General features: G+C 71.6%; 58 protein-coding genes (1 of these 58 only partly in view). 23 read left to right on the plus strand and 35 right to left on the minus strand.

Going from position 1 to position 56,544, the window contains the following annotated elements; all coding sequences use genetic code 11:
* The 3 genes from AC156L_RS34675 to AC156L_RS34685 all read right to left on the minus strand — a co-directional run.
* The coding region (locus AC156L_RS34675) for a citrate/2-methylcitrate synthase (protein WP_484407630.1) at positions 1–584 on the minus strand (584 nt) is incomplete at its 3' end.
* Positions 585–1,146: 562 nt separating this feature from the next.
* Positions 1,147–2,109: a carbohydrate kinase family protein gene (locus AC156L_RS34680; RefSeq protein ID WP_330878115.1), complete on the minus strand. Its 963-nt coding sequence runs from the start codon at positions 2,107–2,109 to the stop codon at positions 1,147–1,149.
* Positions 2,106–2,702, minus strand: coding sequence for a TetR/AcrR family transcriptional regulator (locus tag AC156L_RS34685; RefSeq protein ID WP_330878116.1), 597 nt, complete (start codon positions 2,700–2,702; stop codon positions 2,106–2,108). Before AC156L_RS34685 ends, AC156L_RS34680 begins: the two co-directional genes overlap by 4 nt.
* A gap of 82 nt (positions 2,703–2,784) precedes the next feature.
* Between AC156L_RS34685 and AC156L_RS34690 the strand changes: the two genes are divergently transcribed.
* The gene (locus tag AC156L_RS34690) at positions 2,785–3,918 is read left to right on the plus strand and encodes an acyl-CoA dehydrogenase family protein (RefSeq protein ID WP_330878117.1); all 1,134 of its coding nucleotides are present in this window, start codon (positions 2,785–2,787) and stop codon (positions 3,916–3,918) included.
* Here AC156L_RS34690 and AC156L_RS34695 read toward each other — a convergent pair.
* On the minus strand, positions 3,915–5,126 hold the full coding sequence (locus AC156L_RS34695; RefSeq protein WP_330878118.1) for an amidohydrolase: 1,212 nt from the start codon (positions 5,124–5,126) through the stop codon (positions 3,915–3,917). The genes AC156L_RS34690 and AC156L_RS34695 overlap by 4 nt on opposite strands.
* A gap of 29 nt (positions 5,127–5,155) precedes the next feature.
* Entirely contained in the window at positions 5,156–6,040 is an 885-nt protein-coding gene (locus tag AC156L_RS34700; protein ID WP_330878119.1) for an aldose 1-epimerase family protein, read from the minus strand.
* A gap of 39 nt (positions 6,041–6,079) precedes the next feature.
* On the opposite strand from AC156L_RS34700, the gene AC156L_RS34705 reads away from it, so the two are divergent.
* On the plus strand, positions 6,080–6,541 hold the full coding sequence (locus AC156L_RS34705) for a GNAT family N-acetyltransferase (RefSeq protein WP_330878120.1): 462 nt from the start codon (positions 6,080–6,082) through the stop codon (positions 6,539–6,541).
* A gap of 60 nt (positions 6,542–6,601) precedes the next feature.
* Here AC156L_RS34705 and AC156L_RS34710 read toward each other — a convergent pair whose 3' ends face one another.
* The 9 genes from AC156L_RS34710 to AC156L_RS34750 all read right to left on the minus strand — a co-directional run bounded on the left by AC156L_RS34710 (position 6,602) and on the right by AC156L_RS34750 (position 14,867).
* Positions 6,602–7,987 carry an APC family permease gene (locus tag AC156L_RS34710; RefSeq protein WP_330878121.1) on the minus strand — a complete coding sequence of 462 codons (1,386 nt, stop codon included), beginning with the start codon at positions 7,985–7,987 and terminating at the stop codon, positions 6,602–6,604.
* A gap of 125 nt (positions 7,988–8,112) precedes the next feature.
* Entirely contained in the window at positions 8,113–9,390 is a 1,278-nt protein-coding gene (locus tag AC156L_RS34715; protein WP_330878122.1) for an MFS transporter, read from the minus strand.
* 53 nt (positions 9,391–9,443) lie between these two features.
* Positions 9,444–10,097 (minus strand): pyridoxamine 5'-phosphate oxidase, encoded by a 654-nt coding sequence (gene pdxH / locus AC156L_RS34720; protein ID WP_330878123.1) that lies wholly within the window; start codon positions 10,095–10,097, stop codon positions 9,444–9,446.
* A 167-nt stretch (positions 10,098–10,264) separates the two neighbouring features.
* Positions 10,265–11,023, minus strand: coding sequence for an urease accessory protein UreD (locus tag AC156L_RS34725; RefSeq protein WP_330878124.1), 759 nt, complete (start codon positions 11,021–11,023; stop codon positions 10,265–10,267).
* Between the two features lie 154 nt (positions 11,024–11,177).
* Positions 11,178–11,879: an urease accessory protein UreG gene (gene ureG, locus AC156L_RS34730; protein ID WP_330878125.1), complete on the minus strand. Its 702-nt coding sequence runs from the start codon at positions 11,877–11,879 to the stop codon at positions 11,178–11,180.
* Positions 11,869–12,549, minus strand: a complete 681-nt coding sequence (locus AC156L_RS34735) for an urease accessory protein UreF (protein ID WP_330878126.1) — start codon at positions 12,547–12,549, stop codon at positions 11,869–11,871. Before AC156L_RS34735 ends, ureG begins: the two co-directional genes overlap by 11 nt.
* Positions 12,549–14,252: an urease subunit alpha gene (locus tag AC156L_RS34740; protein WP_330878127.1), complete on the minus strand. Its 1,704-nt coding sequence runs from the start codon at positions 14,250–14,252 to the stop codon at positions 12,549–12,551. The genes AC156L_RS34735 and AC156L_RS34740 overlap by 1 nt, the downstream gene beginning before the upstream one ends.
* Positions 14,249–14,554 carry an urease subunit beta gene (locus AC156L_RS34745; protein WP_330878128.1) on the minus strand — a complete coding sequence of 102 codons (306 nt, stop codon included), beginning with the start codon at positions 14,552–14,554 and terminating at the stop codon, positions 14,249–14,251. Before AC156L_RS34745 ends, AC156L_RS34740 begins: the two co-directional genes overlap by 4 nt.
* A gap of 10 nt (positions 14,555–14,564) precedes the next feature.
* The gene (locus tag AC156L_RS34750) at positions 14,565–14,867 is read right to left on the minus strand and encodes an urease subunit gamma (protein ID WP_330878129.1); all 303 of its coding nucleotides are present in this window, start codon (positions 14,865–14,867) and stop codon (positions 14,565–14,567) included.
* Between the two features lie 184 nt (positions 14,868–15,051).
* Here AC156L_RS34750 and AC156L_RS34755 point away from each other — a divergent pair, with 184 nt between their 5' ends.
* Positions 15,052–16,182: a citrate synthase 2 gene (locus AC156L_RS34755; protein ID WP_414719983.1), complete on the plus strand. Its 1,131-nt coding sequence runs from the start codon at positions 15,052–15,054 to the stop codon at positions 16,180–16,182.
* Between the two features lie 310 nt (positions 16,183–16,492).
* Here AC156L_RS34755 and AC156L_RS34760 read toward each other — a convergent pair whose 3' ends face one another.
* The 3 genes from AC156L_RS34760 to AC156L_RS34770 form a co-directional block, all read right to left on the minus strand.
* Complete coding sequence (locus AC156L_RS34760) at positions 16,493–17,173, minus strand: hypothetical protein (RefSeq protein ID WP_330878130.1); 681 nt, start codon at positions 17,171–17,173, stop codon at positions 16,493–16,495.
* An 87-nt stretch (positions 17,174–17,260) separates the two neighbouring features.
* Complete coding sequence (locus AC156L_RS34765) at positions 17,261–17,524, minus strand: hypothetical protein (protein ID WP_330878131.1); 264 nt, start codon at positions 17,522–17,524, stop codon at positions 17,261–17,263.
* Between the two features lie 23 nt (positions 17,525–17,547).
* Positions 17,548–18,540, minus strand: coding sequence for a hypothetical protein (locus tag AC156L_RS34770; RefSeq protein WP_330878132.1), 993 nt, complete (start codon positions 18,538–18,540; stop codon positions 17,548–17,550).
* A gap of 538 nt (positions 18,541–19,078) precedes the next feature.
* Between AC156L_RS34770 and AC156L_RS34775 the strand changes: the two genes are divergently transcribed.
* The 5 genes from AC156L_RS34775 (at position 19,079) to serC (ending at position 23,671) form a co-directional block, all read left to right on the plus strand.
* Positions 19,079–19,912 (plus strand): ABC transporter ATP-binding protein, encoded by an 834-nt coding sequence (locus AC156L_RS34775; RefSeq protein WP_330878133.1) that lies wholly within the window; start codon positions 19,079–19,081, stop codon positions 19,910–19,912.
* Entirely contained in the window at positions 19,909–20,697 is a 789-nt protein-coding gene (locus AC156L_RS34780; RefSeq protein ID WP_330878134.1) for an ABC transporter permease, read from the plus strand. Before AC156L_RS34775 ends, AC156L_RS34780 begins: the two co-directional genes overlap by 4 nt.
* The gene (locus AC156L_RS34785; RefSeq protein ID WP_330878135.1) at positions 20,682–21,806 is read left to right on the plus strand and encodes a sensor histidine kinase; all 1,125 of its coding nucleotides are present in this window, start codon (positions 20,682–20,684) and stop codon (positions 21,804–21,806) included. Before AC156L_RS34780 ends, AC156L_RS34785 begins: the two co-directional genes overlap by 16 nt.
* Positions 21,803–22,423 carry a response regulator transcription factor gene (locus AC156L_RS34790; protein ID WP_330878136.1) on the plus strand — a complete coding sequence of 207 codons (621 nt, stop codon included), beginning with the start codon at positions 21,803–21,805 and terminating at the stop codon, positions 22,421–22,423. The genes AC156L_RS34785 and AC156L_RS34790 overlap by 4 nt, the downstream gene beginning before the upstream one ends.
* Positions 22,424–22,534: 111 nt before the next feature.
* Positions 22,535–23,671, plus strand: coding sequence for a phosphoserine transaminase (serC, locus tag AC156L_RS34795; protein ID WP_330878137.1), 1,137 nt, complete (start codon positions 22,535–22,537; stop codon positions 23,669–23,671).
* A 134-nt stretch (positions 23,672–23,805) separates the two neighbouring features.
* On the opposite strand, the gene AC156L_RS34800 is transcribed toward serC, so the two are convergent.
* The 4 genes from AC156L_RS34800 to AC156L_RS34815 form a co-directional block, all read right to left on the minus strand.
* Complete coding sequence (locus AC156L_RS34800; RefSeq protein WP_330878245.1) at positions 23,806–24,921, minus strand: ABC transporter permease; 1,116 nt, start codon at positions 24,919–24,921, stop codon at positions 23,806–23,808.
* 65 nt (positions 24,922–24,986) lie between these two features.
* Positions 24,987–25,667: an ABC transporter ATP-binding protein gene (locus AC156L_RS34805; RefSeq protein WP_330878138.1), complete on the minus strand. Its 681-nt coding sequence runs from the start codon at positions 25,665–25,667 to the stop codon at positions 24,987–24,989.
* Positions 25,664–26,746: a peptidoglycan-binding domain-containing protein gene (locus AC156L_RS34810; RefSeq protein ID WP_330878139.1), complete on the minus strand. Its 1,083-nt coding sequence runs from the start codon at positions 26,744–26,746 to the stop codon at positions 25,664–25,666. Before AC156L_RS34810 ends, AC156L_RS34805 begins: the two co-directional genes overlap by 4 nt.
* Entirely contained in the window at positions 26,739–27,290 is a 552-nt protein-coding gene (locus tag AC156L_RS34815) for a hypothetical protein (protein WP_330878140.1), read from the minus strand. Before AC156L_RS34815 ends, AC156L_RS34810 begins: the two co-directional genes overlap by 8 nt.
* Positions 27,291–27,432: 142 nt before the next feature.
* On the opposite strand from AC156L_RS34815, the gene AC156L_RS34820 reads away from it, so the two are divergent.
* The 5 genes from AC156L_RS34820 to AC156L_RS34840 all read left to right on the plus strand — a co-directional run bounded on the left by AC156L_RS34820 (position 27,433) and on the right by AC156L_RS34840 (position 31,584).
* Positions 27,433–28,092, plus strand: coding sequence for a response regulator transcription factor (locus AC156L_RS34820; RefSeq protein WP_330878141.1), 660 nt, complete (start codon positions 27,433–27,435; stop codon positions 28,090–28,092).
* Complete coding sequence (locus tag AC156L_RS34825) at positions 28,089–29,270, plus strand: sensor histidine kinase (protein WP_330878142.1); 1,182 nt, start codon at positions 28,089–28,091, stop codon at positions 29,268–29,270. The genes AC156L_RS34820 and AC156L_RS34825 overlap by 4 nt, the downstream gene beginning before the upstream one ends.
* 96 nt (positions 29,271–29,366) lie before the next feature.
* Positions 29,367–30,242, plus strand: coding sequence for a septation protein SepH (gene sepH / locus AC156L_RS34830; protein WP_330878143.1), 876 nt, complete (start codon positions 29,367–29,369; stop codon positions 30,240–30,242).
* A 537-nt stretch (positions 30,243–30,779) separates the two neighbouring features.
* The gene (locus AC156L_RS34835) at positions 30,780–31,157 is read left to right on the plus strand and encodes a hypothetical protein (RefSeq protein WP_330878144.1); all 378 of its coding nucleotides are present in this window, start codon (positions 30,780–30,782) and stop codon (positions 31,155–31,157) included.
* Positions 31,150–31,584: a hypothetical protein gene (locus AC156L_RS34840; RefSeq protein ID WP_330878145.1), complete on the plus strand. Its 435-nt coding sequence runs from the start codon at positions 31,150–31,152 to the stop codon at positions 31,582–31,584. The genes AC156L_RS34835 and AC156L_RS34840 overlap by 8 nt, the downstream gene beginning before the upstream one ends.
* Positions 31,585–31,597: 13 nt before the next feature.
* On the opposite strand, the gene AC156L_RS34845 is transcribed toward AC156L_RS34840, so the two are convergent.
* Positions 31,598–31,828: a hypothetical protein gene (locus AC156L_RS34845; protein ID WP_330878146.1), complete on the minus strand. Its 231-nt coding sequence runs from the start codon at positions 31,826–31,828 to the stop codon at positions 31,598–31,600.
* Positions 31,829–31,916: 88 nt separating this feature from the next.
* Between AC156L_RS34845 and AC156L_RS34850 the strand changes: the two genes are divergently transcribed.
* A complete protein-coding gene (locus AC156L_RS34850; protein ID WP_484407633.1) occupies positions 31,917–33,713 on the plus strand; it encodes an ABC transporter ATP-binding protein in 1,797 nt (598 codons plus the stop codon).
* Positions 33,710–35,554 (plus strand): ABC transporter ATP-binding protein, encoded by a 1,845-nt coding sequence (locus AC156L_RS34855; RefSeq protein WP_330878148.1) that lies wholly within the window; start codon positions 33,710–33,712, stop codon positions 35,552–35,554. Before AC156L_RS34850 ends, AC156L_RS34855 begins: the two co-directional genes overlap by 4 nt.
* A 59-nt stretch (positions 35,555–35,613) precedes the next feature.
* Here AC156L_RS34855 and AC156L_RS34860 read toward each other — a convergent pair whose 3' ends face one another.
* The 3 genes from AC156L_RS34860 to AC156L_RS34870 all read right to left on the minus strand — a co-directional run bounded on the left by AC156L_RS34860 (position 35,614) and on the right by AC156L_RS34870 (position 36,866).
* Entirely contained in the window at positions 35,614–36,024 is a 411-nt protein-coding gene (locus AC156L_RS34860) for a hypothetical protein (protein WP_330878149.1), read from the minus strand.
* Positions 36,025–36,211: 187 nt separating this feature from the next.
* Complete coding sequence (locus AC156L_RS34865) at positions 36,212–36,412, minus strand: hypothetical protein (RefSeq protein WP_330878150.1); 201 nt, start codon at positions 36,410–36,412, stop codon at positions 36,212–36,214.
* Between the two features lie 163 nt (positions 36,413–36,575).
* Positions 36,576–36,866 (minus strand): hypothetical protein, encoded by a 291-nt coding sequence (locus tag AC156L_RS34870; protein ID WP_330878151.1) that lies wholly within the window; start codon positions 36,864–36,866, stop codon positions 36,576–36,578.
* A gap of 57 nt (positions 36,867–36,923) precedes the next feature.
* Here AC156L_RS34870 and AC156L_RS34875 point away from each other — a divergent pair, with 57 nt between their 5' ends.
* Positions 36,924–37,214, plus strand: a complete 291-nt coding sequence (locus AC156L_RS34875) for a DUF6939 family protein (RefSeq protein WP_330878152.1) — start codon at positions 36,924–36,926, stop codon at positions 37,212–37,214.
* A complete protein-coding gene (locus tag AC156L_RS34880; protein WP_330878153.1) occupies positions 37,214–38,275 on the plus strand; it encodes a DUF6042 family protein in 1,062 nt (353 codons plus the stop codon). Before AC156L_RS34875 ends, AC156L_RS34880 begins: the two co-directional genes overlap by 1 nt.
* 381 nt (positions 38,276–38,656) lie before the next feature.
* On the opposite strand, the gene AC156L_RS34885 is transcribed toward AC156L_RS34880, so the two are convergent.
* Positions 38,657–39,283: a DUF2537 domain-containing protein gene (locus AC156L_RS34885; protein ID WP_330878154.1), complete on the minus strand. Its 627-nt coding sequence runs from the start codon at positions 39,281–39,283 to the stop codon at positions 38,657–38,659.
* A gap of 233 nt (positions 39,284–39,516) precedes the next feature.
* Positions 39,517–40,293 (minus strand): TrmH family RNA methyltransferase, encoded by a 777-nt coding sequence (locus AC156L_RS34890; protein ID WP_330878246.1) that lies wholly within the window; start codon positions 40,291–40,293, stop codon positions 39,517–39,519.
* Between the two features lie 210 nt (positions 40,294–40,503).
* Here AC156L_RS34890 and AC156L_RS34895 point away from each other — a divergent pair, with 210 nt between their 5' ends.
* Complete coding sequence (locus AC156L_RS34895) at positions 40,504–41,997, plus strand: glutamate-cysteine ligase family protein (protein WP_330878155.1); 1,494 nt, start codon at positions 40,504–40,506, stop codon at positions 41,995–41,997.
* A 25-nt stretch (positions 41,998–42,022) separates the two neighbouring features.
* Here the strand turns inward: AC156L_RS34895 and AC156L_RS34900 are convergent, their stop codons facing one another.
* Positions 42,023–42,433: a hypothetical protein gene (locus AC156L_RS34900; protein ID WP_259624433.1), complete on the minus strand. Its 411-nt coding sequence runs from the start codon at positions 42,431–42,433 to the stop codon at positions 42,023–42,025.
* Positions 42,434–42,437: 4 nt separating this feature from the next.
* Positions 42,438–44,087: an ABC-F family ATP-binding cassette domain-containing protein gene (locus AC156L_RS34905; protein WP_330878156.1), complete on the minus strand. Its 1,650-nt coding sequence runs from the start codon at positions 44,085–44,087 to the stop codon at positions 42,438–42,440.
* A 137-nt stretch (positions 44,088–44,224) separates the two neighbouring features.
* On the opposite strand from AC156L_RS34905, the gene AC156L_RS34910 reads away from it, so the two are divergent.
* The gene (locus AC156L_RS34910) at positions 44,225–44,854 is read left to right on the plus strand and encodes a superoxide dismutase (RefSeq protein ID WP_330878157.1); all 630 of its coding nucleotides are present in this window, start codon (positions 44,225–44,227) and stop codon (positions 44,852–44,854) included.
* 280 nt (positions 44,855–45,134) lie between these two features.
* On the opposite strand, the gene AC156L_RS34915 is transcribed toward AC156L_RS34910, so the two are convergent.
* The 3 genes from AC156L_RS34915 to AC156L_RS34925 form a co-directional block, all read right to left on the minus strand.
* Positions 45,135–46,466: an MFS transporter gene (locus AC156L_RS34915; RefSeq protein ID WP_330878158.1), complete on the minus strand. Its 1,332-nt coding sequence runs from the start codon at positions 46,464–46,466 to the stop codon at positions 45,135–45,137.
* Positions 46,467–46,470: 4 nt separating this feature from the next.
* On the minus strand, positions 46,471–46,890 hold the full coding sequence (locus tag AC156L_RS34920; protein WP_414719989.1) for a MarR family winged helix-turn-helix transcriptional regulator: 420 nt from the start codon (positions 46,888–46,890) through the stop codon (positions 46,471–46,473).
* Positions 46,891–46,960: 70 nt separating this feature from the next.
* Positions 46,961–48,445 carry an NCS2 family permease gene (locus AC156L_RS34925; RefSeq protein ID WP_330878160.1) on the minus strand — a complete coding sequence of 495 codons (1,485 nt, stop codon included), beginning with the start codon at positions 48,443–48,445 and terminating at the stop codon, positions 46,961–46,963.
* 77 nt (positions 48,446–48,522) lie between these two features.
* On the opposite strand from AC156L_RS34925, the gene AC156L_RS34930 reads away from it, so the two are divergent.
* The gene (locus AC156L_RS34930) at positions 48,523–48,786 is read left to right on the plus strand and encodes a DUF2530 domain-containing protein (RefSeq protein WP_330878161.1); all 264 of its coding nucleotides are present in this window, start codon (positions 48,523–48,525) and stop codon (positions 48,784–48,786) included.
* Between the two features lie 11 nt (positions 48,787–48,797).
* Here the strand turns inward: AC156L_RS34930 and AC156L_RS34935 are convergent, their stop codons facing one another.
* Together AC156L_RS34935 and AC156L_RS34940 are read right to left on the minus strand one after the other, a co-directional pair.
* Entirely contained in the window at positions 48,798–51,677 is a 2,880-nt protein-coding gene (locus tag AC156L_RS34935) for a sacsin N-terminal ATP-binding-like domain-containing protein (RefSeq protein ID WP_330878162.1), read from the minus strand.
* A 14-nt stretch (positions 51,678–51,691) separates the two neighbouring features.
* On the minus strand, positions 51,692–52,837 hold the full coding sequence (locus AC156L_RS34940; protein WP_484407641.1) for a DUF3027 domain-containing protein: 1,146 nt from the start codon (positions 52,835–52,837) through the stop codon (positions 51,692–51,694).
* Positions 52,838–52,903: 66 nt separating this feature from the next.
* On the opposite strand from AC156L_RS34940, the gene AC156L_RS34945 reads away from it, so the two are divergent.
* The 3 genes from AC156L_RS34945 to AC156L_RS34955 all read left to right on the plus strand — a co-directional run bounded on the left by AC156L_RS34945 (position 52,904) and on the right by AC156L_RS34955 (position 56,011).
* Positions 52,904–53,671: a glutaminyl-peptide cyclotransferase gene (locus tag AC156L_RS34945; protein WP_330878163.1), complete on the plus strand. Its 768-nt coding sequence runs from the start codon at positions 52,904–52,906 to the stop codon at positions 53,669–53,671.
* A 90-nt stretch (positions 53,672–53,761) separates the two neighbouring features.
* The gene (locus AC156L_RS34950) at positions 53,762–55,504 is read left to right on the plus strand and encodes an MFS transporter (protein WP_414719984.1); all 1,743 of its coding nucleotides are present in this window, start codon (positions 53,762–53,764) and stop codon (positions 55,502–55,504) included.
* 21 nt (positions 55,505–55,525) lie between these two features.
* On the plus strand, positions 55,526–56,011 hold the full coding sequence (locus AC156L_RS34955) for a DUF2771 family protein (protein ID WP_330878164.1): 486 nt from the start codon (positions 55,526–55,528) through the stop codon (positions 56,009–56,011).
* A gap of 275 nt (positions 56,012–56,286) precedes the next feature.
* Here AC156L_RS34955 and AC156L_RS34960 read toward each other — a convergent pair whose 3' ends face one another.
* Positions 56,287–56,544 carry the 3' portion of a cold-shock protein gene (locus AC156L_RS34960; protein ID WP_330878165.1) on the minus strand. Its footprint extends 129 nt past the window's final position, so only the last 258 of its 387 coding nucleotides appear in the window; its start codon lies off the right edge, out of view — the gene reads right to left on this strand; its stop codon occupies positions 56,287–56,289.

Raw genomic sequence — 56,544 nt, forward strand, 5'->3', positions numbered from 1 at the left:
TACAGGAACGGCTGGCCCACCGACTTCTTGTAGGCGTAAGCCGCGATGGTGGGCACCTTGGCCAGCAGGCGGATCGTGGAGATCTCCACCTGGTTGGCGTCGAACGGGCTCAGGCTGTCCTGGTAGAACGTCGACAGCGCGGAGACCGCCGACGACAGCACGGGCATGGGGTGGGCGTCGCGCGGGAAGCCGTCGAAGAACCTCTTGAGGTCCTCGTGCAGCAGGGTGTGCCTGCTGATCTTGGACGTGAAGTCGTCCAGTTGCGCCTGCGTCGGAAGCTCCCCGTAGATCAGCAGGTAGCTGACCTCGTTGAAGTTCGACTTCTCGGCGAGCTGCTCGATCGGGTACCCGCGATAACGCAGAATTCCCGCGTCACCGTCGATGTAGGTGATCTCAGAGGAGCAGGAGGCTGTGTTCACGAACCCGGAGTCCAGTGTTACCAGACCGGTTTTCGCCAGCAGTTTCCCGAGTTCGATGCCAGGCGCACCTTCGGTGGCCTGCACCAGATCCATCTCGAGCTCTCCGCCCTCATGGCGCAGCGCGACGGTACGGGTGTCGTTCGGCGCAGTCGTCGCGTCGGGCATTCAGAGTCCCTCTCACGCTAGGGCGGGGTGGCGGCATGGGCTCGACCGGTCGTGCAGGTCTCACTCGCCGGTAGGCGGATATGGGTCTCCGCACCGCAGCACCACCCCGTTGGGGTCCTGTCAGTTCTCCCACGCTAGTCGGCGGCCTGACCGCCTCGCAGCATTGGTGTGAACCGATTCCGTGAGGTGGGACCGGCATCACACGCAACTATCGCGTAATCCGCACGGTGGCCAGCGTGCACGATCCACGGGCGGACGGTGGTCGACCGACCCGTGGATGCGTTGCGCTCCACGGTAGCCCGTCCGGCACCTTTCGCCACCTCATCGGGGGTGAGAGCTAGGCCATTCTCGTGCTCGTCCGATCACCCGTCGCACACCCCCGGCACTGTGAGTGATGACACGTCACACGCTCCAGCGACGACAAACGGCATCGGGGAGCGATAGCTTTGGGAATCGGGCCACCACTCACCAGTGGGGGTCGCGACGAACCGAAGGTGCCCCGGCCAACCACGCCGGGGCGCCGAGGCTCGTCCCCGAATTTTCTCGGGGTGGAGCCGTTTCGCTACTCCACGAACGCCGCCAGCTCCTCGGTGTACGGCGGTTCGGCCCCGGCCCTCGTGCAGGTGAACGCGGCCGCGTCGCCCGCGTGGGTCAGCGCTTCCTCCCACTGCGTCGAGGTCAGCTCCCCGACGGCGGCGGCGCTCAGCGCGCCGTGCTGGTGCAGCCACGCGATCAGCGCGCCCTGCACCGTGTCCCCGGCCCCGATCGTGTCCACGACCTCGACCTTGCGCGGCGGCACCCGCAGCACCTCACCGGCGCCGGTCAGCACCGCCAGCCCGTCACCGCCCCTCGTCAGCACGATCGCGGCGGGCCCGGCGGCGGCCCACGTCCGCGCCACCTCCAGCACGGCGTCCTCGGACGCGTCCTCCGGCAGGTCGGCGAGCCACCTCGCGTCCTCCACGGACACCTTGAGCAGCCCGACGTGCGGCAGCCACGCCGCGTACCGCGCGCGGTAGGCGGCGGGGTCGTGGATCAGGGCGGCGCGGATGTTCGGGTCCAGCACGGTCAACGCGCCGCGGGCGGCCTCGCGGCGCAGCACCTCCTCGTACGCGCTCGCCCCCGGCTCCAGCACCAGCGACAGCGTGCCGAACGACACGGCGGTCACGTCGTCGGCGAGCGGGCCGGGGTCGGTCACCAGCCGGTCGGCCGTGCCCTCGACGTAGAACGAGTACCGCGCCGACCCGTCCGGTCCGATGCCGACGACGGCCAGCGTCGTCGGCTCGTCGCCGCGCTGCACCAGGTCGGTGCGCACGGCCGAGCCGTGCAGCCGCTCGACCAGCGCGTCGCCGTAGAGGTCGGTCGACACCCGCGAGAGGAAGCTCACCGGGGCGCCCAGCCTGCCCGCCGCGATGGCCACGTTGTACGGCCCACCGCCGAGGCGCGGCACCAGGTCGGCCAACCGCCCGACCGCCGTCGAGGGCGACGGGACGAGGTCGACCAACGCCTCACCAGCAACCACGATCACGCGCGTCTCCGTTCGTTCTGCAACCCGTCGAGGAGGAGTTCCCCGAGCGCCGTGAAGGCCTCCGAGTCCGTGACGCCCGCCCTCCTGGTCAGCACGCCCGTCTGGATGCCCTCGATCAGCAGTCCGGCCATCTCGGCGAACAGGGTCGCATGGACGTCGCGGAACACGCCCTCGCGGACGCCGTCGGCGATGAACGCGCGCAGGCGCTCGGCGGCGGCGCGGGCGTTGCGCTCGTAGGTGTCGCGGGTCGGCGCGAACGCGGACACGTCGGCGATGAACTGGGCGGACGCGCGGCGCAGCTCGTCGGCGGCGCCCGCGAGGTAGGTGCCGATGCGGCCCCGGACGTCGTCGACGGCGGCGACCCGCTCCTCGATCCGCTGGGCCGCGCCCTTGAAGTACCGGCCGACGACGCGGACCGCGAGCTGCTCCTTGCTGGCCGCGAGCGCGTACAGCGTGGACTTCGAGCAGTGCAGGCGGGCGGCGAGGTCGTCCAGCGTGAAGTGCGCGAACCCCTCGGCCAGCACGAGCGCCTCCAGGCGCGCGAGCAGCTCGGTCTGCCGCCCCGTCAGCGGCCTGCGGACCATCGAGGTCATGGTGCGAACTGTCCCACACGGCTAGGAGTAGTACTGGGGTACGTCCTACAGTACTGCTACCAGTACTCAACGGAGGTCGTCGATGCCCGCCGAACGCCTGCTGCCCACCACCGAGGCCGAGGACCTGATCTCGCTCGTCCGCGAGATCGCCAGGGACGAGCTGAAGCCCCGCGCGGCGGAGGCCGAGGAGCAGGAGCGCTTCCCGCGCGACGTGTTCCGCCTGCTCGGCAAGTCCGGCCTGCTGGGCCTGCCCTACCCGGAGCGGTTCGGCGGCGGCGAGCAGCCGTACGAGGTGTACCTCCAGGCCCTTGAGGAGATCGCGTCGTCGTGGATGTCCGTCGCGGTCGGCGTGTCCGTGCACGTGATGTCGGCGTACCCGCTGGCCACGTTCGGCACCCCGGAGCAGCGCGACCGCTGGCTGCCGACGCTGCTGGAGGGCGACCTGCTCGGCGGCTACGCGCTGTCCGAGACGCACGCCGGCTCCGACGCGGGCGCGCTGGCGACCCGAGCGGTGCGCGACGGCGACGACTACGTCGTCAACGGCACCAAGGCGTGGATCACCCACGCGGGCGCGGCCGACTTCTACACGCTGATGGCGCGAACGTCCGAAAAGGACATCACGTGCTTCTTGGTGGACAACGGCCCCGGCATCACCGCCGCGGCCCCCGAGCGGAAGATGGGGTTGACCGGATCCACCACCGCGCAGCTGAGCTTCGAGGACGCGCGGGTGCCCGGCGACCGGCTCATCGGCGCCGAGGGCGACGGGCTGAAGATCGCGCTGGACGCGTTGAACTCCGGCCGCCTCGGCATCGCCGCGTGCGCCGTGGGCCTCGGGCAGGCCGCGCTGGACGAGGCCGTCGCGTACGCCAAGCAGCGCACGCAGTTCGGCAAGCCGATCATCGAGTTCCAGGGCCTGGAGTTCCTGCTGGCCGACATGGCGGCGGGGGTCGAGTCCGCGCGGGCGACCTACCTGGAGGCGGCGCGGCGGCGGGATCGCGGACTGCCGTTCCAGCGGCAGGCGTCGATCGCCAAGCTCGTCGCCACGGACGTGGCGATGAGGGTGACGACCGACGCCGTGCAGGTGCTGGGCGGCGCGGGCTACACCCGCGACTTCCCGGTCGAGCGGTACATGCGGGAGGCCAAGGTGCTCCAGATCTTCGAGGGCACGAACCAGATCCAGCGCCTGGTGATCGGCCGCGCGCTCCGCAAGCTCTAGACGGTGTCCTGGTAGAACGGGTCGACCACGTCACCGACGCCGGTGGCGTGGTTGAACGTGTAGACCTCGCGGCCCTGGACGAACACCCTCAGCGCGCGGCTGAGCACGTCGAGCGGGTCGCCGGACCAGATCACCACGTCGCCGTCGAGGCCGGGCTTGAGCGAGCCGACCCGGTCGTCGAGACCCGAGATCCGCGCCGGGTTCGTGGTGATCGTGCGCAGCGCGGTCGACCGCTCCAGGCCCTCCTTCACGGCGAGGGTCACCTGGTGCACCAGGAAGTGGATCGGGATCACCGGGTGGTCGGTGGTGATCGCCAGTTCGACGCCCGCGCGCTCCAGGATGCCGGGGTTGCGCAGCGACCGCTCGCGCAGCTCGACCTTGGAGCGGGTGGTGAACAGGGGCCCGATGACGACCGGGATCCCCTTCTCCGCCAACAGGTCCGCGATCTTGTGGCCCTCGGTGCCGTGGTGGACGACGAGCCGGTAGCCGAACTCGTCGGCCAGCCGCAGCGCCGTGGCGATGTCGTCGGCGCGGTGGCAGTGCTGGCTCCACGGGATCTCGCGGTCCAGCACCCGCACCAGGACTTCGAGGGTGTTGTCGCGGTCGAACGGCTTGTTCTCCGCCGCCGCGTGCTCGCGCTTCGCCCTGTAGTCCTGCGCCCTGGTGAACGCGTCGCGGATGACCGCGGCCACGCCCTGCCGGGTCGACGGGATCTTCGTCTGGTCGCCGTAGACGCGCTTCGGGTTCTCGCCGAGCGCGCTCTTCACGCTGACCGGTTCGCGGATCAGCATCTCGTCGACGGTGCGGCCCCACATCTTGACCGCGACCGTCCGGCCACCGATGGGGTTGCCCGAACCGGGCTTGACGACGGCCGTGGTCACCCCTCCTGACAGCGCGTCGCGGAAGCCGAGGTCGTCCGGGTTGATCGCGTCCAGCGCGCGCATCCGGGCGCCGTTGGGGTCGGTCATCTCGTTGGTGTCCTGCCCCGCCCAGCCCTCGCCCTCCTCGTGGACGCCCATGTGGCCGTGGGCCTCGACGAAGCCCGGCAGCACCCAGGACCCGGCGGCGTCCACGACCTCGACGCCGTCGGGCACCTCCACGTCGGTCCCGACGGCGACGATCTTCCCGTCCTGGACCAGGACGGTCCCGCCCTCGATGGGATCCCCGTCGACCGGGACGACATATCCACCCGTGATAGCGACATTCATACTTAGCGACGCTAACGGTATTCGACGTCCTACGCCAACGGACGAACGCCCCAGCGCGCCGCCCACGACTCGCCGGGCGCCAGCTCGATGAGGTCCACCCCGGAGTTCAGCGCGTCCGGCGGGCACGTCATCGGCTCGATCGCCACCGCCCGGCCGCGGCCGGGGAACGAGTCCGGCGTGTACACCTGCACCCACTTGAACACCGCGTCGGCCCACAGCTCGACGGCCTGCTCCGGTCCGCGCAGCTCGTGGTGCACCAGCCCGTCGGGCCCCGGCTCGCACCCGCCGAACGGCGTGTCCAGGTGCACGCCCCTGAGCGAGCGCGGCGTGCGGAAGTCGAACTCCGTGCCCCCGACCGGCCGCGGCGGACCGTTGGGCACCATCGTGTCCGCGTCGAGCGGCAGCACGGTCGTCGCGGCCAGCTCCAGCGTGCAGTCGTCGCTCTCCGACAGCCCTGCCCTCGGGTACGGGTGCGTCCCGACCCCGAACGGCGTCGGGCGGTCGCCCACGTTGTGCACCCCGTGCGCCACCGTGAGGCCGTTGTCGTCCAGCGCGTAGCTCGTGGTCACGTGCAGCGGCACCGGCCACCCGGCCTGCGCCAGCACGGTCGTCTCCAGCGACACGAGCGACCCCGTGTGCTCCAGGACGGTCCACTCCGAGTGCCGGACCAGCCCGTGGATCGCGTTGCCCCGCGCGGTCTCGGTGACCTCCAGGTGCTGGACCTCGCCGTCGAGCCGCCACGTGGCCGCCGCGGTCCGGTTCGGCCAGGGGATGAGCACCGAACCGCAGCCCATCGGCGGCGGTGGCTCGTCGTAGGTCTCGACGTACGGCGCACCGCCCACCTCGAAGGATCGAAGTCCGGCTCCGGTACGAGCGATCACGGCCCGCGAGGCACCGTAGGAGATCTCCAGCATGGGCGAAGCCTAGTGGGGTGCCCGGCCTAGGCTGCGGCCATGGACGAGATCGGAGCCGTGTCCCTCCGGCCCATGACCGAGGACGAGTTCACCGCGTTCGCGGCCGAGCAGTTCGAGGTCTACGTCGCGGCGCGGGTGTCGGCGGGCGAGACCGAGTCGGTGGCCAGGGAGGTCGCCGAGGCGCAGTTCGCGTCGTTCCCCGAGCCGGGCCACCGGGTGCACGCCGTGGTCGACGGGGACGCCCGCGTAGGGGAGCTGTGGCTCGGACCAGGCCCGAACCGGCGGGCGGGCGTCGAGTGGATCTACCTGGTGCGGGTCGACGAGGCCGTGCGCGGGCGCGGGTACGGCAGGGCTGCGGTGGCGCTCGCGGAGGACGACGCGCGGGCGCACGGTGCCGTCGAGCTGGCCCTGAACGTGTTCGGCGACAACACGACGGCGCAGGCGCTCTACCGGTCGGCCGGGTTCGCCGTGCGGTCGTTGCAGATGGGCAAGAAGCTCTAGCGCGACGAGCCGGGGGCCGCTCCGCGACGCGGAACGGCCCCCGGACCACACCGGTGCGGACTACTTCGACAGCTTCTCCGGGTCGAACTCCTCGGCCTTGCCGTGGACGAAGTAGTTGATGAGCCAGAGGACGAGGCCCGCGCCGAGCAGGTACAGCGCGATCTTGTAGTCGCCCATCGGCCGACCCGAGAGCGGGCTGGCCAGGAACGCGCACGTGACGGCGCCGAGCACCGGGACCCACGTCGGGGCCCTGAAGTGCTCGTGGTCCGACTTCTCCTTGCGCAGCACCAGGACGGCGATGTTGACGATGGTGAAGACGATCAGCAGCAGCAGCGAGGTCGTGCCGCCGAGCGCGGCGATGTCCACGAAGGACACCAGGATGATCGCGATGCCGCTGGTGAAGATGATCGAGATCCACGGCGTGCGCCGGAACGGGTGCACCGTGGCGAAGAACTGCGGGATGATCCGCTCGTTCGACATGCCGTAGATCAGCCTGCTGGCCATCAGCATGTTGATCAGGGCGGAGTTGATGACCGCGAACAGGCCGATGAGCGAGAAGAGCCACAGCGGGAAGCCCGGCGCCCCCACCGTCACGACCTTCAGCAGCGCGCCGCTGCCCGCCTTCGCCAGCTCGTCGGCCGGGATCAGCAGCGACGACGTGATCGCCACCAGCACGTAGACGACGGCCGCGACGCCCATGCCCATGAGCATCGCGCGGGGGAAGATCCGGACCGGTTCGCGGCACTCCTCCGCCATGTTCACCGAGTCCTCGAACCCGACCATCGCGAAGAACGCGAGCGCGGTCGCCGACGTGATCGCCAGCATCGCGCTCTGCCCCGGAGCCGGGTCGACCTGGGTGAGGCGGCTCGGGTCGCCGTCGCCCTGGAGGACCGCCCAGATGCCGATCGCGATGATGATCAGCAGCCCGGACAGCTCGATGCAGGTCAGGACGACGTTCGCCTTGACCGACTCCGAGACGCCGCGGAAGTTGACCGCGGCCAGCCCGACGATGAACAGGATCGCGACCAGCGTCGCGGGCACCGCGATCGAGTCGGAGAAGAACTCGCGCAGCACCGCCTGGAGGTAGGTCCTGCCGAAGGCCAGCGCGGCCGACGCCGCGGACGTGATGCCCGAGCTCATCACCGCGAACGCGACCATGAACGTCAGGAACTGGATCTTGAAGGCGCGGTTCGCGTAGAGGGCAGCCCCCGCTGCCCTCGGGTACTTGCCGACGAGTTCGAGGTAGCTGAACGCCGTCAGGAAGGCGACGACGAACGCCAGGAGGAAGGGCAGCCAGAGAGCGCCGCCGATCTTGCCCGCCACGTTGCCGGTGAGGGCGTAGATGCCAGTGCCGAGGATGTCCCCGATCACGAAGAACAGCAGCAGCTTGGGCCCGATGGCCCGTTTCAGTTCCGGTTGCGCCGGTGCGCTCGTCGCGTCCGCCATGGTCCGGGAGTGTGCCCGATCACATCAACGGTGGGTAGTCGACCCGGCGCGGATTGGGCATTCCTTAAGGTTTCCCGGCCCGTCCGGACCGGCGTCGTGGCTGCTCAGCCGATTGCGCCGAGCCGCTAACGGGACTCGGGGACGGCTTCGGGGGTGTCCTCGGGCGAGTAGCGGTAGCGCCACACGGCGGGCAGGGCGAGCACCGCGAGGACGGTGAACACCACGACCAGCACCCCGCCGCCCGCGACCGCGGCACCCGGTCCGGCGATGGCGCCGGTGGTGCCGTGCAGCAGGTCGGCCAGCCTGGGCCCGCCCGCCACCACGACGATGAAGACGCCCTGCATCCGGCCGCGCATCTCGTCCGTGGCGGCGTTCTGGAGGATGGCGCCGCGGAACACCATGCTCACCATGTCGGCAGCCCCGGCGAGCGCCAGGAACACCACGGCGAGCCACAGCGACCGGGACAGGCCGAAGCCGATGATGGCCACGCCCCACGCGACGACCGAGATGGCGACGCCCGCGCCGTGCCGGTTCAACCGGGTCAGCCAGCCGGAGAGCAGCCCGCAGGCCATCGCTCCCAGCGGGACGGCGGCGAACAGCCAGCCGAGCGCCAGCCCGCCGCCGGGCGGGTCGCCGAAGGTGTTCTCGGCCATCTCCGGGAAGAGGGCGCGCGGCATGCCGAACACCATGGCGATGATGTCGAGCAGGAACGACGCCAGCAGCAGCTTCTGCATCCCGAGGTAGCGGAAGCCCTCCAGGACGTCGCGGACGCCCGCCCGGCGCGACGTGCCGCTCAGCGGCGGCATCGAGGGCAGCCGCCAGACCGCGTAGATCGTCGCGGTCAGCAGGACGGCGTCGACCAGGTAGAGCGTCGACAGGCCGACCAGGGGCATCAGCGCGCCCGCGAGCATCGGGCCGAGCACGGCGCCGAACGTCATGACGGTGCTGTTCAGGGCCACGGCCGAGGCCATCAGCTCACCGGGCACCAGCCTGGCGACGACGGCGCTGCGGGCGGGGGCGTTGAGGGCGAAGAAGACCTGCTGGAGACCGAGCAGGGCGATGATGACCCACACGGACTCGACGCGGAACGCGGCCTGGAGCCACAGCAGGACGGAGGTGGCGGCGATGCCCGCGTTGGTGACGACGAGCAGCTTGCGGCGGTCGACCGCGTCGGCGACCGCGCCGCCGTACAGGCCGAAGACCAGCAGCGGGACGAGCGCGACGGCCGCGGCGACGCCCACCCAGCCGGACGAGCCGGTGAGGTCGTAGACCTGCTTGGGCACGGCGACGGCGGTGAGCTGGCTGCCCACGGCGGTGATGATCGTCGAGACCCACAACCGGCGGTAGGCGACGATCTTCAGTGGCCTGGTGTCGATGGCGACCTTGCGCAGCAGTCCGCTCACGACTCGTTAGCTTAGGACAACTAACGAGTCGTGAGCGGCTGGAGTCGCGGACGTCACGGGGCCACGCGCTGCAACTCCCAGCCGTCGCGCCCGAGGCGGAACCGGAGCCGGTCGTGCATGCGGTCACGACGGCCCTGCCAGAACTCGACCTCCTCGGGCCGGATGCGCCAGCCGCCCCAGTGCGGGGGTACCGGGATCCGGTCGGAGTCGGCGAACTGGCGCTCGATCTTGTGCAGGGCGCTCTCCAAAGTGGAGCGACCCGACACGACGCGCGACTGCGGCGACGCCCAGGCGCCCATCTGGGAACCGCGCGGACGGCTGTTCCAGTACTCGGCGGTCTCGACCGGGCCGACCTTCTCGACGGTGCCGCGCACGTGCGCCTGCCGCTGCATGGCGAACCACGGGAACGTCGCGGAGGCGTAGCGGGTCGCCATCAGGTCGTGGCTCTTGGAGGAGGTGTAGTTGGTGAAGAAGACCAGACCCCGGACGTCGAGGCCCTTGGCGAGCACGGTCCGGGACGACGGGCGGCCCTCGGTGTCCGCCGTGGCGAGCACCATCGCGTTGGGCTCGGGCAGACCGGCACCGGTCGCCTGGTCCAGCCACAGCTGCAACTGCTCGTGCCACGTGGCGGCGAGATCGTCCTCCGTCAGCGAGCCCTGTTCGTACGACACGCGCATGGACGGCAGTGCGATATTCGTCTCCGACATCGGCGAAACCTCCCTGGGAGAGCAGGCACTCGTGGCACCCCGTGGGTGGGGACCGTACGGGTTCGGAGGCCCGCACGGAACCGCCTGGCTGGTGATCCGTCCCACCTGGATGGTCACTGTGTGTGTGATCAACTCTTCGGAATCGTGAACGTGATCGAGTCAGATGATCAGTTGACACGTGAACGCCATCCGGGGTGAACATCCAGTGCCGCGTCGAGCCGGGCTTGAGCGGTCACCGCGTCGCTCGCGAGCGAGGTCACGAGGCTGCCGCCACGCGCCAACGGAACGAGTGACCACCAATCGTGTGAAATCGCGTCGGTCGGATCTTCGCCCCAGCAAAGGACTTCAGTACCGACCACGCGACTGCCCGCCAGGTGGGCCGCGCTGGCGTCCAGTTCGGCCTCGCCGATTCGCAGCGACTGCGCCAGCAGCGGCCCCCCGTCGCGGCGGACCCGCACGCTGCTCGTCAGCGACCCCGGCCGTTCACCGGCCCTTCCGAGCACCAGCACCTCGCGCGTCCGCAGCAGCGCGCTCCCGGCCAGTTCGACGACCAGCTCGGCCTCGTGGCGAGCACGCTGGGTGACGACCGTCGGCTCCGGCACGTACTGCACGGCGGAGCCGGGCCCGGCCTCGATCCGGACGCGGGCGCGGCTCCCGCCGGGGAGGTGGCCGGGCAGCGCCAGCGTGGCCGCGACGCCCCGCAGGACGAGGTGCGCGCCCTCGCCGACCTCCACGACGAGTTCGAGGTCGTCGCCGCCGAGCGGGGCGGTCACCGAGCTGACGAGGTGCACCAGCGCTGGCTCGTTCGCGGACCTCACGCGACCGCGGTGCGGCACCAGCGTGATGGGCGCCATCGACCGCAGGTCGCGGACGACGTTGCGGCCGTCGGCGTCCCGCTCCACCACCAGGCGGGCCCGCGCCCTCACGGTGCCGCCCGCACTGCCGCGACGCCGTCACCGACCGGGCCACCCGCGCGAGCGCGGGCGACCGACCGGCCTCGCGGGTCGGGACGCGCGGAGCCCGCGCGGAACCGGTCTTCGGCTCCGCTCCCGCCGCGGCCCGCCGCGCGGAGGGCGGGGGTCAACCGACCGCCACCGCGGTGCAGTCGTGCAGCTGGGTCCGGACCCAGCCCGCCACGTCGGGCGCGTTCGGCGTCTCGACCAGCGACTGGCTGATCACCGGTAGGTCGCCGCGCATCCGGTGCGCGTCGGCCGCCATCACGACCAGGTCGGCGCCCACCAGCGGCGCGAGGTCGATCTTGTTGATCACCAGCAGGTCGGCCGTGGTGACGCCGGGACCGCCCTTGCGCGGCACCTTGTCGCCGCCCGCCACGTCGACCACGAAGATCTGCCGGTCGACCAGGCCGCGGCTGAACACGGCGGTGAGGTTGTCGCCGCCGCTCTCGATGATCACCAGTTCCAGGCCGGGGATGCGCTCCTCCAGCAGTTCCACGGCGTCCAGGTTCGCGGTGATGTCGTCGCGGATCGCGGTGTGCGGGCAGCAGCCCGTCTGCACGGCCTCGATCCGGTCGACGGCCAGGACGCCGGCCCTGCGCAGGAAGTCCGCGTCCTCCGTGGTGTAGATGTCGTTCGTCACCACCGCCAGGTTCACGGTGTCGCCCAGCGCCCGGCACAGCGCGGCCGTGAGGGCGGTCTTGCCGCTGCCCACCGGCCCGCCGATGCCGATCCGCACCGCGCGCCCCATCGGCGCGTGGTGGTGATGGGGGTCGTGCCCCGCGTCGGTGGGGTCGAAGTTGACCGGGTGCTCGTGGTCAGCTGACAAAGAGACGCACCTCTTCTCGGTGATGCCGGTCGTGCGCCTCGGCCAGCAGGTCGAGGCCGGGCGCGCCGGGTGCGGGCAGGTCCCGCGGGTCGTGGTCGGCCGTCTTCGCCGCCGTGGCGGCGACCTCGCGCATCTCGGCGGCCAGCCGCGCGATGACGGCGTTGACGCCGAAGGGGTCGAGGCCGAGCAGCCGGACCGCCGCGCTCGCCGGGCCGCTGACCGCGAGGTAGCAGACGCTCAGCGCGGCGTCGCGCGGTTCGCCGCCCGCCAGCGCGGTCAGCGCGCCGAGGACGACCGGGTGGTGCGGGCGCGGGGTGTCGGCGAGCAGCCGGTCGAGCGCGGGCGACGGCCACGCCCTCAGACCGGCCCGCGCCGTGCCCCTGCCCTGCGCCCGCGACGCCTTCCGCTGCGCGGGCGAGGGCGTGCGGGCGTCCAGCTCGGCGTCGAGTTCGAGCCAGTGGGTCCTGCCGCGCAGGACGGCGCTCGCCGCCGCGGCGGCGAACACGGCGGCCAGCTCCCCCGCCGTGCGCAGCCTGCCGACCAGGAACGAGGCCAGGTCGGCCTCGCCCGTCACGAGCCCGCGCGCGGCGGCCTCCTCCAGGCCGCCGGAGTGCACGTGCCCGCCGCCGGGGAACCGCGAGTCCGCCAGCAGCAGTCCGGAGACGTCCATCAGAACAGGAAGTAGCGCTGGGCCATGGGCAGCTCGGTCACCGGTTGCGGCTCGACGAGGTCGCCGTCGATGTGCACGGCGAAGCTGTCCGGGTCGACGCGGACCCTCGGCATGGCGTCGTTGAGCAGCATGTCCGCCTTGCCGACGCGGCGGGTGCTCCTCACCGGCAGCATCGTCCGCATCAGGTTCAACCGTCCGGCCAGGTCCGAGTCGATCGCCTCCTGCGACACGAAGTGGACGCTGCTCGCGGCGGCGGCGCTCGGGTAGGAGCCGAACATCGGGCGGGCCAGGACCGGTTGCGGCGTCGGGATGGACGCGTTCGCGTCGCCCATCGCGGCCCACGCGATGAAGCCGCCCTTGAGCACGACCGACGGCCGCACGCCGAAGAACTTCGGTTCCCACAGCACGAGGTCGGCCAGCTTGCCGACCTCCACCGAGCCGACCTCCTGGTCGATGCCGTGCGCGATGGCCGGGTTGATCGTGTACTTGGCGACGTACCGGCGGGCGCGCAGGTTCGTCTCCAGCTCGCCGCGGCGGCCGTGCATCACGTGCGCGGTCTGCCACGTCCGGATGATGACCTCGCCGACGCGGCCCATGGCCTGCGAGTCGGAGCTGATCATCGAGATCGCGCCCATGTCGTGCAGCACGTCCTCGGCGGCGATCGTGGTCGGCCGGATGCGGCTCTCCGCGAACGCCAGGTCCTCCGGCACCGACGGGTTGAGGTGGTGGCACACCATCAGCATGTCGAGGTGCTCTTCGAGGGTGTTGATCGTGTGCGGCCGGGTCGGGTTCGTCGACGACGGCAGGATGTTCGGCTCCGACACCACCTGGATGATGTCCGGCGCGTGCCCGCCGCCCGCGCCCTCGGAGTGGTAGGCGTTGATCGACCTGCCGCCGATGGCGTCCAGGGTGGACTCGACGAAACCCGCCTCGTTCAACGTGTCCGTGTGGATCGCGACCTGGACGCCGGACTCGTCGGCGATGCGCAGCGCGGCGTCGATCGCGGCGGGCGTGGTGCCCCAGTCCTCGTGCAGCTTGAACCCGCCCGCGCCGCCGACGAGCTGCTCGCGCAGGGCGTCGTCGCGGACCGTGTTCCCCTTGCCCAGCAGCATCACGTTGATCGGCATGCCGTCCATCGCGGTCAGCATCCGGCCGAGGTTCCACGCGCCGGGCGTGACGGTGGTGGCCTTCGTGCCCTCCGCCGGACCGGTGCCGCCGCCGACCAGGGTCGTGAGGCCGGACGCGAGCGCCTGGTCCACGATCTGCGGGCAGATGAAGTGCACGTGGCAGTCGATGCCGCCCGCCGTGAGGATCTTCCCGTTGCCCGCCAACACCTCCGTCGACGGGCCGATCACCAGCGCGGGGTCGACGCCGTCCATCACGTCGGGGTTCCCGGCCTTGCCGATGCCGACGATCCGGCCGTCGCGCACGCCCACGTCCGCCTTGACGACGCCCCAGTGGTCGAGGATCACGGCGCCGGTGATGACGAGGTCGGGCGCTCCCTCGGCGCGGGTGGCCACGCCCTGGCCCATCGACTCGCGGATCACCTTGCCGCCGCCGAAGATCACCTCGTCACCGGCGCCCGCGCCCCGGCTGCGGTCCTCGGTCACCTCGATGAGCAGGTCGGTGTCCGCCAGGCGGATCCGGTCTCCCGTGGTCGGCCCGAACAGCTCGGCGTACCGCGCGCGGTCGATGTGCGTCACAGTTCTCCCGCCCACTCCGGTCGCAGACCGGGCACCACGCGGCGGCCGGTGATGGGCACGAGCACGACCTCGCGCTCGATGCCCGGTTCGAAGCGCACCGCCGTGCCCGCGGGCACGTCCAGCCGCTGCCCCCACGCCGCCTCCCGGTCGAACTCCAGACCGGGGTTGACCGCCGCGAAGTGGTAGTGCGACCCGACCTGCACGGGCCGGTCCGCGGTGTTCACCACGACCAGCGCCGTCCGCGGCCTGCCGGGGTTCAGCTCCACCGGCTCGGCGCCGGGGATGATCTCTCCTGGACGCACCGCTCCCCCTCTAGCTGATCGGGTCGTGCACGGTCACGAGCTTGGTGCCGTCCGGGAAGGTCGCCTCGACCTGCACGGACTCGATCATCTCCGGGATGCCGGTCTGCACCTGGGCGCGGCTGAGCACCGCGCGCCCGCTGTGCATCAGCTCGCTCACCGTCCGGCCGTCCCGCGCGCCTTCGAGCACGTGGTCGGTGATCAGCGCGACCGACTCCGGGTAGTTCAGCAGCACCCCGCGTTCGAGCCGCCGGCGTGCCACGTCGGCCGCCACGTGGACGAGGAGCTTGTCCCGCTCGTGGGGTGTGAGGTGCATGGGTCATGGTCTATCACCTGACCCGTTCGGTGTGGGCTCCCGAAACAGGCCGTTAACCAACCCGAACGGGCGACCTGGTCTGAATCGTTGACTGGATCGTGACCCAAGACACCGCCCGGCGCGATTGCCGAACCCCTGATCCGGGAGCAGTGTTGCCGCACCGCGTTTTGTCTGTGGAGGAGGCGTGCACGAGGTGGTGCAGGAAGCCAAGGACGACTCGGACGGATTCCGTCCAGGACTCGAAGGCGTGGTCGCCTTCCGGACCGAGATCGCCGAACCGGACCGCGACGGCGGCGCGCTGCGCTACCGCGGGGTCGACATCGAGGACCTGGTCGGCAGGGTGACCTTCGGCAACGTCTGGGCGCTGCTGGTGGACGGCCGCTTCGGCCCCGGTCTGCCGCCCGCCGAGTCGTTCCCCATCCCCGTGCACACGGGTGACGTGCGGGTGGACGTGCAGGCCGCGCTGGCCATGGTCGCCCCCATCTGGGGCTACCAGCCGCTGCTGGACATCCCCGAGGACGTGGCCCGCGAGCAGCTGGCCCGCGCGTCGGTGATGGCCCTGTCCTACGCCGCCCAGTCGGCGCGCGGCATCGGCAGGCCCGCCGTCCCGCAGTCGCGGATCGACGAGTGCACGACCGTCACCGAGCGCTTCCTGACCCGCTGGCGCGGCGAGCCGGACCCGGCGCACGTGCAGGCGCTGGACGCCTACTGGGTCTCCGCCGCCGAGCACGGCCTGAACGCGTCCACCTTCACCGCCAGGGTCATCGCCTCCACGGGCGCCGACGTGGCCGCCGCCATGTCCGGTGCCATCGGCGCGATGTCCGGCCCGCTGCACGGCGGCGCACCCGCCCGCGTGCTGCCGATGATCGACGAGGTCGAGAAGACCGGCGACCCGAAGGCCGTCGTGTCCGCCATCCTCGACCGCGGCGACCGCCTGATGGGCTTCGGGCACCGCGTGTACCGGGCCGAGGACCCCCGCGCCCGCGTGCTGCGGCGGACCTGCCAGCAGCTCGGGGCTGAGCGGTACGAGGTCGCGGCGGCGCTGGAGCAGGCCGCGCTGGCCGAACTGCGGGAGCGCCGCAGCGACCGCGCCATCGAGACCAACGTCGAGTTCTGGGCCGCCGTCATCCTCGACTTCGCCCAGGTGCCACCGCACATGATGCCCGCGATGTTCACCTGCGCCCGCACCGCCGGGTGGGCCGCGCACATCCTGGAGCAGAAGCGCACCGGCAGGCTGGTGCGGCCGTCCGCGAAGTACGTGGGCCCGGCACCCCGCGGCCCGGAGGCCGTCGAGGGCTGGGACACGATCGCGTAGCGGGCGGGCCTGGCCTGCTCGGGCGGTTGCGCCCGGCGTGAGGGTCAGGCCCGGCTCCGCGCGGGGTGGGGGCGAGGTCCGGCTCCGCGCGGGGTCGGGGTCCGGTCCGGCTCCGCGTAGCGGGATCAGGCCCGGCTCCGCGGCGCGGGCTCAGGTCCGGCTCCGAGCCGAGCGGGATCGTGCCCGGCTCCGCGGCGCGGGCTCAGGCCCGGCTCTGTGCGGTGCGGGGATCAGGCCCGGCTCCGCGGCGCGGGCTCAGGTCCGGCTCTGTGCGGTGCGGGGATCAGGTCCGGCTCCGTGCGGTGCGGGCTCAGGTCCGGTGGTGTTCGGTGGCCGGTCGGAGGTCGTGGGCGGGCGTCGGTCCGCCGGGTCCGCGTGTCCTCCGCGGCGGGCTGAGCGCCCGTTCGTGCCGTTCCAGCCACCCGAGCACACCGCCCTCGCGCACGGCTTCGACGACCTGGTCGGCGAACGCCGGGCGCAGGGTCGGGTCGGCCAGTGCGCGGGCGCACGTCTCCACCAGGGCCTCGTCCTCCACCAGCACCGCCACGGGCATGGCCGCCCTGGTGACCACCTGCCTGCTGTGGGGGCCGTCGGTGCGCACCACCACGTCGCAGTGGCGGAGGTCGGCCGCGGTCCGCCGGGGTGTCGCCGTGACGCCGTCGAAGAAGTCGTTCAGCTCCACCTGCACGCGCTCGATGAGGTAGGTGGTGGGGGTTTTCGGGCCGTGGTCGCCGAGCACGGCGAGGTGGACGGGCGGCAGCGTGATCGTCGGACCAGGTTCTTCCCGGTCGGCCGGTTCGACGACGACGGTGATCCGCAGCGGTTTCGGCGGCGGCGGACGTTCGGTGGCGGGCTCCGGCACCACCGGCGGAGGCGCGGGCTCGGTGCCCGCCCCCGGCGCGGCGGGCTGTTCGCGCGACGCGCTCCACCGCAGGAGCGCGAAACCCGCCGCTCCCGCCAACGCGCTGATGGCGAAGAGAACGTAGTGCACGGCCAGCCCCTGACCTGTCGAAACACCCATCGTCCCCCAGGTGCTGGTGCGCCGGGTGGCCTAATTCCGCCCGCCGGTGTCCACCGATCAGTCGTAGGTGATGCGCACCCGGTTGCGGTCACCCTGGACGTAGTTGTGGACCGTGCCGATCTGGGTGGTCCTGTGTGAAGGTTCCTGGCTCTGCCCACTCGTGGTTCTACCCACGATCGAAGCGGTGGTCGCGGCGAGAGCGACGAAGAGCGCGAACACACTCGCCCACTGATCCGCTCGTTCAAGTCCTTCGACGACCAGGAACACGATCAAACCCGTGACCAGCAGAGCCGCCGCGGTACGCCAAGCCAGAGAACGCACACCAGCCTCCTATAGTAAGTACATCAAAAACGATCTCGACGATTCGCGATTCCATCGATGGCCGACCCAGGATTCCTCGGGTCCCCTGGGGCAGGCAAAGAGCGCATGCCGCCAGCTTCAACAGCGCGTATGCGTGCGTTCGACTTGTTCGAGAACGTCGAATTATGGCCGATCACCGCAGAATCCACTTGGTGGCGAGGCGATGGCAGCCGGGGCGTCAAGACGCGATCTTCGAGCCAACCCACGACGTCACCTGCCTTCGCAATTTTCTCCACTTCGTTGGCGAAGTCCGTGCGAAGTTCTGGATCCGCGAGCGCCATGGCACACTTTTTCGCCAGTTCTGGATGGTTTTTCAACAACACACCGAGCGGCATGTCCGCTTTGCTGATCACGTGACGACTCTTGCTGCTGACGTTGTTGCCATCGCCCTGCACCACGACATCACAAAGTCCGAGTTCCACCGCCTCGTCCTCGGCGAGCGTTCGCTCCTGCCTCGCAGGGATCTTCACCTTCGGCGGCTCGGGCAGGCTGCCGCGGAACTCCCGATTCGCACCACGATCGTCCGGCGACTCGACGAGTCTGCCCAACGCCCGCCGCGATGAGGGCGAAAGGTCGTCGAAGAAGCCGTTCAGCTCGACCTCCACCTTTCGGATCACGTAGTTTGTGGAAGTCACCGTCCTGTTGTCGTCGCCGAGGACGGCGAGTTTGACGGTTCGGAGCCTGACCTTCTTCCGGCGACCCGAGCCGAGCAGGTCCTCCGGCTCGGATTTCAGCGGATCAACGACGATGATGATGCGCAGTGGTTTTCGCGAAAGGCCCAGTTTTCCCGCAAGGCGACGTGGTGGCGACCAGGAGGGGAGTCCAGGCGGAAATGGCGGAACACCGTGCTGAAGATCGACCCTGCACCTGCCAGGCACTCGGACCTCGTCCCCGTGCGCGAACATCGACTCCGGCAACCGCGGAAAGTCGTTGCGCGGCGCCAAGCTACCCAGGATCGACAGGATGTCCACCGGCATGGGTGGGAAGTCATTCGCGGAGATGGACCCCGCATCCGACGGCGGCGAGCCTTGTGGCTTGGAAACGCGACGGTCGGCGTGCGTCTCCGCTGGCGGGGGCGCTGGTGGCCTTGTCCGTTCCACATCGGATTCCGCCGCTTCGAATACTTCTCTCGGTACTTTCCTTGTCACCTGGCGTTGGGAAGACTTCGCCGGCCCGATCGACGAGCGTGGTGATCGCCTTGAGCCACCCCAGCGCACCAGGCATAAGCCCATTGCTCCGGTGAGCACACTCACGAGGAAGAGAACTTGGTGCACCTCGACCTCCTGGCCGTCGAAACGACTATCGTCTCGCATGACGGTCATCTCGGACGGACCAATCTTCTGCCTGCTCGTGGTTACCCACCGCGTCGAAACCACCTGCGTTGATCCGAACGGGGTGGGAGTCACCCGAACTCGTGCGGAAGCCCGATGCCCGCCGGTGTCCACCGATCGGTGGACACCGGCGGTCCGTCGTCAGGTCGTCCCCGGAACGCTCCGGGGACGCGAGGCTCGTCCCATGAGCGCAATCAGGGTCAGGGGGCTGCGGAAGGCCTACCGGGGGGCCGTCGCGGTGGACGGGATCGACCTCGACGTCGGGTCGGGTGAGGTGTTCGCGCTGCTCGGGCCGAACGGGGCGGGCAAGAGCACGACGGTGGAGGTCCTGGAGGGGCACCGGCGGCGGGACGGTGGTGAGGTGCTGGTGCTCGGGCAGGACCCCGGCAGGCCGTCGGGGGCGTGGCGGGCGCGGATCGGGATCGTGTTGCAGTCCTCGAAGGACGCGGCCGAGCTGACGGTGCGGGAGGCGGTGGCGCACTTCGCCGGGTACTACCCGGACCCGCGCGCCACCGACGAGGTGATCGACCTGGTGGGGCTGACCGGGAAGGCCGCGGCGCGGGCCGGGACGCTGTCGGGCGGGCAGCGGCGGCGGCTGGACGTGGCGCTGGGGATCGTCGGTCGGCCGGAACTGCTGTTCCTGGACGAGCCGACGACGGGGTTCGACCCCGAGGCGCGGCGGCGGTTCTGGCGGTTGATCCGGCTGCTGGCGGACGAGGGCACGACGATCCTGCTGACGACGCACTACCTGGACGAGGCCGAGGCGCTGGCCGACCGGGTGGCCGTGATCGCGCGGGGGCGGATCGTCGCCGAGGGCGCGCCGACGACGTTGGGCGGCCGGGCAACGGCCGAGGCGACGGTGCGGTGGCTCGGGTCCGACGGGCCGCAGGTGCGGCGCACCGCGGAGCCCGCGCTGCTGATCGCCGAACTCGCCCGGCACGGTGAACCGGCCGAGCTGGTGGTGTCGCGTCCCACCCTCGAAGACGTCTACCTGGACCTGATCGGAGAACGCGCGTGAGCACGGCGACCACCAGCGCGGCGCGGGGCCGCCTCGAACTGCGGGAGTTCTTCCGGCGCAGGGACGCGGTCGTGTTCACGTTCGCGCTGCCCGCGTTCATCCTGGTGCTGCTGGGGAGCGTGTTCAGCGGCAGGGCGTTGCCCGGCGACGTGTCGATGAGCCAGGTCTTCACGGCGAGCATGGTGGGGGCGGGCATCATCTCGACGTCGTTCATCACGCTCGGCGTGAGCGTGGCGAACGACCGCGAGGACGGGACGCTGAAGCGGCTGCGCGGCACGCCGATGCCGGTGGCGGCGTACTTCCTCGGCAAGCTGGCGCTGGTGGCGGTGGCGAGCGCGGCCGAGGTGGTGCTGCTGCTGGCGGTCGGCGTCGGGCTGCACGGGGTGGAGCTGCCGACGGACCCGGCGCGGTGGCTGGTGTTCGCGTGGGTGTTCGGGCTCGGCGTGGTCTCGTGCTCGCTGCTGGGGATCGCGGCCAGCGCGGTGGCGAGGTCGGCGCGCAGCGCGCCCGCCGTGATGAACCTGCCGTACATCGGGCTCCAGTTCATCTCCGGCGTGTTCATCAACCCGATCGTGGCGCTGCCCGCGGCGATGGTGACCGTGGCGTCGTTCTTCCCCCTCAAGTGGATCGCGCAGGGCATGCGGTCGGTGTTCCTGCCGGACGGGGCCGCGGCGCTGGAGATGGCCGGGACCTGGGAGCACGGGACGACCGCGCTGGTGCTCGGGGCGTGGTGCGTGGTCGGCTTGGGGCTGTGCCTGGTGACCTTCCGGTGGACCGACGAGTGATCGACCCGTGGCGGCGGATGGCCGCGGCGGCCTACCTGGTCGCCGCGGTCATGGTGCTGATCAGCGCTTCGCCGCTGCCGCACCGGCTGGGCGCGGCCGGGCTGGTGGTCGTCTGCGCGGCCTGGGAGTTCCGGTTCGGACCGGGCGCCGCGACGTGGCGGCACGAGTACCGGCCGGGTCGGGCCGTGCCCTACCTGTCGGTCGTGGCGGCGCTGTTCCTGGTGGCCCTGTGGCTGACGCCGTCGGCGGCGTTCCTGCTGTTCGCGGTGATCCCGCAGTTCTACCTGGTGCTGCCGCTGCGGTGGGCGCTCGCCCCGGTGGCGGTGCTCTCGTTCCTGCCGTGGATCGGCCTGTTCGGCAGGCACGACCGGCTGGCGGACTTCCTGCCGATCGTGCTGCTGATCATCGTCCTGTCGCAGGTCTTCGCCTGGGTGATCACCACGATCCAGGTGAAGAACAGGGAGCAGGAGCAGCTGGTGGCCGAACTCCGGCGGTCGCAGGAGCTGAACGCGGAGCTGTCGCGCGCGGCGGGCGCGGCGACCGAGCGGGAACGGCTGTCCGGCGAGATCCACGACACCCTGGCGCAGGGCTTCACCAGCATCGTCACGCTGGTGCAGGCCGCGCAGGGCAACCCGGTCGGGGCGCCGAGGCTGCTGGACCTGGCTCTGCGGACCGCGCGGGAGAACCTGGTGGAGGCGCGGACGCTGGTCGCCGCGCTGGCTCCCGCCGCGCTGAGCGGGTCCACGCTGGTGGAGGCGATCGGCAGGCAGGCGGAACGGCTGGGCGAGGAGGCGGGCGTCGTGGTGCGGCACCGGACGACCGGAGAGCTGGCGGCGCTGCCGACGTCGGTCGAGGTGGTGCTGCTGCGGGCGGCGCAGGAGGCGTTCCACAACGTGCGCAAGCACGCGGGGGCGAGCGAGGTGGAGGTCGAGTTGGCGTTCGAGGAGGAGTTCGTGCGGCTGTCGGTGCGCGACGACGGGCGCGGGCTCGGGAGCAGCGCGGAGGGGTTCGGCCTGCGCGGGATGCGGGCGCGGGCGGAGCAGGTCGGCGGGACGCTGGACGTGGTGGGCGAGCGGGGCACGGCGCTGACGGTGCGGGTGCCGCGGTGATCACGGTGCTGCTGGTGGACGACCACCCGGTGGTGCGGCAGGGGCTGCACGCGATGCTCGACGCCGAGGCGGACCTGACCGTCGTGGGCGAGGCGTCCTCCGGCGCGGAGGCGGTCGAGTTCGTCGCGGTCGACCCGCCCGACGTGGTGCTGATGGACCTGCGGATGCCCGGTGTGGACGGTGCCACGGCCACGGCGCGGATCGTCGCTTCGGGTTCCCGGAGTCGCGTGGTCGTGCTGACGACGTACGAAACGGACAGCGACATCCTCCGGGCCGTCGAGGCCGGGGCGGCGGGGTACCTCCTCAAGGACTCCCCGTTGGTGGAGCTGGTCGCCGCGGTCCGGGCCGCCGCGCGCGGGGAGACGGTGCTCGCGCCGTCCGTGGTCGGCAAGCTCGTCGGCCGGGTCCGCACCCCGGTGCGACCTGCGCTGTCGGCCCGCGAGGTCGAGGTGTTGCGGCTGGTCGGACGGGGTTTGTCCAACGCGGGGATCGGGCGCGAGCTGTTCATCGGGGAGGCGACCGTGAAGACGCACCTGCTGCGCGCGTTCGGCAAGCTGGGCGTGTCCGACCGGACGGCCGCCGTGACCACCGCCATGGCGCTCGGCGTGCTCGGATGAGTGACCAGGGACACCCGGACGTCACGTGCCGGCCACCCGGCTGCAACACTTGTACCCCCGGCAACGGCGCCGGTCAGGCAGTCCCCTGAACCCGCCCCCGGAGGCGTCGACATGACCCAGACCGCCGATCCGACCACGTTGATCGTGCCCGCCGACCTGAAGCCGTCCGACGGCCGGTTCGGCTGCGGTCCGTCCAAGGTGCGTCCCGAGGCCTTGCAGGCCCTGGTGACCGAGGGTGCCGCGCTGCTCGGCACCTCGCACCGCCAGAAGCCGGTGAAGTCCCTGGTCGGCCAGGTCCGTTCCGGCCTGCGCGAACTGTTCTCGCTGCCCGAGGGCTACGAGGTCGTGCTCGGCAACGGCGGCACCACGGCGTTCTGGGACGCGGCCGCGTTCGGCCTGGTCCGCGAGCGGGCGCAGCACTTCACGAACGGCGAGTTCTCCTCGAAGTTCGCGAAGGTCACCAACGACGCCCCCTTCCTCGCCGACTCGCACGTGACGAAGGCCGAGCCGGGTTCCGCGCCGGAGATCTTCTACGAGGCGGGCACCGACCTCGTCGGCTGGGCGCAGAACGAGACCTCGACCGGTGTCGCGACCCCGGTGCGGCGTCCCGAGGGCTCCGACGGCGCGCTGATCGCGATCGACGCGACCTCCGCCGCGGGCGGCCTCGCGGTCGACGTGTCCGAAACGGACGTCTACTACTTCGCGCCGCAGAAGAACTTCGCCTCCGACGGCGGCCTGTGGATCGCGCTGATGAGCCCGGCTGCGCTGGAGCGGGTCGGCGAGATCGGCGCGTCCGGCCGCTGGGTGCCGGAGTTCCTGTCGCTGCCGACGGCGCTGGACAACTCCACCAAGGAGCAGACCTACAACACGCCGTCGCTGACGACGCTGTTCCTGCTGGCGAACCAGATCGACTGGATCAACGGCAACGGCGGCCTCTCCTGGGCGGCCGAGCGCACCGCGGATTCCGCGCGGCGCCTGTACTCCTGGGCCGAGAAGACCGCGTACACCACCCCGTACGTCGAAAACCCCGACCACCGCTCGAACGTGGTCGGCACGATCAACTTCACCGATGAGGTCGACGCCGCCGTGGTGGCGAAGGTGTTGCGCGCCAACGGCATCGTCGACGTCGAGCCGTACCGCAAGCTCGGCAAGAACCAGCTCCGCGTCGCGATGTTCTCGGCCATCGAGCCCGAGGACGTCACCACGCTGACGAAGGCCGTGGACTGGGTCGTCTCCCAGCTCGGCTGACCCCGTGGACGAGAAGAGGGGGCCTCCCGCGCCGGAGGCCCCCTCTTCTCCTTGTGCGGTGGGGCGTCCGGAATCGTCGGCGTTGCGGTCGGGCAGGAGGGCTCTCCCCGCGAAAGCCCTCCTACCCGGACCGACTACGCGAGCGCCTCCGTCGGTGACAGCCTGGCGGCCCGCACCGCCGGGTACGCCCCGGCGATGGCTCCCACCAGCATCGACACCGCGACCCCGCCGAGCACCGCAGGCAGCGGGATCTCGGCAGGCCACCCCTGGCTCACCGAGTACCCTGCGGTGACCGCCACCCCGATCAGCACTCCCGCCAGGCCCCCGAGCCCGGACAGCAGCACCGATTCGGCGAGGAACTGCCCGCGCACCTGTCGCCGCGTCGCCCCGAGCGCGCGGCGCAGGCCGATCTCCCTGCGCCTCTCCAGCACGGAGATGACCATGGTGTTGGCGACGCCCACCCCTCCTACCAGCAGCGCGACCCCGCCCAGTCCGAGGAACAGGCCGCTGTAGGCGTTCTCGGTGAGCTGCTTCGCGGCCAGCGCGTCCGACGGGCGGGCCACCTTGACCTCGTTGGGCTGTCGGGGGTTCAGCGTCGGGCCGAGCACGGTGCGGACGTCCTCGACGGCGTTCTCCTCGGCCCGCACGTACACCGTGCCGGGGTGGCCGTCGAAGCCCAGCCGCTCGACGGCGACGTCCCAGCCGACCAGCACCGACCGCTCGATCTCCGGTGCCAGCGGCATGGGGTCGAGGATGCCCGCGACGGTGAACCACTGGCCGTCGATCCACACCTGGCCGCCCAGCCCGGTGATGCCGAGCCTGGTGGCCGCGACCGAGCCGAGCACGACGGACGGGAAGGTCGAGCCGTCGACGAACCGGCCGTCGCGGACGCGCCCGCCGATGGTGCCCAGCAGGTTGGGCGTCGCGGCGAGCACGGCCAGGCCGGACGTCTCGTCCTCGGGCACGTGGTCGTTGCGCCGCACGGTCTTCCCGGTCTTGCCGATGCCGCTGGCGGACTGGACGGGCTCGATGCGCTCGGCCATCCCCACCGCCGTGGTCGGGAGTTTCGCCGCGTCGCCGCCGAACGTCTGGCCCGGTTCGGCGCGCAGCAGGTTCGTGCCCAGCGTGGCGAGCTGGTCGCTCAACGCCCTGGCGCTCGACGCCGGGATGCCGATGACCGCGACGACCGCCGCGATGCCGATCGCGATGCCGAGCGCGGACAGCACGGCCCGCATCGGCTTGGTGCGCATGCCGTGCGCGCCGAGGCGGCCGACGTCGCGCGGCCCGAGCCTGGTCGGCGGGGGCAGGGTGGTGGTCACACGACCACCCCCGTGTCCAGTTGCAGCGCGCCGTCGAGCATCTCGACCCGGCGGGGCGCGTGCGCGGCGATCTCCCGATCGTGCGTGATGATCACGATCGTCGTGCCGTCGGCGTTCAGCTCGCCGAGCAGGTCGAGCACCCCGACGCCGTTGCGGCTGTCCAGGTTCCCGGTCGGCTCGTCGGCGAGCAGGATCGACGGCCGGTTCACCACGGCCCGCGCGATGGCGACGCGCTGGCGCTCCCCGCCGGACATCTCGCTCGGCAGGTGCCAGGCACGGTGCGACAGGCCGACCCGGTCGAGCGCCTCCAGGGCCATCGGCCGCCGCTCGCGGTGCGCGACCCCGGCGTACAGCAGCCCGGACGCCACGTTGTCCACGGCGGGCAGCCCCTCGGTGAGGAAGAACTGCTGGAACACGAACCCGATCCACCGCGACCGCAGCGCCGACAGCGTGCGGTCGGGCATCACCGCGGCGTCGTGGCCGCGCACCAGGACGTGCCCGGTGGTGGGCCGGTCCAGCGTGCCCATCAGCTGGAGCAGGGTGGACTTGCCCGACCCGGACGGGCCGACGATGGCCAGCATCTCGCCGTCGCGAACGCTCAGCGACACCTCGCGCAGCGCCCGGACGCCGCCGGGGTACGTGCGGCCCGCCCGGCGCACGTCCAGGACGGGCGTCACGAGGTCGTCACCACCTTCAGGCCTTCGGTGAGGCCCTCGCCGCTGACCTCGACCTCGCCCCTGGCGAACAGGCCGGTCTTCACCGGGATCAGGGTGCGGTCGCTCGCGGACTCGACGGCGTAGCCGCCCTCGGCGAGCGCCAGCAGCGCGCCGACCGGCACGACCAGCACGCCCTCCCTCTTGCCGGTGGTGAACTCGACGCTCACGGAGACCGCGTCCAGCCCGCCGGCGGCGGCCGGGTCGTCCAGGGTGATGGTGACGGTGGACTTGGCCTGGCCGTTGCCCTGGTCGCCCTCGGTCGGCTTGCTGGTGGAGGCGGTGGTGCCGGTGGTGGTGCCACCGCCGGTGATCGTCAGCCCGACCTTCTCGCCGACCTTCGCGATCCGCAGCTTCGACGAGTCGAGCTGCACGGTGACGACGCGGGTCGTGGCGGTGACCTTCATCAGGTCGCCGGTGCTGGGGGCGCCGAGCTGCGCGGTCACGGAGGAGACCCGGATCGGGCCGGGCTGGACGACGACGTCGCCCACGCCGAGCGCACCGGTCTGCTCCAGGCCGAGCGACTTCTGCCACTTCTTGATCGCGGCGGCGGTCCAGACCGTGAACCGCTCGTCCGGCTCGCCGAAGTCGGCGAACCCCAGCTCCTCCAGGTTCTCCTCGACGATCTTCACGTCCGGTCCGCTGGTGGTGCCGTCGGCCAGGTCCCGGTAGAGCGGCAGGGAGCCGTAGAACAGCGGCACCGGCTTGGCGTCCACCGAGTACGCGGTCTGGCCGCGCTCGACCACCGCGCCCACGTCCGGCAGCCCGGTCACGGTGCCCGGCTTGCGGCCCGCGAGCGGGCGCTCGGCGCCGTGGGCGAGCACGCCGGTGACCGTCTGCCGGTCGGCGAGGTCGCCCTTGCGGACCTCGGCGGTCTCCGGGGCCTCCGCCTTCGGCGGGGCGGCGTTGGCGGTGTTCGCCGCGATCCTGGTCAGCACGACCACCGACCCGGTGCCCAGCACGGCCACGGCGACGAGCACCACGACCAGCCAACGACCCCGTCTGCGCCTCCGCGGTGCGGTCGGCCCGGCCGGGTCAGCCATTCCCCGGAACCGCCGGGACCGCGACCATGCCGCCCTCGCCCATGCCGCAGGCCTTCACGGCCTCCTCGAACTTCTCGGTGTCGTCACCGAAGTCGAGGGTGCGGCCCTCGCCGCCGCCGCCGGTGAAGTCCGGGTCCGGCATGTCGATGCCGTGCTCGCGCATGCACTTGGCCTGCTCGCGCATCTTGTCCTTCTCCTCCTGGCTCGGCTCCTTGTACTCGCCGCCGTTCGGGAGGAACTCCTTGCACGCCTCGTGGGCCTTGTTCATGGCCTCCACGTCCCCCTCGGCGGGCGCCGCTGCCACGATCCCGCCGCCCTGGGGGTCCGGCATGTCGACGCCGTTCTCCCTCATGCACTTGGCGAACTCGCGGATCTTGTCCTCGTCCGCCGGGTCGAGGTTGGCGCCCTTCGGCTGTTCCCCGCTCGACGACGGGGCACCGGAGTTCACCGACGCGACCCTGCTGCCGCCGTCACCGCTCCCGCATCCCGTGACCAGCGCGAACAGCACGGGCACCAGCAGGCCTGCGGCCAACTTCACCTTCATGCGTTCCTCCTCGTGGTGGTCGGCGGGGCCGTTCCCCGATCTCGGCCCCGCCGCGGTTGAAGTTCTACGGAGAGGGGGATTTCGGGGCGTTAAGCGAAGTGCCTTATCCAGCGCTTATGCCCCTTTCCGCGACACTGGGCCCATGCGCGTGCTGGTGGTCGAGGACGAACGTCTGCTCGCGGACTCGATCGCCGAGGGGTTGCGCAGGCTCTCCATGGCGGTCGACGTCTGCTACGACGGCGGGGAGGCGCTGGAACGCGTCGGCGTGCACGACTACGACGTGGTCGTGCTGGACCGCGACCTGCCGGTCGTGCACGGCGACCGGGTGTGCGAGGCGGTGCTGGCGGCGGGCGGCGAGGCGCGGGTGCTGATGCTCACCGCGGCGGCCGAGGTGGACGACCGGGTCGCGGGTCTCGGTGTCGGCGCCGACGACTACCTGACCAAGCCGTTCGCGTTCGCCGAGCTGGTGGCGCGGGTGCGGGCGCTCGCCCGCCGGGCCCGGCCCGCGCTGCCGCCCGTCCTGGAGCGCGCGGGGGTCGTCCTGGACCTGCCCCGCCACCAGGTGTCGCGCGACGGCCGGTTCGTGGCGCTGTCCCCGAAGGAGTTCGCCGTGCTGGAGGTGCTGATGCGGGCGGAGGGAGCGGTGGTGAGCCCGGAGTCGCTGCTGGAGAAGGCCTGGGACGAGCACGCCGACCCGTTCACCAACGCGGTCCGGGTGGCGATGATGACGCTGCGCCGCAAGCTCGGGACGCCCCAGGTGATCGAGACGGTGCCCGGCGCGGGCTACCGGTTCACGTCGTGAGGGAGCTGCGGCTGTCGGTCCGCACCCGGCTCACGGCCTGGTACGGCGGTCTGTTCGCGCTGGCGGGCTCGGCGCTGCTGCTCACCAACTACCTGCTGGTCGCCGCGACACTGCCGGACCCGGACAACTTCCTCGCCGTGCGCGCGGCCGAGGCGCTGCCCGGCTACCCCGTCGGCGGGCCCACCTACCCCGAGCGGACGGACACGTCGACCGCGCTCACCACGGTCGAGGACTACCGCGAGTCGGCGCTCAGCACCCTGCTGGTGCAGTCGGCCGTCGCGCTGGTGATCACGGTCGTGCTCGCGGTCTGGCTGGGCTGGCTCATGGCGAGCCGGGTGCTCCAGCCGCTGCACTCGATCACCAACACGGCCCACCAGCTCGGGGCGGACAACCTGGGCAGGCGGATCAACCACGAGGGCCCGGACGACGAGCTGAAGGACCTCGCCGACACGTTCGACGGGATGCTGGACCGGCTCGCGGGGGCGTTCGACAGCCAGAAGCGGTTCGTCGCGAACGCCTCGCACGAGCTGCGCACACCGCTCGCCGTGCAGCGGACGCTGATCGAGGTCGCGATGGGCGCGCCGGACGCCCCGCCGGAGCTGACGCGGCTCGGCACGCACCTGCTCGGCACGAACGAGCGGAGCGAGAGGCTCATCGACGGGCTGCTGCTGCTCGCGCGGAGCGACCGGGGACTGAGCAGCCGGGAGCCGGTTCGGCTGCACGAAGTCGTGGCGGACGTGGTCGCGACCTGTGCCGAGCCGGCCAGTTCACGCCACGTGCGGGTGCTCGTCTCGTCGGCCCGGCGGGTCGTCACCGGCGACCCGGTGCTGCTCTCGCACCTCGTGTCGAACCTCGTCCGCAACGCGATCCTCTACAACAAACCGGGCGGCACGGTGCGCGTCGAGATCGGCTCCGAACCCGCGTTGCGGGTGGTCAACACGGGTGAACCGATCCCGGCCGAGGTGGTCCCCGGCCTGTTCGAACCCTTTCGGCGGTACCGGACCGAGCGGTTGGCCGCTGAGGGGACGGGACTGGGCCTCTCGCTCGTCCGGTCCATCGCCGCAGCCCACGACGGGTCCGTCACGGCAAGGCCCAACTCGGGCGGAGGGCTGCTCCTGGAGGTGAACCTTCCGGTAACGGACGTGCGCGTACCACCGATCTACGGCAAGATCGGGTGAAGTAGACCCATGGGCACGGCGAGTCTCCCTCGTCAAGGAGGCTCGCCGGTTTAACGTCTTTGCTTGGCGAGGTGGAACAAAATAGGGGAGGCCAGGATGCGAGCGCTGCGAGTCATCGGGCTCGACGAAGACGGCAAGTCCGTCATCTGCGAGGACCCGTCCGGCGGCGAGCGCTTTCTGCTTCCCGCTGACGAGCGCCTCAGGGCCGCCGCGCGCGGCGACCTGACCCGGCTCGGGCAGATCCAGATCGAGGTCGAGAGCCAGATGCGTCCTCGGGAGATCCAGGCCCGCATCCGCGCGGGCGAGTCGGTCGAGCAGGTGGCCGCCGCGTCCGGTCTGCCGTCGCACCGCGTCGAGCGGTACGCCTACCCCGTGCTGCTGGAGCGCTCCCGCACCGCTGACCTGGCACAGCGCGCCCACCCCGTCCGCGAGGACGGTCCGGACGTGCAGACGCTCGGCGAGGTCGTCGCGCACTCCTTCGGGCTGCGCGGCCAGGACTACACCGACGTCGGCTGGGACTCGTGGCGGGGCGAGGACGGCAAGTGGGTCGTGCAGATGCACTGGACCGCGGGCCGTTCGGACAACATCGCGCACTGGGCCTTCCACCCCGGCGCGCACGGCGGCACGGTCACCGCGCTCGACGAGGCGGCCGTGGACCTCATGGACCCGAACCCGAACCGAACCCTGCGGACCGTTCGCCCGGTGACGCAACTGGCCAGGCAGGCGCTGGAAGCCCAGCCCGCGAGGGAGGAGGTGGAGCCGGAGATCCTCGCGAAGGAGGAGCCCGCTCCGGCTCCGGTGGTGCCCGAGCAGCCTGTCGCGGAGCCCGAGCCGGTGGTCGAGGCTCCGGCCGCCGAGGTGCCCGTTGCTCCTCCGGTGCGGAAGGAACCGCCGAAGAGGGGCAAGAAGACGCATCCCATCGTGCCGTCGTGGGAGGACGTGCTGTTGGGAGTTCGGTCGCATCGCGGCTGAGTTCGACGTGGGGAGCGGCCCGCTGCCGGGGTTCCGGTGGCGGGCCGTTTCGTTTTCGGAGGTCTGGCCGGTTCGTTTTCGGAGGTCCGGCCGGTTCGCTTGAGGTGGTCGGGTGTTCGGCCGATGTGACTTGGGGACCCCTCATCCGAGCCTTTGATCGGGACAAACGGCAGCCCCGAAAGCCTGCCCGATCATCAATTTCAAGGCTCAAATCCCCAAGTAAAATCGGCCGTTCCGCGTCCAGCACGTGACGACAAGTCGGTCAATAGACTCTAGAACTAGACCTTCTACCTGGGCGAAGTCGCCTGCTTTTTCCGTCAGCACGCAAGCGTGGTCGATGTGACTTGGGGGATTTGCCCCTTAAAATTTGTCGGGCCAAGGGCTTCCCACCTGCCCCTTTTGGCCCGACGAAGGGGCAAATCAAGGGGCCCCAAGTCACATCGACCACACCCCCGCACCAAGCCCTCGCACCAAGCCCCCACCCCAGGCCTCCGAGACCCACGTTTAACTCATCACCCATCCGGGTAAGCAAATCCCATGGACGGCCGACGAACAGCGATAGCCGCAGCGACAGGCGCGTTACTCGGAGCCCTCTGGTGGGCAACGAGAGAACTCATCGCCTCGGGCGCCGTCTGCTCGACGGACGACTTCGACTGCCTCGGCATGGGCGTCATAGCGATGCCGATCGCCGTCGTCCTGGGTGGTCTGGTCGCCTACCTGGTGTACCGGGCAACGCACCTCACCCGTCCGGCGCTCGCCGCGACCACCGGCACCCTCCTGACAGCCATCCTCATGCTCTTGACCATCTGGATCACCGTCCCGGCTGGCGAAATCGTGACCGGAGCCCTGGGCTTCGCGGTCGCGGCGGCAGTGACAGGGACCCGACGAGTGAGCGAGACTGCTGCCCGTGACTGACACACCCCGTCCCACCTCGAACAGGCTCGCCCTGAAGGTGTTCCTCCGGGTCGTGGTGTCGGCCGCCGTCGGGGCCGCGCTGCTGCTGGGCTGGGTGGCCGCGTTCCAGTCCGAGAAGCTCCGGTCCATCCTCGACAGCACGGACCTGGGCGAGTTCGTCCTGCTGCTCCTCATCGGGCTGCCGGTCGCGCTGCTGGTCAGCGTGCTGCTGGCCGGACCGGTGCTGTGGCTGCTCAAGATCCGCCCGGTGTGGCCCATCGTGCTGCTCGGACCGGTGGTCATGGGCCTCGTGCAGTACTTCAAGCTCCCCGACGAGCTGGCGTGGATGGGCGGCAAGTGGACCGTCCAGGCGATCCTGGCGGGCGCCAGCTACGGGCTGGCCGCGCTGCTGACCGCGCCCGCCATGCTGCGCAAGAAGAAGTCCTGACCGGCACGGGACGCTAGTACGGGACCGCGTCCAGCAGGTCCGGGTTCCAGCCCTCCCTCTCGCACCAGTCCTCCGCCTCCTCGCGGGTGATCGAGCGCGCGCCCGCCGCCGTGCGCGCGACCCGGTCCCACCCGTCCGGGGCCAGCACGTGCAGGGTCTCGCCGCGCAGCGCCAGCAGCCTGCCGTGCGGAAAAGCCATGCTCGGCTCAGTTCTGAGGTAGCGGACCTCGTCAACGCTCGTCATCGGCTCTTGACCTCCAGCTTGGTCGAGCTTGCAGAGTACGGCTGAGCGGAAAAGCGGATGCCGAGTGTCGGTCCTCCTTCGTACTGTCGTGGTGGATCAGAGGGGGACCAAGCTCGTGAAGGACCAAAGTACTTCCACGGCCGCCACCTTGCGCAGGCTGTGGCCGTACGTCAAGCCGGTGCGGAAGCCGCTGCTGCTCAGCATGTGCGCCACCCTGGTGGCGATGCTGTGCGGCCTCGGCATTCCGCTGATCACCCAACGGATCGTGGACGGGCCGATCGCCCAGCGCGACCTGTCGTCGCTGCCCTGGCTCGTGCTGCTCGTCCTCGTGCTGGGCTGCGCGGAGGCGGCGCTGTTCTACGCGCGGCGCAGGCTGATCGCGCGCCCGGCCGCCGAGGTCGAGGCGCACCTGCGCGCGGACATCTACCGGAAGCTCCAGCGGCTCCCGGTGTCGTTCCACGACCGCTACCAGTCGGGTCAGCTGCTGTCGCGGGCCTCCACCGACGTCGCCACGGTGCGGCGCTGGGTGGCGTTCGCGGTGATCTTCCTGGTGGTGAACACGACGATCGTCGTGATCGGCCTCGGCGTGCTGTTCTGGCTGTCACCGCTGCTGGGGGCGGTCGCGCTGTGCTGCACGCTGCCGCTGGTGCTCATGTCGTACCTGTTCGAGTCCCGGTTCAAGGTCGTGGCCCGGCGCGCGCAGGACCAGGCGGGCGACCTGACCACGACCGTCGAGGAGTCCGTGCTCGGGATCCGCGTGCTCAAGGCGTTCGGGCGCGGACCGGCCCTGAGCGAGCGGTTCTCCGCGCGGGCGCGGGAGCTGCGGGACACCGAGCTGGCGAAGGTGAAGATCTTCGCGCTGCTGTGGGCCGTGCTGATCGTGATGCCCGAGCTGGGCATCGCCGCGCAGCTCGCCGTGGGCACGATCGGGATCACCAACGGCACGACGACGATCGGCACGCTGGTCGCGGCGGTCGCGGTGAGCGCGTACCTGCGGTGGCCGGTCGACTCGATCGGCTGGCTGCTGGCCGAGACGAACCAGACGTCGTCGGCGACGGAGCGGATCCACGAGGTGCTGGACGCGCCGATCACCATCACCAGCCCGGCGGAGCCGAGGGCGCTGGCCGAGCCGGTGCGCGGCCACGTGCGGTTCGAGGACGTGCGCTTCGCCTATCCGGGTGCCGACGAGGAGGTGCTGCGCGGCATCGACCTCGACCTCGTGCCCGGCGAGACCGTGGCGCTGGTCGGGGCGACGGGCTCGGGCAAGACGACGCTGACGGCGCTCGTGCCGAGGCTGTACGACGTGACGTCGGGTCGCGTGACGATCGACGGGGTCGACGTGCGCGACCTGAGCCTGGAGGACCTGCGCGGCACGATCGGCGCGGCGTTCGAGGAGCCGGTGCTGTTCTCCGCGAGCGTGCGGGAGAACGTGGCTCTGGGCAGCGACGAGCTGGACGACGCCAAGGTGCGCGAGGCGCTGCGGGTGGCGAAGGCGGAGGAGTTCGTCGAGGCGCTGCCGTGGGGCCTGGAGACGCGGATCGGCGAGCAGGGCATGTCCCTGTCCGGCGGTCAGCGGCAGCGGCTGGCGCTGGCGCGCGCGGTCGTCGGGCACCCGGCGGTGCTGGTGCTGGACGACCCGCTGTCCGCGCTCGACGTGCACACCGAGGCCGAGGTGGAGGGTGCGCTGCGGCGCGTGCTGCACGGCGTGACGGCGCTGGTCGTGGCGCACCGGCCGAGCACGGTGCAGCTGGCGGACCGGGTGGCGATGCTGGTCGACGGCCGGATCGCGGCGGTCGGCAGGCACCACGACCTGCTGGCGGACAACGCGGAGTACCGCAGGCTGCTGTCCACGATGGACGAAGAGGAGGAGGTGGCGGCGCTGTGAGCACCGAGACGACGGCTGTTCCGGCCGACGAGGAGTCGTGGCGCGGCGTCGCGGCCGAGGAGATCGACGAGCTGGACTACCGCACCGGCCTGAAGCTCCAGGCGCGGTCGCGCAGGCTGCTCGGGTCGCTGCTGCGCCCGCACGCCGGGCTCGCGGTGCTGGCGCTGGTGGTCGTGGTGCTGGAGAACGTGGCGAACCTGGCCGGGCCGCTGATCATCGCCGCCGCCATCGACCGCGGTGTGCCCGCGGCCGTCGGCGGCGACCCGACGGTGCTGGCCTGGTGCGTCGGCGCGTACGCGGCGACCGGGCTGCTGGCGACGGTGCTGCGGTACTCGTTCGTCCGGCTCACCGGCCGGGTCGGCCAGGACCTGCTGCTCGACCTGCGCGGCCGGGTGTTCCGGCACGTGCAGACCCTGTCGATCGGGTTCCACGAGAAGTACACCTCCGGCAAGGTCATCTCGCGGATGACCAGCGACGTGGACACGTTGCAGGACCTGCTCGAAGAGGGCCTGGACGGGCTGCTGACGTCACTGCTGTCGGTGGTCGGCATCTCCGTGGTGCTGCTGTACCTCGACGTGCCGATGGCACTGGTCGTGCTGTTCGGGTTCGTGCCGCTGCTGCTGCTCGTGCGGTGGTTCCGGGCCCGCTCGACGACCGCGTACCGGGGCACGCGGGGCGCCATCGCGAAGATCATCGTGCAGTTCGTCGAGACGATGAACGGCATCCGCGCGGTCCAGGCGTTCCGCCGCGAGGACCGCAACGAGAAGATCATCGGTGAGCTGAACGGGACGTTCCGCGACGCGAACGCCGACGCGTTCCGCGTCATGGCGACGTTCACGGCGCTGGTGCGGCTGATCGGCAACGTGTCGCTGGCGGTCATCCTCGCGTTCGGCGCGTGGCGGGTCGCGGAGGGTCAGCTGGAGATCGGCGCGCTGGCGGCGTTCACCCTGTACCTGCGGCGGTTCTACGACCCGTTCGACGACATCGCGATGTTCACCAACGCGTACTCGGCGGCGCAGGCCGCGCTGGAGAAGATCTCCGGCGTCCTGGAGGAGGTGCCGTCGGTGCCCGAGCCCGAGCACCCGAAGCCGCTGGGGCGCGCGACCGGCGACGTCCGGTTCGCCGACGTGGAGTTCCGCTACTCCGCGGGCACGGCGCTCGTGCTGCCGGAGTTCGACCTGCACGTGCCGGCGGGGCAGACGGTGGCGCTCGTCGGCGCGACCGGTGCGGGCAAGACGACGTTGGCGAAGCTCGTGGCCCGCTTCTACGACCCGACCGGCGGGGCGGTGACGCTGGACGGCGAGGACCTGCGGGACCTGGCCGACGCCGACCTGCGCCGCGCGGTGGTCATGGTGACGCAGGAGAACTTCCTGTTCGCGGGCTCGGTCGCGGACAACATCGCCCTGGCCAAGCCCGACGCCACGCGCGCCGAGGTGGAGGCCGCGGCGGCCGGGGTCGGTGCGCACGAGTTCATCGCCGCGCTCCCGGACGGCTACGACACGGACGTCCGCAAGCGGGGCGGCAGGCTGTCGGCGGGCCAGCGCCAGATGATCGCCTTCGCCAGGGCCTTCCTCGCCGACCCGGCGGTGCTGGTCCTGGACGAGGCCACGTCGAGCCTCGACGTGCCGACCGAACGGGCCGTGCAGGCGGCCCTGGAGACGGTGCTGGCGGACCGGACGGCGTTCATCATTGCCCACCGCCTGTCCACCGTGATGATCGCCGACCGCGTCCTGGTCGTCGACGCGGGCCGGATCGTCGAGGACGGCTCACCGGCCGCCCTGATCGGCGAGGACGGCCGCTTCGCGGCGCTGCACAACGCCTGGACCGACTCGCTGGCGTGAGCGGGTCGTGGTGGAGGCCCCGGCACACCGGGGCCTCCACCCCCGCGCGTCCGGCCGGCTCACCGCTCGTCTTCCCGCACGACCCCGTCCCGGTACTCCTGGAAGCCCCACCAACCGTCGGCGGCGCTGTCCGACTCCAGCAGTTCGCCCGTCGACATGTCCAGCGGACGGCACCCCAGCTCCCCCGCCACCTGGAACACCACGGGCAGCGCGTCGTCACCGCCGCCCCTGATGTGCAGCATGATCGTGTCGACCGGGTCGGCCCTGCCGATGTTCACCTCGACCGACCAGCCGGGGCCGTCGATGACGCCCCAGTTCACGTCGGCCAGGTCGATCGCGGGCACGGCTCTGCGGAGCGCGTCCTCGACGGCGCCGTGGGGACCGATCGGCGGGGGTCGGAAGTCCCTCGGGAGGTCCTCCATCGACTCGAAGCCTTCGGGCACCACGCTCAGCAGCACGTTCCAGCTCATCGCTCGCCACCCCTCTCCGCTGGTCGGTGGGCACCGTGCGCCCTAGCGCAAGGTGGACCGACCATTATCGCCCCTTTTGGGAACCAGCGGGGCTCGCAAGGTGACCGAACCGGGGCCGCGAGCCGTCACCGGCCGGTGACCAGGCCGGATGCTCCTCAAGAAGCCGTGCGGCTGAGGAGACGGGCGGTCACGTCCTGGGCGGTGCGGACGGGTCGTGGCGGGGCCAGCCGACCACGAGGGCGGTCGTGGGCAGGTCGGTGACCGGAACCGCGACGACCGCGTGACCGAGGCGGGCGGCGGCGCTGTGACCTGCGACGACGACCAGTCTCCCCAGCGCGACCAGGCCCACCAGCTCGTCGAACGGGATCGGCGGGCACTCGCGGTGCACGCGTCCTCGCGGCGGAGGTCCGCGCTGGTGGTGGGGGCAGGAGGGCGACCGGCTCCTCCCGCACGAGTTCGACGCTCTCGACACCGCGCAGGTCCTCGCTGCCGCGCACGAGGGCCAGGCTGGCGGTGCCGTCCGGATCGCCGAGGGCGGCACGGTCGTGCTGTCAGTCGACCAGCTCGCCGACGCGGGTGCGGAAGTGGAACGACGACGTCCGCCCCTCGACGATCACGAGGTAGGAGTCGTCGCCGACCCGCAGGACCTTCCGCGACTTCGGGGACCACGGGTAGGTGGGCGTGAACTCGCGCGCCAGGCGCAGCGCCTCCGCCCGTGCCGCCTCCTCGTCACCGACGGGGGCGACGTGCGAGACCTTCCACTCCCGCCCGTCGCCCATGCCGCGGACCTCCTCGACCAGCACCCACCACCGCGCTTCACCCATGCCGATCAGACGTTCCACCTGCGGTTTCGGTTCCTCCACCCACAATTGTCAGACCCTGCCGGCACCCTGCTGAGCATGGTGGTGCACGTGGTGGGCAAGAGGCGCGGAGCGGCTTGGGCGGCGAAGAACCATCCGGGCGCCGCGGTGGTCGACGTGACGTCGAAGGGGCCCGCGCCGTGGCTGCGGCTGAGCCCGTTCCACCCGCACGGCGGCATCCCGGTGCCCTTCTCGCCCTCGGCGACCGGCGAGTCGGTGGAGGGGATCCGGCAGGCGCTGGAGGTGTTCGACGGCGCGGACGTCACCGACCTGTCCAGCCCGCTGACCCACGCCGCGCTGGTGGCGCGGTGCGTGCGGGGTGAGTGGTGATGGCGGTGCTGGGGTTCTACCAGGACGACGAGCACTGGCCGGAGTTCGGGACGTTGACGATCCACGACACGGACAACGGCGACGAGGACGCCGGACCGTTCGAGCAGTGGGGGTTGGGCGGTCAGCCGTGCGGCACGGTGGCCCGCGCGGGTTACGGCTGGCTGGAGGGTTCGGCGGGCGACGGGCCGCTCGTCGTGCGGCTGGAGGTGCACGACTCCGCGCCGCCCGCCGAGTCGGACGACTGGTCCGAGGTCGTGGAGACGCCGTACCGGAGCCGGAGCGGCGCGGTGTACCTGACGTACGTCACGGGCAGTCCTCCCGAGGACCACCTGCGCCTCGGCGGTGTCGGCGACTACCGGGTCCGGGTGGCGACCAAGGCGCTCCCCGCGTCGGCCGAGGGGCCGGAAGCCCTGTGGGTGCTGCGGTTCTGGCCGGACGCCACCCCCACCCCGCCCCGGTGGCTGCGCCGTTCCGAGCCCGCGGTCCGTTCCGGCGGTGCCGGGTGGGAGGTGCTGAGGAACTCCCCCGCCGCCGAGCTGCTCGCCGTGGTGTCGATGGCGCGGGACGAGACCGGCCGGACATCGCTCGACGCGCTGGCGCGCTGGGGAGAGCCGCGCTTCGGCGGTCCCGGTTGGCTCGCGGAACCGCTGCCGCACAAGCCGGACAGCGACCTCGACCCGGCCGCGCTGGCCCGTCGACTGGGCCTGCCTGAGCCGCGGTCGGCGCACGAGGTGCTGGACGTGTTCGTCGCCGCGGGCGTGCTCGACGAGGACGACGGCGGCTACCGCACCCACCTGCCCGCGCCGCGGGCGGAGGACGTGCTGGACCTGCCCGCCGCCCGCCGGGCCGCGCTGCGGCAGCAGGACGAGCACAACCGCTTCGCCTCGTTCGCGTCCGACCTGATCACGGTCGCGCTGTGGGGAGGGGGTGAGCAGACCGCGGCCGCGTTGGCGGAGCGCACGCTGGTGTCGGAGGGGGAGGTTCGGGAGGCGCTGGATTGGGCGTGTCGGGCCGGGTTGCTAGTGGTGGAGGGGGAGTTCCGGATGGCGTTGCCGGGGTAGGTGGTTCTTTGGGGCCGGGTTGGGTGGGGTGGGGTGGGGTGCGATCAAAGAGGCCCGGTTGCGCACGCGGGCGGGTTGCGTTGAGCCAGGTTGCGCTGGGAAGGAGCACGGGCAAGACCAAAGGCCGGCTGAGCACGGGGCGGGTTGCGCTGGGCCAGGTTGCGCTCGGAGGGGCGCGAGTAAGACCAAAAGGCCCGGTTGCGCACAGGAGCAGGTTGGGTCGGGCCAGGTTGCGCTCCGAGAGGGCGCGGGCGAGAGAAAGAGGCCCGGTTGCGCACGGGGGCGGATTGCGTCGAGCCAGGCTGCGTTCGGGAGGGGTGCGGGTTTATAGGTGAGAACGGCTTGCGCTGGCCCTCACCCAGCCGTCACAACCCCCGGCTTTCAGGGTTCCAAGAGGGTCAGGATGAGGGCGATCCAGGCCAGGACCACGCCGGTTGTGACGCCGTAGGCGACCCAGCGCCAGATGATCACCTTGCGGGCCAGCCAGACCGAGGGGGCGATGCCGCCCACCACCAGGACGTTGGCGACCAGGGCCAGCCAGCGGTTGGTCTCACCCAGGCCGAGGGAGAGGGTGACGACCAGGAAGGCGGCTACCGCGCCGCTGAACACGCTGACCGTCAGGCCTGTTCCCCACGGGGTGGGTTCGAGGTCTTCGGTTTCCGGTTCGGGCACGACCACCTCGGGGCGGCGGGGAGACGGGCGGACGCCGGACTGCGAGGCGTCGACCAGGTGGCGTTCGCCGGTGACCGGGTCGGCGAAGGCGACCGGGGTGCCCATGTCGGCGGCCAGGCGGCCTGCCAGCTGACGGCCGCGCCTGGTGACGAGCGCGCCCGCGGCACCGTCGGCGGGGGCGTTGGTGCGCTGCACGGCTTCGGCGACCTTGGCCCACTCGTGCAGCGCTTCAGCCAGACCCGCGCCCAGGGGGAGGGTGTGCGGATCCACTTCGAGTTCCCCGGACTCGCTCTCGCCCGCGAGCACGGCGCGGCCCGCCTGCACACGCAACTCCACGAACGGTCCCTTCCACGGTCACGGCTTCCGGGAAGAACGTATCGTGTCGGCCGCTCCTTCAGGTGATCGCGTGGAGCACGACAGCGCGACGGCCGCTCCGACCTTCCGCACCACCATCCGGGAGCCCGGCGGTCACAGCACCCGCCACACACCGCGACAACAGCTCTCCGGCCGCTGCCGCCGCCCCGCGACAACCAGGTCGAGCCGAGTGCGCGGCGCACCGCGGCCATCACTCACGCGGTCGCGTAGAACACCACGGCCGCGGCGGTGGCCACGTTGAGGGAGTCGACGCCCGGTGCCATCGGGATGCGGACCGCGACGTCCGCCGCGGCGATGGCCTCCTCGGTGAGACCCGGCCCCTCCGAGCCGAGCAGCACGGCGACGCGCGAGCCGCGCAGGCCCGCGTCGGCCAGGCCGACGGAACCCTCCCTCGGCGTGAGGGCCACGACCCGGAAGCCCTTCTCCCGCAGCACGTCCAACCCGCCGGGCCACGGGTCGAGCGGGGCGAACGGCACCCGCAGCACGTGGCCCATCGACACCCGGACGCTGCGCCGGTACAGCGGGTCGCTGCACCCCGGCCCCAGCAGGATGCCGTCGACACCCAGGGCGGCGGCGTTGCGGAAGATCGACCCCAGGTTCTCGTGGTCGCCCACGCCTTCCAGCACGGCCAGGCGGCGTGCGGTGGAGGCGATGTCGGCCGCGGACGGCTGGACGGCGCGGTCGGCGGCGGCGAGCACGCCGCGGTTGAGGTGGAAGCCGACCACCTCGGCCATCAGGTCGGCGGACGCGACGTACGCGGGGGCCGGGAGGTCGCCGAGCGCCTCGATGCGCCTGCGCACGCCGAGGAACCCCCTGACCGGGAACGGCGAGGCGAGCAGCCGTTCGACCACGACGACACCCTCCGCGATCACGAGACCCCGGCCACCCGGCCGGTCAGGCCTGCGATCAGCGGTGGACAGGTCGCGGAAATCATCCAGTCGCGGGTCGGCCGGGTCGTCGATCTCGATCACCACGGGTGGAATTCTCGCACCTCCCGCCATGTGAGCCGGGCACGTAGACCAGAGGGATCAACATCCACGCGGCCAACCAGCACATCCTCGCCGACTGTTACGGCCATGTGACAGAGAGCACCGATTTGGACGCTGGCGGCCCCCTGCGGGCTGTGTCACGGTTGGCGCTCCGCTCCGCCGCCGGAGTCGCACGACCGAAGGGGAGGCGGCATGGGTAGGGATGTCTCCAGCCGCACGTACACCCGTGACGATCGCCAGAGGTACCGGGAGAAGATCCAGAGGTGTCTCGAAGCACTGGCGACGATGCTGGCGGAGGACAGCTTCTCCTTCCCGAGGCAGCAGATGGGCCTGGAGATCGAACTGGCCCTCGTCGACGACTCCATGAGACCGGCGATGGCGAACGCGGAAGTGCTGGAGAAGATCGACGACCCGTCGTTCACGCTCGAACTCGGCCAGCAGAACCTGGAGATCAACGTCCCGCCGCGCGCGCTGGCGGGCGACGAGACCCTTGGCCTGGAAGAGGACCTGCGCGCGTCGCTCGGCGCGGCCGACGACAAGGCGAAGGACGCGGGCGCGAACCTGGTGATGATCGGTGTGCTGCCGACCCTGCGCAACGAGCACTTCGACCAGCGGTGGCTGTCCAACAGCTCGCGGTACAAGGTGCTGAACGACAGCATCTTCGCGGCGCGCGGCGAGGAAACCCTGCTGCACATGGAGGGTTCGCCGTTCACCGGCCGCACGCCGGAGAGGCTGATGAGCTACCAGGAGTCGATCCTGCCGGAGGCGGCCTGCACGTCGGTGCAGCTGCACCTCCAGGTGGCGCCCTCGGACTTCGCCGCGCACTGGAACGCGGCGCAGTGCCTGGCGGGCGTGCAGGTCGCCATCGCCGCGAACTCCCCGTTCCTGCTGGGCAAGGCGCTGTGGCACGAGACCCGCGTCCCGCTGTTCCTCCAGTCGACCGACACCCGGTCGCAGGAGCTGAAGAACCAGGGCGTGCGGCCGAGGGTGTGGTTCGGCGAGCGCTGGATCACCTCGATCTTCGACCTGTTCGAGGAGAACGCCCGCTACTTCCCCGCGCTGCTGCCGGAGACCGACGAGGAGAACCCCGTCGAGCTGCTGGCGGCGGGCGGGACGCCGGAGCTGGCGGAGCTGCGGCTGCACAACGGCACGGTCTGGCGCTGGAACCGGCCGGTGTACGACGTGGTCGACGGCGTTCCGCACCTGCGCATCGAGAACCGCGTGCTGCCCGCGGGCCCGACCGTGCTGGACATCGTGGCCAACGCGGCGTTCTTCTACGGGGCCCAGCGGGCGCTGGTCGACCAGGAACGTCCACTGTGGACCCAGATGTCGTTCCACGCCGCGGAGGAGAACCTCTACACCGGTTCGCGGCACGGCATGAACGCGCAGCTGTACTGGCCGGGCATCGGCTGGGTGCCGCCGGACGAGCTGGTGCTGCGCAGGCTCCTGCCGATGGCGCACGACGGGCTGCGCGCGTGCGGCGTGTCCGACGAGGCCCGCGAGCGGTACCTCGGCGTGGTCGAGCAGCGCTGCCTAGCCCGGCGCACGGGCTCGTCGTGGCAGCGCGACACGGTGCTGCGCTTGGAGGAGCGCGGCGCCGATCGCGGAACCGCGCTCACCGGGATGCTGGAGCGGTACGTGGAACTCATGCACGGGGGAGGGCCCGTGCACACCTGGCCGGTCTGACCTCGAACGCCGGGGCCGCCGCCCGCTAGCGGCGGCGACCCGACTTCAGCGGCGCCACGTCGGCGCCGTCGTGGGAGCTGCGGCAGTCGTCCGGGGTCACGGCCTCGACCGCGAGGGTCAGCATCCCCTTGACGCCGGTGTAGATGGACTCGCCGCAGGAGGCCAGCGAGGTGTGCACCCGGTTGGAGTCGGAGAAGTCGCGCTCGTCCTTGACGCGCTTCTTGCCCGCCTCCTCCGGCTTGGTGGCGCTGCGGAGGTTCACCTCCAGCCAGGCGGCGACCTCCGCGGGCGTGCTCAGCACCTCTTCCGGGGTGCGTTCCAGCCGTTCCGCCCGAGGTGAGGCGTGGTCGAGCGAGGTGTGCTCGACGTAGGCGTGCCAGTGCGTGTTGCGCATGGACCAGGTCTGTTCGACAGGCCAGTCCTCCTCGGTGCTCATCCTCTTATCTTGCACCCTTCGCGGGTCGGCTGGCGAACAGCCCGCGGACGTCCAGCTCGCGGTCGACGGAGACCGCGCGTGCGAGCCTGCGGTCGTGCGTGACCAGCAACAACGTGCCCTCGTACGTGTCGAGCGCCTGTTCCAGCTGGTTGATCGCCGCGAGGTCGAGGTGGTTGGTCGGCTCGTCGAGCACGAGGCAGGTGGTGCCGCGGGCCTGCAACAGGGCCAGTCCGGCACGGGTGCGCTCGCCGGGCGACAGGGTCCTGGCCTCCCGCAGCACGGTGTCCGCGCCGACCCGGAACTTCGCCAGCAGCGTCCGCGCGTCGACCCGTTCCAGCCCGGTGGCCGACACCACCACGTCGAGCACGGACCGGTCGGTGGCGAACTCCTCGCGGAGCTGGTCGACCTCGCCGACGACGACCGACGCGCCCCGGCTCCGGTCGCCGGACACCAGCGGGACCCGGCCCAGCAGCGCGCCGAGGAGCGTGGACTTGCCCGACCCGTTCGGGCCGGTGATCCGCCAGCGCTCGCCCGCGCCGATCGTGAGGTCGACCGGTCCGAGCGTCACGTCACCGCGCTGGACGACGGCCTGCCGCAACGTGAACGCGACCTGGCTCCCCCGTCCCGCGCTGGGCAGCGTGAGGCGGAGTTCCCACGCCTCGCGCGGTTCCTCCACCTCCTCCAGCCGGTCCAGCGCGCGGTCCACGGTGGACGCCTTGGCGGCGGTGGCCTGCGAGCGCTGCTTCTCCCGGTGCCGGATGTTGCGGTCGTTCTCACCCGACCTGGCCACGTTGCGCACGCCCTGGCGGGACCACTCGCGGGTCTGCCGCGCCCGCTCGGTCAGCGAGTCGCGCTTGGTCGCGTACGCCTCGAACTCCTCGCGCGCCCGCCGTTCGGCCGCGGCCTTCTCCTCGACGTAGGCGTCCCAGCCGCCGCGGAAGAGGGTCGTGGTGCGGGTGAACTCGTCCAGCTCGGCGATGGCCGTGGTGGTGCGGGCCAGGAACTCCCGGTCGTGGCTGACGAGCACGACCGCGGCCGGGCTGCCCACGACGTGGGTCTCCAGCAGGTCGAGCCCGTCGGCGTCCAGGTCGTTGGTCGGCTCGTCGAGCAGCAGCACGTCCGCCCTGGTCAGCAGCACCGACGCCAGCCGCAGCCGAGCCGACTGGCCGCCGGACAGCTCGTGCGCGGCGCGGCGGTCGAGCAGGTCGGCGGCGAGGCCGAGCCGGTCGCACACGGCGTCCGCGCGCTCGTCGAAGTCGGCGGCGCCGATGGTCGTCCAGCGGTCGAACGCGGCCGAGTACCGGTCGTCGGCACCGGGAGCGCCCTCGGACAGGGCGACGGCGGCGCGCTCGAAGTCGGCCGACGCCTCGGCGACGCCCGTGCGGCGGGCCAGGTGCGCGCGGAGCGATTCGCCGGGACGGGGACGGGTCTCCTGCGTGAGGTACGCCACCACGGCCGACGGCGGGTGCCTGCTGACGACACCCCCGTCCGGGACCAGTTCACCGGCCAGCACCCGCAGCAGCGTCGACTTGCCGACGCCGTTGGGAGCGACCAGACCGGTGCGCTCGCCTGCGCGGACGTCGAGGTCGACCCCCACGAGCACCGTCCTCGGACCGAACGACAGCGTGACCCCGCGGGCCGTCAGGACGGACACGGGTCGACCGTTCCAGCCGCGGGTGCACCGGGCAACCGAGTTTCCGCCCGGGATCGGTCCCACCCTCGCACACCGAGCTTGATGCCAGTAAGTTGCAACTAATAGATAGTTGCAAAAAGCTGAAGGGGAGAGCCGCGATGGCCCCGTACGTGCTGCCGGATCTGGACTACGACTACGCCGATCTGGAGCCCGCGATCATCGGCGAGATCAACGAGCTGCACCACGGCAAGCACCACGCCGCGTACGTGAAGGGCGCGAACGACACGCTGGAGCAGATCGACGAGGCCCGCGACAAGGAGAACCTCGGCTCGATCGTCGGCCTGGAGACCACGCTCGCGTTCCACCTCGCCGGGCACGCGCTGCACCAGGTGTGGTGGAAGAACCTCAGCCCGAACGGCGGCGACAAGCCGGTCGGCGAGCTGGCGGCGGCGGTGGACGAGTTCTTCGGCTCGTTCGACAAGCTGCGCCTCCAGCTCAACGCCGCCGCGAGCTCGATCCAGGGGTCGGGCTGGGGCATCCTCGCCTGGGAGCCGGTCGGGCAGCGGTTGATCACGCAGCAGCTGAAGGACCACCACTCCAACCTGTCGATCGCGACCACGCCGCTGCTGGCGTTCGACATCTGGGAGCACGCGTACTACCTCCAGTACCGCAACCTGAAGGTGGACTACATCAACGCGCTGTGGAACATCGTCGACTGGGACGACGTGAACGCGCGCTTCGAGGCGGCGCGGGCCGGGCAGAACGGGCTGCTGCTCCCCACCGCCTGACAGGACTCGGCAGTGGGTGCTCCGACAAGCCGACGCTGCCGATCGGGAGCGTCGGGGTGCCGCGCGGAATGCGGTGCCCCGGCACTCCCGGACCACATAACGACGAGGCCCCGCCCCCGGCGGTACGACCGGGGGCGGGGCCTCGTCTGTTCCCGAACTGACTGCCACTCCCACCACGAAGTGACGAGACTTAGGTTAGCCTAAGCTCTCTCACTTGGGAAGCGGGTAGCCCGAAAGTGTGCGGGAGAAGTTCGTTCCCGCACCTCGGAGGCCTGCGGATCTACGTGCGGCGGTTGCGGACCGGGAACTTCGGCAGCACCAGGCCGCCGCGGCGGACCAGGACGGCGTAGCCGACCAGCGCCGTGACGATCGAGATGACGCCGCCCGCCACCAGCGGGGCCCGGCCGGTGAAGTGCTCGGCCAGCCAGCCCATCACCGGGCCGCCCACCGGCGTGCCGCCGAGGAACACCAGCATGTAGAGGCCCATCACCCGACCGCGCATGGCCGGTGCCACCGACATCTGCACGGTGGCGTTGGCGGTGGTCGTGAACGTCATCATCGCGATGCCGACCGGGATCAGCATCAGGCCGACGGTGATGAGGTTCGGCATCAGGCCTGCCGCGACCTCCAGGAAGCCGAACGCCAGCGCGCCGCCGATCAGCAGCCCGAGCCGGGGCTTGCCCCGCGTGCTGCGCTTGGCCGCGAGCGTCGCCCCGGCGAGGGTGCCGACGGCGAGCAGCGTCGTCAGCAGGCCGTACGCGTCGGCGTTGCCGCCGAACACGTTGCGGGCCATCACCGCCAGGGTGAGGAAGAAGTTCAGGCCGAACGTGGAGATGAAGAAGACCAGCACCAGCAGGATCACCAGGTCCGGCCGACCCTTCACGTACCGCAGCCCCTCGCGCAGCTGCCCGCGCTCGCGGGGCACGGGCACGGAGCGGTGCAGGCGGGAGACGTCCATCAGCAGCAGCCCGCCGATCACGGCGACGAACGAGGCCGCGTTGATCAGGAACATCCAGCCGGTGCCGATGAGGGTGATGCCGACGCCCGCGACGGCGGGGCCGACCATGCGGGCCAGGTTGAAGGTCATCGAGTTGAGCGCCACGGCGTTCGGCAGCTGGTCCTTGCCGACCATCTCGATCACGAACGACTGCCGCACCGGCGTTTCCGTCGCCGAGACGCAGCCGAGCAGCAGGCACAGCAGGTACACGTGCCACAGCTCCGCGAGCCCCGTGACGTCCAGCAGCCCCAGCGTCAGCGCGCACAGCGCCAGGCCGGTCTCCAGCACCAGCAGCAGCTTGCGCTTGTCCATCCGGTCCGCGAGGACGCCCGCGTAGAGCGAGAACACGAGGGTGGGCGCGAACTGGAGCGCGGCGGCGATGCCCAGCGCCACCGGGCTGCCGCCGGACAGCTCCAGCACGAGCCAGTCCTGGGCGACGCGCTGCATCCACACGCCGATGAGGGAGACGACCTGGCCGGACGCGTAGAACCGGTAGTTGCGGACCTTGAGGGACTCGAACATGCCGGAGCGCTTCGGTGCCTTCTCCCGCGGGGGAGGTAGCGCGATGTCCCGGTCGATCCGATCCGTCTCGCTACCACCCGCGTAAGCCGGCACCTTGTTACTGCCCCGCCATCCTGTCGATGATCTCCGCCGCGCGGGAGAGGAGTTCCCGCTCTTCCGCCGTCAGTTCAGCCAAGCGCTTGTCGAGCCAGGCTTCCCTGGCCCCCACCTCTTCGTTCACGAACGCGAGACCGGACTCGCTGAGCTGCACGATGGCCTGGCGGCCGTCGGTGGGGTGAGGCCTGCGGGTCGCGAAGCCGAACTCCTCCAGCGCGGCTATCACCCTGGTCATCGACGGGGGCTGGACGCCTTCCTTGGCGGCCAGCTCGCCGGGCGTCAGCGGCCCGCACTTGTGCAGTGTGGACAGCGCCGAGACCTGCGTGAGGGTGATCGACGAATTGGTGCGCTGGGCGCGGAGCCTGCGGTTGAGCCGAACGACGGCGAGCCTCAACCTGCTCGCCAGTCCCTGCTCCCCCACGATGTCCGTCACGTAGTTAGCATACCTCACGATATGAACCTCCGCGCCCGTCCGAGTGGCCGAATCGGACTTACGCCCCGAACAGGGCCCGGATGGGGCCGATGGCGAAGTACACGACGAACGCCGCCGCGACCACCCACATGAGCGGGTGCACGCTCCTGGCCCGACCCGTCAGCGCCCGCAGCAGCACGTAGCTGACGAAGCCCGCGCCGATGCCGTTGGCGATCGAGTAGGTGAACGGCATCACGACGATGGTGAGGAACGCGGGCAGCGCGATGGAGAAGTCGCCGAAGTCGATTTCCTTGACCTGCATCATCATCAGCGCGCCGACGATGACCAGCGCGGGCGCGGCGGCCTCGACCGGCACCACCGCGTACAGCGGTGTCAGGAACATCGCGGCGAGGAACAGCAGCCCCGTCACGACGTTCGCCAGGCCCGTGCGCGCCCCCTCGGCGATGCCGGAGGCGGACTCGATGTAGACCGTGTTCGACGACGAGGACGCCGCACCGCCCGCGACCGCGCCGACGCCGTCGACGAACAGGGCCTTGTTGACGTTCGGCAACTGGCCCTCCCGGTCGATCAGACCGGCCTCCTTGCCGAGCCCCGTCATCGTGCCGACGGTGTCGAAGAAGTCGGTCAGCACGAGCGTGAACACCAGCAGCGCGCAGGTGATCGCGGGCACGCGGGTCCACGCCCCGAAGGAGACCTCACCGACGAGCGACAGGTCGGGGAGGCTGAGGAACTCGCTCGGCAGGGCCGGGTAGCCGAGGTTCCAGCCGAGCGGGTCGACGCCCTTCGACGGGCCCGCGTGGAAGACGGCCTCGACCACGATGGACAGCACCGTCGCCGACAGCACGCCGATGAGGATCGCGCCCTTCACCCTGCGGGCGAACAGGATGCCGGTGACGAGCAGGCCGACCACGAACACCAGCGTCGGCCACGACGCGATCGAGCCGTTGATGCCGAGGCCCACCGGGACGGTCGTGCCCGCGGCGTCGGGGAGCCTGCGCACGAAGCCCGCGTCGACCAGGCCGATGAAGCAGATGAACAGGCCGATGCCGACCGCGATGGCCGCCTTCAGCTCGTTCGGCACGGCGTTGAACACCGCCTGCCTCACCCCGGTCACCACCAGGAGCAGCACGACCAGGCCGTTCAGCACGACCAGGCCCATCGCCTCGGGCCAGGTCATCTGGGGCACGATCGTGACCGCCACGAACGTGTTGATGCCCAGGCCGGTGGCCATCGCGAACGGCAGGTTCGCGACCAGGCCGAAGAGGATGGTCATCACGCCCGCGACCAGCGCCGTCACCGCCGCGACCTGGGTGACCGGCAGGATCGCGCCGAGCACGTCCTTCTTCGCCCCGGCGTCGTCGGCCGCGAAGCTGCCCAGGATCAACGGGTTCAGCACCACGATGTACGCCATCGTCACGAACGTGACCAGTCCGCCGCGCAGCTCCCGCGAAACGGTCGAGCCGCGTTCGGAGATCTTGAAGAAACCGTCGAGCTTCGAAGGTGGCGGCGTCGTCGACTCCGCGGACGTCCCTCGGGTGGCCATGTCTACCCCAATCGGTACCTGGACCGGTGCCCGGTGAGCGTGCCCGATCCTTGTTTCCGGGAGGTAGCCTGCCTGACGTGGCCGAACAGTCCGAACACGACTCGCTGCCGAGTCCTCCCCCGCTGCCCGCGAGGCTGGCCGACCCCGTGCCCACCATCCTCGGCGGCACGGCGGTGTGGGCTCTGGCCTTCCTCTACTTCCTGGTCTTCGACGTGGACAACACCCTGTGGCTGTGGTGCTGCTTCACGGGCATGGTGCTCGGGATCCTGGGGTACGGCCTGTTCGCGTGGCAGCGCCGGGCCGCGCGCCGCGGGTCGCGGGGCGCGCAGACCGGTTTCTGACCGGCCGGTCCCTAACCGAGCAGGGTGACCGGGGTCGGGTCGGTGATCAGGGCGGCGAACGCGTGCCGGTCCGCCCAGCGGTCGCTGGTCCACGCCAGCGCGCGGGCCAGGCCCTCGGGGGTGTCGACGGCGTGCACCACGTCGTCGACCAGCCACCACGAGACCTCGTGCTCGGTCCCGTCGACGCTCACGCGCAGCTCGTCGTGCACGACCACGGACCCGTCCGGCAGGTCGACGCCGAGCAGCTCGCAGGCCAGCCGGACGGCGCCCAGCTCGTGCCACGGGACGGCGTCGCCCCCGGTCGTCGGCACCCCGTCGACCTCCTCGGACGCCAGCGGCAGCGCGAGCAGCTCGGCCAGCGCGTCGGCTCCACCGTCGGCGGCCAGCACGCCCTCCGGGGGCAGCACGCCGAGCAGCCACGGCAGGTCGAGCACGACCACGTCGTCGGCGGGCACGGCGGCGCCGGTCAGCACGCGCACCCTCTCCGGCGGGGTGATGCCGCCGGAGTCGAGCAGGTGCGCGACCTCGGCCAGCGCCGCGTGCGCCGTGAACACCAGCGCGTCGGCGGGCGTCCGCTCCGGGTCGCCCAGGCGCCGCAGCAGGTCCCGCACGTCGTCGTCGCCGCGCACGTCCAGCTCGGTGCGCACGCCGACCGCGACGAGCACGTGCTCGGGCAGGCCGACGTCCGGCACCACGTCGTAGAGCCCGGCGAGGGACTCGGCGGTCGGCAGCCGCCAGTCGCACAGCGGCACGCCGTCGAGCGTCGCGTACTGCGAGAGCCACCAGCCGGTGTAGCCGTCCGGCTCCCGCACCGCCCGCCACGCCACCGGGTCGGCGGCCAGCATCGCCAGCGCGGCGGGCCACGCGTCGCGGGCCACCAGGTCGAGGTCGCGGATGCCGACGACGCGGGTCGGCGGCTCCGGCGACGCGGCCCACCAGTAGCCCTCGTCGGCCAGGTCGTGGTCGGGCTCGGTCGGGTCCTCGTCCACGACCACGCTGAACCCGTCGACCACGCCGATCGCGGTCAGCACCGACCGGGGCCACTGCTCGGCGACCTTCGCGTCCAGCACGCCGATCGGGGCGTCCGGCTCCAGCACGTCCAGCAGCGCCGAATCGGGCAGCACCAGCTCGTCCGCGCGGCGCCAGTCGCCGGAGGCGTCGGGCAGCACGAGTTCCGCGAGCCACGGCCGGTCGCCGGAGCGCATCCCGGAGCGGTCGACCAGGCGCAGCACGGCGCGCACGAGGTCGTGGCCGTCCATGCCCGCGTCGACCTCGTCGGCGCTGCGGTGCACGGCCTCGCGGATGGCCTCGGAGTCCAGCAGTTCCACCGGCCCGGCCTCGACCGCGCCGAGGCGGGTCAGCAGCCGGTGCACGGCCTCGGGGTGCGCGATCCGCAGCCCGGACACGTCCACGCCCGCCAGCAGGTCCAGGGTCTCCTGGTCGGCGTCGAGGACCAGCACGCCGCGCGGGCTCGTGACGGTCCGGCCGTCCGCCAGCGGGACCGGGAGGCCGCCCAGGTCCTCGCGGGCCTTCGAGTCGACCTCGGCGATCGGGTCCAGCTCGGCGTAGAGCCGACGCCACCAGTCCGGGTCGCCGCTCAGGCCCGCCAGCGCGTCCACGACGTCGCGCATGGTCAGGCGGCGAACCTCCAGCGCCGCCAACGCCTTCGCGTGCTCGGGCAGGGTGAGCTCGGCGTCGAGCAGGCCGGGGATCACTTCTTCCAGGAGTTCGACCAGTTCCTCGGAACCCGCGTCGAGCACCTTCGCCTTCGCGGGCGAGGCCCACTCGCCGCTCGCGAGCGGCAGCCATTCGGCCGTGCGCAAGGCCTTCAGCACGCCGGCGCGCAGCACACCGTCCACTTCGGACAGAGGGAAGCCGGGCAGGGGGACGAGCGTCGTCCGTTGCACGGCGGGCAGCTTCGCGACCAGGGCCGGGTAGTGCGCGGCGGCCTCGGCGAGCACGGCGTCCACGGCGGGGCCGGGCTGCACGCGGCGGCGCGACGGCTCGACCGGCAGCGTGGCGAGCAGCCTCGCGGGCAGCGACAGGCGTTCGTCGGTGGGGGTCGGCGCGTGCAGCACCTCGTCGGCCAGGACGCCGTCGGACGGCCACGCCCAGCAGATCGACCACTGCGGCCGGGTCTCGACACCCGCCACGAGCGACGCGGGCAGCTCACCGGAGACGCGGTGCAGGACCCAGCGGGTCGAGCCGTCCGGGCCGTGCAGGACCACCACGTCGTCGTCGACGTCCTCGCGGGTCCACACCCGGTCCGCGATCTCGACGCGGTTCAGGCCGGGCAGCGCCAGCAGCAGGTCGCCCGCCTGGTCGGCGAACTCGGCCAGCAGCGCGGCCCCGTCCACCTTCAGCGGCAGCCGGACCTCGGTCGCGAAACCCGCGGGCACGTCGGTCTCGTCGCTCGGCCACACCAGCCGCAGCACCGGCACGTCGCCGCCGCGCTGCTCGGCCGAGTCCGGCACGGCGGCACGGGTGCGCTCGGCGGAGAAGGCGACGGCGCCGGAGGTCGACACGACCCTGGGGGCGTCGGTCACGGCCAGCACCGCGGCGAAGCCGACGCCGAACTGGCCGATGGTGCCGGAGTTCTTGGTCGACGCGCGCAGCGACGCGAGCGCCGTCACACCGGCGGCGTCCAGCGGCACGCCGGTGTTCGCCGCGCGCAGCTCGCCGTCCACAACGGACAGGCGGAGCACGCCGGGCTCGGCGCCCGCGGCGTCGGAGGCGTTCTGCGCCAGCTCGACCAGCAGCCGGTCGCGGTAGCCCCCGAGGCGCAGGTCCTCCTCGGCGTTGGCGTCCTCGCGGAACCTGGTGGGCGAACCGCGCCACGAGGCCAGCACGGAGTCGCGCAGCGCCTCCGTGCCGAAGGGGTCCGAGGGCACGGCGGGCTCCTGGGTCACTGGGTCGTGGTCTCGTTCTCGTCCTGCGCCACGTCGGCCGCGGGAGTCCCGTCCTCGGGGACCTCGGCTGCCGGCACGTCGGCTGCTTCGACCGCGGGAGCCTCGGACACCTCGGCAGCGGGTTCGGGAGCCTCGGACACCTCGGCAGCGGGCGTCTCGTCCACGACGGGCGTCTCGTCCACGACAGGCGCCTCGTCCACGACAGGCGCCTCGTCCACTGCGGGCGCCTCGTCCACGACGGCCGCCTCGTCCACGGCAGGCGCCTCATCCACGACAGGCGCCTCGTCCACGACGGGCGCCTCATCCACGGCAGGCGCCTCGTCCACGACGGGTGCCTCGGCCTCAGGTGCCTCGTCCACGGCGGGTGCGGGTGCCTCCGCGACCGGGGTGCGCTGCTCGTTGGGCTCCACGTCGAGCTGGGCGTCGTCGTAGACCACGTCCGAGACGGGGATGCCGACGCTCATGTCGATCTCGACTTCGGAGTGCGCGCCGCAGCCGTACTCCACGTGCACCACGCGGCCGTCCGCGGGCGTCAGCTCGTTCGCGCACACGCCGAACGCGGCACCGAGCGAGCCCTTGATCTGCTGGTAGAAGCCGCAGCTGCCGCACGTGGCCGGCGCGCTGCGGGCCATGTCGCTGAGCGGGCCGAAGTCGCCGCCGTGCCAGCGCTCGGCGGCGTCGAGGCGGCCGTTGCGGCCGAGCACGCGCACGCGGCCGAGGCCGATCTCCCGCGAGACCTCCTCGATCGCCGGGTCCTCGGACTCCAGGTAGCCGGGCACCAGCCGCGGGTCGTCGCGGCGGGTGGGCATGAGGTCGCCCACACCGAGGTCGCCCGCGCGGACGCGGTCCTCCCACGGCACCCAGTCCGGGGCGACCAGGGCCTCGTTGCCGGGCAGCAGGACGACCTCGCTCACCGAGAGGGGCGTGCCCTCCCCGGCGAACGCGACCGTCACGGCCCAGTTCCAGCCGTGGTACCCGGCGTGGTTGGCCTCGAAGAGGTGGGTGACCGAGACCTCGTCCTCACCGAGCACACCCACGTGCGCGCCGATGCGTTCCTGGCCTGCTTCCTCCTGCGCGGCGGCGCGGGCGAGATCGACGGCTTCGGAATCGGCGAGCACCGGCTGCGGCTGCTGAGTGGGCATTGGGGTCACAGGTGAATTGTGCCGCACGACTACACAGCCGCGTGCACTCGTGTCACCCTTCTGGACGTGCGGAGGCTTGCGGCGTTGGCAGGACTGGTCCTCGTCGGCGCGTGCTCGACCGCGCCCGCCCCCTCGGGAGGCCCGTCGAAGGGGCCGTCGAAGGTGGAGGTGCTGGCCACGATCCCGCACGACCCGACCGCGTTCACGCAGGGTCTGGAGCTGCGGGACGGCGTCCTCTACGAGGGCACCGGCCTCGAAGGCGAGTCCTCGGTGCGGCGTGTCGACCCGGACACGGGCACCGTCCAGCAGCGGGTCGACCTGCCGGGTCCCCTGTTCGGCGAGGGCATCACGCTCGTGGGCGACCGCGTCTGGCAGATCACCTGGCAGGACGGGATCGCCATCGAGCGGGACCGCACGACGCTGGCCGAGGTGAAACGGGTCACCTACGACGGCGAGGGCTGGGGCCTCTGCCTGGACGGCGGGCGGCTCGTGATGAGCGACGGCACGGCCGAGCTGACGTTCCGCGACCCGACCACGTTCGCCGAGACCGGCACGGTCGGCGTGACGAGGGACGGGCAGCCGCTGCCGATGCTCAACGAGCTGGAGTGCGTCGACGGCGTCGTGTGGGCGAACGTGTGGCAGACCGACGAGATCGTCCGCATCGACCCCGGCAGCGGGAAGGTGACGGCCGGCGTCGACGCCGGGTCGCTGCGCCCCGCCGACGTGCCGAGGGCGAACGTGCTCAACGGGATCGCGGCGGTGCCGGGCACGGACGAGTTCCTGGTGACCGGGAAGAACTGGCCGAGCGTGTTCCGCGTCCGGTTCGTCGAGTGAGCCACCGCGCGGTGCCCCGGAGCGGGTGATTCCGGTCGGCCGTTCGTCCGTTCGCGCACGCCCGGCCTCCGCGTGAGGCAGGATTGACACGTGAAGCGCTCCGGTTCGGACGACCCGCACGGCACACCCCGTGCCCGGCGCGGCTGGAGCGGCGGGCGCAGGTCCCGCCGCGGGCCGGAGCAGCCGACGGGCATCACCGAGTGGCCGCCGAGCCCGCCGCCCCAGGCCGCCCCCCGGCAAGCGCCACCGCCGCCCCCGAGGCGGCAGCCACCACCCCGGCGGGAACCGCCGACGCGGTACCCGTGGGAGGACGACGACTACCAGCCGAGGCAGGCCCCGGAGGCGCGCTTCGACCTCGAACGACCGAGCCGGATGCGGCCCACCAGGCCGTACCCGACGGGTGAGCCGCCGGAGCTGGGGCGGGAGGGGTCGCGGCGGGAGCGGGTGCCGGTCTCGGAGCAGCCCACCACCCCGACGCTGCCGAAGAAGCTGACCGTCACCAGGGTCGCGGTGTTCCGCGGCAGGCAGCTCGGCCAGCGGGCCGTGACCGCGTTCCGGAAGGCCGTGCACGCCGACGGCGCGGAGAAGTCCGGGCTCACCGCCCTCACGTACGCGGTGATGCTGAACTACGCCGCCGACGCCGCGATGGCCGTGGCGCTGGCGAACACCCTCTTCTTCTCGGCGGCGACCGGCGAGAGCCAGGGCAAGGTCGCGCTCTACCTGCTGATCACCGTGGCCCCGTTCGCGCTGATCGCCCCCGTCATCGGTCCCGCGCTGGACCGCATCCAGCGCGGCAGGCGCATCGCCCTCGCCGCGGCCTGCGTGCTGCGCGTGTTCCTGTCGATCGTCATGGCGCTGCACTTCGACGACTGGGGCCTCTACCCGGCGGCGCTGGGCAGCATGGTGCTGTCCAAGTCGTTCACGGTGCTCAAGTCCGCGATCACCCCACGGGTGCTGCCGCCGGACATCACGCTGTCCAAGACCAACGCCCGCATGACCGTGTTCGGCCTGGCCGCGGGCGGTGTCCTCGGTGCCGTCGCGGCCGGTTTCGCCCAGCTCTTCGACTCCCCCGGCGCCCTCTGGTTCACCGCCGCCCTGTGCCTGGCCAACGCCTGGCTGTGCCTGAGGATCCCGGCGTGGGTGGAGGTCACCGAGGGCGAGGTGCCGACGTCGCTGCGCACCGGGGCGAGGAGGGCCAAGCGCCAGCCCCTCGGCAGGCACGTGGTCGTGTCGCTCTGGGGCAACGGCACGATCCGCGTGCTGACCGGCTTCCTCACGCTGTTCGCGGCCTTCGTCGTCCGCGCCCAGACCGAGGGCGACGCGGGCAAGCAGCTGCTCCTGCTCGGCGTCATCGCGGGCGCGGCGGGCGTCGGCAGCTTCCTCGGCAACGCGGTGGGGGCGCGCCTGCACTTCGGCAACCCCGACCAGGTCGTCGTGGCCTGCCTGAGCGCGGCGCTGACCGTGGCGGTGCTGGCGGCGGTCCTGCCGGGGCTCACCACGGCCGCGATCGTCGGGCTGGTCGGGGCCACGGCCAGCGGGCTGGCGAAGATCAGCCTCGACGCCGTGATCCAGGACGACCTGCCCGAGGAGTCCCGTGCGTCGGCGTTCGGGCGGTCGGAGACGATCCTCCAGCTGACGTGGGTGTTCGGCGGTGCGCTCGGCGTCCTGCTGCCCGCCACGTACTGGATCGGGTTCACGGTGCTGTCGGTGCTGCTCGCCGCCGGGCTGACCCAGACGGTCATGTGCCTGCGGGGCGGGTCGCTGATCCCCGGCATCGGCGGCGACCGGCCCGAGCACCCGAACGCAGTGCACCCCACCAAGCCCATCGGGTGAGCGTGCGTAGAGTCGGCCGACGTGCGCCGAGTCGTCAGTCCGCTGGTCTGTGCCGTTCTGCTGCTGGCCGGGTGCTCGGCACCCCCGCTGCCCGAGGTGACGTTCTACTCGTCGGGTCGGACGATCAACGTCCACCCGACGCAGCACTGCGACCTGGAGTCGGAGAACTGCGTGGTGGACTCCGGGGCCGTGGGGGTGTTGCGGGTGCTGCCGGGGCTGCCCGTGCAGATCTCGGTGCCGGGGGAGGTGGCTGATTCGGCGTGGTCGGTGAAGTTCACCTACCGGAACGCCGACGGGGTGGAGCAGGAGCCGCTGCGGAGCAAGGTGTTCACCAGCGCTGAGCCTCGGTACGCGTACACGCTGACCCTGCCTGGGGAGGGGGATCAGCTGGAGAGCGTGGAGGTTCAGCAGTTCGGGCGGCGGGTGCAGATCGATGAGACCGGGCAGATCCAGTTCGTGGCTCGGGCTACGTGGGTCTTGTCTGTGGATGATCGGGGGGCTCGTTAGGTACCCGCCGGTTCCAGCGTGGTGCGGCCGATGTGACTCGGGGCCCCTCTCGTGAGCCTTGATCGGGCCACGAGAGCAGTCCCGAAAGCCTGCCCGATCATCAATTTCAAGGCTCAGAACCCCAAGTCACATCGGCCGCGTTCCGTGACCTGCGTCTTGCTGTTGGCCGTGGTCACCAGGACTGACGCACCGCCGCGCCGCCCTGCCGGGCCACCCCGACCTTGCCGCTCCGCCGGGCGCCTCGCCTCTCCGGAGCGCCCTGCCTGCCGCCGCGGTTACGGGTCCAGTTCCCTGGCCACCGCGCGGACCACCTCTGCTACCAGTTTTGTGGTCTTGCGGTCCGGGTAGCGGTTTCTGCGGAGGTCTGGCTGGATCTTCATCTCCAGCAGTTTGATCATGTCTTCCACCAGGCCGTGCAGTTCCTCCGCCGGGCGGCGCCTCGCCTCTGCCACCGAGGGGGCCGGGTCCACCAGGCGGACCGACAGGGCCTGAGGGCCTCGGCGGCCTTCTGCCATGCCGAATTCGATGCGCTG

It is taken from the genome of Umezawaea sp. (assembly GCF_057122925.1).

Coding starts and splice junctions, on each gene's coding strand:
- serC (WP_330878137.1), top strand. CDS start 22,535: ATGACCCAGACCGCCGATCCGACCACGTTGATCGTGCCCGCCGACCTG.
- AC156L_RS34695 (WP_330878118.1), bottom strand. CDS start 5,126: ATGAATGTCGCTATCACGGGTGGATATGTCGTCCCGGTCGACGGGGAT.
- sepH (WP_330878143.1), top strand. CDS start 29,367: ATGCGAGCGCTGCGAGTCATCGGGCTCGACGAAGACGGCAAGTCCGTC.
- AC156L_RS34910 (WP_330878157.1), top strand. CDS start 44,225: ATGGCCCCGTACGTGCTGCCGGATCTGGACTACGACTACGCCGATCTG.
- AC156L_RS34775 (WP_330878133.1), top strand. CDS start 19,079: ATGAGCGCAATCAGGGTCAGGGGGCTGCGGAAGGCCTACCGGGGGGCC.
- AC156L_RS34690 (WP_330878117.1), top strand. CDS start 2,785: ATGCCCGCCGAACGCCTGCTGCCCACCACCGAGGCCGAGGACCTGATC.
- pdxH (WP_330878123.1), bottom strand. CDS start 10,097: ATGTCGGAGACGAATATCGCACTGCCGTCCATGCGCGTGTCGTACGAA.
- AC156L_RS34750 (WP_330878129.1), bottom strand. CDS start 14,867: ATGCACCTCACACCCCACGAGCGGGACAAGCTCCTCGTCCACGTGGCG.
- AC156L_RS34835 (WP_330878144.1), top strand. CDS start 30,780: ATGGACGGCCGACGAACAGCGATAGCCGCAGCGACAGGCGCGTTACTC.
- AC156L_RS34880 (WP_330878153.1), top strand. CDS start 37,214: ATGGCGGTGCTGGGGTTCTACCAGGACGACGAGCACTGGCCGGAGTTC.
- AC156L_RS34700 (WP_330878119.1), bottom strand. CDS start 6,040: ATGCTGGAGATCTCCTACGGTGCCTCGCGGGCCGTGATCGCTCGTACC.
- AC156L_RS34810 (WP_330878139.1), bottom strand. CDS start 26,746: ATGGCTGACCCGGCCGGGCCGACCGCACCGCGGAGGCGCAGACGGGGT.
- AC156L_RS34895 (WP_330878155.1), top strand. CDS start 40,504: ATGGGTAGGGATGTCTCCAGCCGCACGTACACCCGTGACGATCGCCAG.
- AC156L_RS34735 (WP_330878126.1), bottom strand. CDS start 12,549: ATGGACGTCTCCGGACTGCTGCTGGCGGACTCGCGGTTCCCCGGCGGC.
- AC156L_RS34860 (WP_330878149.1), bottom strand. CDS start 36,024: ATGAGCTGGAACGTGCTGCTGAGCGTGGTGCCCGAAGGCTTCGAGTCG.
- AC156L_RS34875 (WP_330878152.1), top strand. CDS start 36,924: ATGGTGGTGCACGTGGTGGGCAAGAGGCGCGGAGCGGCTTGGGCGGCG.
- AC156L_RS34925 (WP_330878160.1), bottom strand. CDS start 48,445: ATGGCCACCCGAGGGACGTCCGCGGAGTCGACGACGCCGCCACCTTCG.
- AC156L_RS34815 (WP_330878140.1), bottom strand. CDS start 27,290: ATGAAGGTGAAGTTGGCCGCAGGCCTGCTGGTGCCCGTGCTGTTCGCG.
- AC156L_RS34705 (WP_330878120.1), top strand. CDS start 6,080: ATGGACGAGATCGGAGCCGTGTCCCTCCGGCCCATGACCGAGGACGAG.
- AC156L_RS34900 (WP_259624433.1), bottom strand. CDS start 42,433: ATGAGCACCGAGGAGGACTGGCCTGTCGAACAGACCTGGTCCATGCGC.
- AC156L_RS34710 (WP_330878121.1), bottom strand. CDS start 7,987: ATGGCGGACGCGACGAGCGCACCGGCGCAACCGGAACTGAAACGGGCC.
- AC156L_RS34800 (WP_330878245.1), bottom strand. CDS start 24,921: ATGCGCACCAAGCCGATGCGGGCCGTGCTGTCCGCGCTCGGCATCGCG.
- AC156L_RS34845 (WP_330878146.1), bottom strand. CDS start 31,828: ATGACGAGCGTTGACGAGGTCCGCTACCTCAGAACTGAGCCGAGCATG.
- AC156L_RS34770 (WP_330878132.1), bottom strand. CDS start 18,540: ATGCCGGTGGACATCCTGTCGATCCTGGGTAGCTTGGCGCCGCGCAAC.
- AC156L_RS34820 (WP_330878141.1), top strand. CDS start 27,433: ATGCGCGTGCTGGTGGTCGAGGACGAACGTCTGCTCGCGGACTCGATC.
- AC156L_RS34685 (WP_330878116.1), bottom strand. CDS start 2,702: ATGACCTCGATGGTCCGCAGGCCGCTGACGGGGCGGCAGACCGAGCTG.
- AC156L_RS34940 (WP_484407641.1), bottom strand. CDS start 52,837: ATGCCCACTCAGCAGCCGCAGCCGGTGCTCGCCGATTCCGAAGCCGTC.